The following is a 57671-nucleotide window of genomic DNA, read 5'->3' on the forward strand; positions in this document are numbered from 1 at the left end:
AGTTTAAAGTTTAAAACTTCACAATCTATGACTTAACAAGTAGTCTCCATACATGCCCAGTCTCTTGCATGTTTCAAAGTTATATTGATAAATGCTGATAAGGCTGGAGAAATCCACTTGTTTTTGTGATAAGCGACTTGAGAGTAAATCTGTTTAAAATCACCATCGCAGGGAATAATCTTTAACCTTCCTTCTTGGATTTCATCCTCTACAGTCATTAAAGGTAAATAAGAAATACCAAGCCCACTCATTACACAACGCTTTATCGCCTCAATACTCCAAAGTTCCATCGTGTGGGAAGGGTCGATTCCTCTTTCTCGAAGGTATTCTTCAAATATTCTTCGATAGCTGCATTCTTTCTCGTTCGTAATCAAACACTCGTTAATCTTTTGATTTTCGTAGCTTATATCTAAAACGTTCATTGAACAGTCAGGACTTCCAACAAGGACCATTGATTCGTCCAATAACGAATGAACGATTATATCGGAACCCTGTAACTGTGGCATCATGACAAATGCAATATCTGCACTACCATTAAATAGTGCTTTTTTGTTATCTCCACAGGTAGCGTTACTTAGATTGATGCTTACATGAGGAAACTTATTTCTATATTCACGTAATATCGGTTCCAAACGATATACAGTTAAAGACTCAGGAGCTGCTATTTTTAACTCTCCACGAACATCCTTTTCTTCACTTGCAATACTTTCAATCTTGCTATAGGTGTCTAAAATTTCTTGTGTGTACGGCATCATCTTTTTTCCAACATCCGTTAGCATTATCTTACGTCCCATTCTTTCAAACAGAGGTGCACCTATTTGTTTTTCAAGTGCCTGAATGTGTGAAGTTACAGTCGATTGAGTATATCCTAAATGTTCTGCCGCCTGTGTGAAGCTACCGAATTCGATAACCTTTTTAAAGGTAACAAAATGACGTATTTCCATTCCCTCACCAACTTTTATTTTACTCTTACAACTATAATATCAAAAAAACCAATGGATAACTTCATAAATTTCAATTTTACTAATGATTAGTTACAAGTTAATGTTTAAGTAATAAGGAAAAAAGGAGAGTTAATAAATGATTACGATTTACGATGATAGATATGAAGAAGAAGTCATTAATTTAATATTGCACGTACAGAATGTTGAGTATGGTGTAGGGATTAGTGTAGAAGAGCAACCAGACATTTTGGATATTCAATCAAACTATATAAGCGACGGAGGAAACTTTTGGATAGCGTTAAATGGTAACGGTGAGGTTGTAGGCTCTATCGGTTTGCAAAAGAAAACGAATGAGGTTGCTGTATTAAAGAAATTTTTCGTTTATAAAGATTACCGAGGTAAAGAGTTTGGGGTAGGAACAGGTTTATACAAAGCCTTGCTTGATTTTGCGAATAAACAAGGGTTTTCAAAGGTGATTTTGGACACACCATCCATAGCCACTAGGTCACACAGCTTTTACAAAAAGGTTGGATTTAAGGAGATTGTTAAAGAGGATTTGGAAATTAAATATGATTACCCTGATAGAGATTCCCTCATTTTTGAACTAGACCTAGACGATAATTAATAAAAGCGATAAAAAATCCTCATACTTTCTGGAGATGAGGATTTTGCCTGTAATTTAAAGGGTTATTTAAGTAAACTGCCAGTTAGTTTAGGTGAAGCATTTCACAATCTCCACTCTATAATTCAACATAAATATACAGGTATTATAGGGGAGTTATTGGCATGATTTAAGATGTTCTATAGAAGTTAATCATAACTTTTATTTATAATCATCAATAATTTATAAATTAATAGCGAATATGATGTTGTCATTATAACTACAAATAACATATTTTATAATATATTATTTATTATATATGTTGAAACATATGATATTATATTAAATACCTTTTAAAATAAATTAACTTTAAGAAAAGTCTTTTTTATTTATGAAAATTAGTGTGTTCTCTATTTTAAGTAAAGAATGATAATAAACTTTTTCCTATATCCTTTTACTAAATCTCTATGTGTAGCAATCTCCTTTCTCCCATGATATATCTACCAAATAATTATTAATCCCAGTAACCGCCGTTTGCTTATAAAATCAATTAAAAAACTATTTAAGTGCGTCTAAAATTTACCAATTCTATGTTAGGAATAATCTAACCTAGTTACTCCAAACTAATAGTGTAAATAAATTACACCTAGGAGATGATACACATGGCACGAAGCAACAATAACAATCAGCTTTTAGTTTCAGGAGTAGAGCAAGCACTTGAACAAATGAAGTATGAAATTGCACAAGAATTTGGTGTACAGCTCGGGGCCGATACATCTTCAAGAGCCAACGGTTCTGTCGGTGGCGAAATTACAAAACGCTTAGTAAGAATGGCTGAACAACAATTCGGTGGAACTTTCCGTTAATACAAAATGCTCAGTAAAATTAAAGGCTAGTGATGATAAGGAATTACGACACCGCTTATATAGTGGTGTCCTTATTTGGTTTTTAAGAACTTTTAATATTGTTCTCTTTTTGAAATGTTAGATTATGGGGATGACTGAACTTTTCGTTGCTCTACAATAAGAACAGGTTTATTTTTGGAATTTTCTAATATGTATTACACAGCGAAATTAGATGATCTACTATACATAAAACGAAAAATAAATTTGTTAGAATGTAAATCTCCAACACACTAAAAAATGGTAACTTTTCTTTTTCTATTGGTAATATATTTTCACTTTTCCAATCAGCAGCTCCCTACCCCTAGCCGTAATTTTTTGATTTAAATTAAATATATCTTATTGGAACTTAGATAATAGATAGAACAGATATTCTATGTTATTATTAAGTAAAGATAATTAGGTATTATCTTTACTTTACATAATATAATTATTATTAAAAACTAATCCTTAGGAGGTCAATTATGAATTACTTGACTCTTCTTCAAAATATGAATGGTGAACAGTACTTAACACATTTACAGCAGAATCTAAAAGCTCGTCATTTACTTGATGAAAATCGTAACCTCACTCTTGAAAATAGTACGGAACAGGATTTTCTTGAATTGTTTTTTCTAGAGAAACTCTTCCCACAAGATAAGCGGCTTTCTGCACATACTGTTAAAGCATATCGTTCAGATGCCAAAACGCTGCTCACATTTTTAACAGACCATTCCCTTTCCTTTCGGGATATTGGATTCCCAGAAGTAAAGGCTTATAACCAATTTATTACTGAAAAGTATGCAGTTAAATCTGCAATACGAAAATTAGAGTTTTTCAGAAGATTATTGAATTTTGGTTATGAAACACAATTTTATAAAGCCCATCTTTCCACTTGGATCTCCAAACCCGTGTGCAAGTCAGGGAATTGAATCAAAGAGAAGCTGAATTTCTTATATCCTTCTTTCCTAAAATAGTAAGGGCAACACGAAATCGAGAACAATTGGAGAAGAGGAATTTGCTGATTGGCTACTTACTCTATACCACAGGGCTTCGTGCAAGTGAGCTTTTAAGCTTAAATTGGGGAAGTTTTCGATATAATCGTAAAGGATTTTTATTTGTAGATATCATTGGTAAAGGAAATAAACCTCGATCAATTCCTATAAGGGATGAAACCAAGGATATTTTATTTAGTTATCGAAAAAGTATGGGAGAAACCATTGAAATAGATATTCAGGATACTAGCCCTCTCTTTTTCGCTTTATACAATAAAAATGAGCCCATAGTTAATAAAAAACGGTTGTCCTACCCTGCCCTGTACAAAATTGTGAAAGAAGCTGTACAACTTGCAGGAAAAAATTTAAGCGTAACCCCTCACTGGTTCCGTCATACATTTGTCACTCTTCTGCTTGAGAACGACGTTCCTCTTGCGGTAGTTAAAGATTGGGCTGGCCATTCGGATATTTCTACAACTAATATATACCTAGAACGCATCAACCAAGATAACTCATATATTCATTTAAATAAAGTTAACTTGTTTTAAAGACATTCTTTTTTTATAACCCCAAAAGAATACAATATTTGTTTGGAAACCTTTTGATTAGAAAGAGTGATTTTGAAACTTCCTTAGAAGGAAGAATTATTGGCCATTATAAATGATCTACACACCATGGATAACAATCGAGGGGACCTATTCAGGTTATGTCTATTCTAACCATTGAGTAATATATTTTCTTGATTATCTAGAGGAAAACTATCCAGCATTAACTTTGATTTCAATACGTAGAGCAATGGCCTTAAATCTTTATTTAAAAAGTTATTCTTACAAGTGATTGCAAAAGAACTTGGAATTGAGGAAAATTCAGCCTCAAATTATTTAAAATACATTATTCAAAGTAATTTAAGTTATTCAAAAAAATGTACAACACATTTTCTCTAATTTAGAATGCTGGAGATTTGCATTCTGACGTAATTATCTTTGTATTCATGTATAACTCTTCAACTAATTTTGTTGTAGAATAATTGTATGAAAATTCAAAAAAACAAAGGCGTTCTTGTCTAATTTTTAAAGAGATGAATCACAGGGTAAATATCCTTTCGTCTCCATCTCCCCATGTGCAACTCCAATTATAAAACGAATATATATTTAATACTAATGATTATAATGTTATTAATATTAAAAATAACATATATTTAAAAGTATTATTTATCATATATATTAAAATATATTTTATAATGGGTTTTTATATACGCTGAAAATTCATAGTAAGTCTGTGACTCGCAGGAATTCTTTTCAAATATTAAAAGTCTCGAAAAGTTATTTTCGAGACTTTTTTAATAATGTATTAGAGATTACTTTTACAAACTGATCAATTTCATTGGGTTACTTTTCACTAGCAGTTTTTGAAGATTGCTGGCACCTGTTTTGCTAGTGCCTTGATATACCCTGAAGTATTGATAAATCAAGATTTATTGTCTTCTAGTGTTTTTTTATGATTTGTATTATGAAAAAATTAGGCTCCAAGCATGGCGCCTAAATCTTCTTGAAACTAAAAAAAAGTGTTTTAACCGGATAATATTTTTACAATGTATGATTTAGCAGGTGACAATGGTGGCATGCTGGCACCTATTTTTCTAGTATCTTGATGTATCCTCAAGTCTTGATATATCAAGGTTTCTTGACTCCTAATGTTTTCTTGTGATTTGTTATTTTAAAAATTTGGGCACCAAGCCTTTCTTTGTAATCATATAACAATAATAACGCGATTTGTGGTTTTCATAAAAAATAATTTATAACAATTTGTTATTTCAATAAAGGATTTTAAGAAAAGGAATTACTATGAAGTGATTCCTTTCCTTTACAAACTATTTATCACTTTTTATTTTATTAATATCTCTCCTAAGAATTTGAAGATTAACTAACTCTGTTAGACCCCCTTTTTCCATCGGAACAATATGATCAATTTGGAAATTCAATCTACTCTTATTTTTATATCCAGTTTTGGCACATGTATAAAAACCATTTTCATCTTTTGAATTTCCATATACTGTTTCGATAATTTCTCTCCAATGCTGCGGATTCAATTTTTGTATTTCATAAAGGGTTAACTTGTTTATATTTATCTTTTCTGTAATTACTTTTATTTCCTTATTTGAAGAGGAGTATATACTTGGTTCTTCAATTTGGTCATCAATGATGGATAATAGATGAATTATTTGATTGTTTGATGGAGTGTAACACTTTTAGATTCTTAAAACATTAGATTAATAAAATTGGATTTTTTTAGATTTGATTTAATCCCAAAACGGTTGGATAAATTGTTATAATTTTCTAAAAGGAGATGATTTGATTGGCGGATCCAAATACCATATTAACTTCGATAGGAACAACTTTGATAACCAATCTTGTTTCTGATAAAAATAGCGGACCCTTTCGGACATTAAACGACGTATGGGATTATTCCATTGGATCATTAATCCATTCCATTGCTGAGAAAAAACGTGTAAAACATGCTTTTGATGTTGAAGCGTATAAAAAACAGTTAGAAAAAGAAGTTTTGTCTATTCCTCCTGATAATTTGATTGAACCACCGTTAAACATTATAGGACCGGCACTGGAAGCATCTAAATATTACATAGAGGAAGAAGCGCTTCGTTCAATGTTCGCCAAGTTAGTTGCTTCTTCAATGGATGATCGTAAATCAGACCATGTTCACCCTGCTTTCATTGAATTAATTAAACAATTATCGCCGTTAGATGCTGAAATCATTGATTCTTTTAACAAACAAAGTTTGCACCCGATCGTGAATTATGGTGTTAGGGATAGTAATGATGGTTCTTTTCGAGTTATGATAGGTAATGTTTTTTTAATAGGTAATGTTTATTTAAATAATAAAAAAGGTTTTGACAATATGGATAAACAATTAAATTCAATTGCAAACCTCCATAGACTTGGTTTAGTAACAATTCAATATGATTTTTCGATTGGCGATCACTGGTATATTGAATATGAAGAACACGAGTCTTATCGGGATTTTTGCGATAGCATTACCGAAGAAGAAGAATTTTTTGGAGGTTCTGTTGACATTCAAAAAGGGGGTGTTAGACTCTCAACATTAGGGTTATCTTTCGTTGCAACGGTTTCCGGAGAATAGAAATGGAATGAGAATGAATGTTCGCGAAGTGGACAAGACACTATTTAGAAACCACAGGAGGCTCATAGAGCCGTTTTAGAACTGCCTGCACCTTTTGCATTTGGACAAAAGGAAAATATAGGCTCCTGGGCTTATAGATTCAAGATCCATTGACGTTTACTCACACAATGTGCATTATTCTTATAATAATAAAAGCACCTTAAGTAATCACTTAAGGCGCTTTTGTTTCGTCTGGTCAGAGCATTTTTTTACCCTATTTCTTGTGCTGAGATTTTTTCGACTTCTTTCGAATGGCGACCATACAGTTGGGCATGCCGCTTGGTAAAAAATGAATTATCGTATGGTGGATAACGATCCGTTGATGGTGCAGCATTTTAACAAGAAAAGCGGGTTGCCTTCTTCCTCCAAAATTCAGGATGTTGATTGCATGAAAACTAGGGATAATTAATGCTTCATCTACAGTAAAATTAGGGTCTAATTCTGCTTTTTTCATCTCGATGTAGTAGTTGCTTTAGTTCACTTGTTGATAACCACGGTCGTTTACGGTGTAGCATACGGTGGCAGTTAGCGCATACTAGGGCGATATCCTCTACCTTTGTTTCTTGGTTATCTTCCATTTCCGATACAGGTTTCGTATGATGACCTTCTATATAACCATCGCCTAGTTCACCGTAATGTTGTTGGAAATCAAACTCGCATACTTCGCAAAATAACTTACCGTGCTGTTGCAAGAATCGTTCCTTTGCAAGTTTAATAACAAGGGGGGTTCTTTCACGTACTAAATGCTGTTTTAATTTAACCTTCCCTTCTGGAAAGCCTTCGTCATCTTCCGTAAACCCTATACGATCAATTTCGTTAAGTTTGCGTAGTACATTACCTACGGAACTAAAACCGTACTCTAAAATTGCGTTTACTTCCGTATCAGTAATACCCTGTCCAGACATAGTGCTATTTGCAAATTTAATGTTAATATTGCTTAGATATACGGGGTTATCAAACACTTTGAAGTCGGTAAGAATTATACATCCTATTTGCCCCGTAGGTGCATCAGTTCCAAACATAGTATTCATTCTACCTATAAAACTTTCCTTATCTTCATCACCGTTAGCATTACGGTATCTGTCCCATGCTTCAGCTACCGTTAATACCTCGAAGCGTATGTATGAAGCCATACCCAATACCGCTCTTTCTCCTTTAACTCTCTTATCATTTTTAACAAGAAAAAAGAACGGTTCCCCCATTGTTATCGGTTTAAAGTTTTTAGTATCCTTACGCCAAAAGTTAAATTCATCTGCTTCATTATGCGAAGATAAATACGTAAACCATTCCCTAGAAGTAACGCCAATATAACCCTTCATGTTTAAACCTCCTGCAACTAACTAATAATACCTTTAAAATATTGTATCAATCTATTAACGTTATTATACGGTAAATTAATAGTTTTGCAGAATTTAATCTCGGTTATACACGTAACCCTCTACGTGGTTCTGGTGCAAAAATTTCAGCTGACTTCAAACTAATCTATAAATCTTGGACATACTGATAATACTAAACTAAAAAGGATGTGTATCGGTATGAAAAAACCAGCAGAATTCAAATGGAAGCATTATCAGCCCGACACAATTTTTACTATTTTATATTTTCTCTTATATTTATCTTCAAATTTCCTAATTTGATTTTCTGTATAGAAGTGGGCAACTTTATATCCATTATGATCATAAGCCGCTGCAAATCTAAGAGGTTGTTTAACATCTCTTGGATAGTAAGTTGGAATTATTTTGGAAACACGATCATAAGTTAGGACACCTTTATCTTTACTTTTTTCATGATTTAATACATAGAGTCCTTTAAATATATCTTCAAAGCTTCCAGAAGAAGTTTTAGCATAGGCAAACAGTGCTGTTCTTTGGTTTAACTGATACATTCTTTTCTGGAAATATACTTCATTTTCCTCTTGATTCATGTAATATTCCGTAAATACTTCCTCATTTTCAAGAAGTTCGTTATCTACGTTCCATTAGGGAAAAATTTCACCCGTTTAATGTCTGTATCTTCTTCAAACTTGTGCGCTGCTCCGCTGCCTTGATATCCTTCGTAACCAGTCCCAAACACATTACAACAGTCTACAACTCGTCTTAAGAAATTTTGTCATCAGCATCTATATATCCTTGTTCAATATAAGTATTTGGATTGTATTCTTTATTCAAATCCCATGCAATTAACCATTTCTCTTTTTTTAGTAGATTAATTTTTGGAACAATTTGGTCAATCTTTTCATGAATCTTCTCAATAGAATGAGTAGCATTAATCAGAGTCTTTTTTCTGTTCGGCATACTTGAGGTTCCGTGAGTCATGATATCTGGTAGTAAGGGGCGCGTCGGATGTATGGATTAAGTAGGCGCTGTTTTCGGGAGAAGCATCCACAGATTGGGCAAAACGGTTGAATACGTCCTTGATCTTTGGCGCTATCTCATCCAGCACAGTCCGGCACCATTCTTCTGTGCTTTCAAGATTGAATATAGATTGATAGTGTGAGAACTTTAGCAAGAGTTCCACTTCGTTTTAGTTTAATATAAAAATTTTACCATAATTCTCCATGGTATGTTTAGACGACGAGGCATTTTCTTATATAATTTAATAATTATGAGAGAAACAACTGTGAATTTGCACTTAGATTTTTATTGGAGGCGCTTGGCCTTACGCAAACGGGTTTGCATATTGGGCACATTACAAGTTTGTTACCGGGAGATATCTTGGCAGGTTATTACCGTTTAAAGGGAGACCGTGTCCTGTACGTCTCGTGAAGTGATTGTAACGGTACACCAATTGTCATTAGTGCAAAACAATCATGAAGGAGGAATTCAGATAGAGCGTAAATGAGAAACCAGAAACCCTTTGAATTTAATTATTATTAAATTCAAAGGGTTTTTTATCAGAAAGCTTTAATAAATTTAGTATTTTTAATTTAGAAGCTTCCAGAACGCCATATCCTCCATAATTTCGTATCTATTATTGGTAACAGACGTGACTAAGCTATAGTGTTTTTGAAGTCGCGCTATCTTATTAACTATCTGATCACCCTCAGACTGATTTTCTGGACTGAAGATAGCTTTTACTTCCTTCTTTTTAATGGTAGGTACTCTATGTATAATCCAAGTCAATATATACTGAGCATAGTCATTATCTGTAGTTGCAAAGTGGTCTAAGAATTGGGTTGATAGGATTACACCAACGCCATATTCTCTTCCTTCTTTCATAATTTTCTTTAAAGAAGAGAAGTTTTGACTCAAGAAATTATCCGCCTCATCAACAAGTATCATTTTCGTTAATTCACGATAATCTCCTTGAATTGTACTGTGCCCCTTTGTAGACATCTGGGAATAGAAGGTGTCCAAAGTGATTCCTACTATTAGGTTATGAACACTTGGATCATAACCAGCCAGATGTACAACAGTTACACCTTGTATCATGTCGTATAAGGACTTTGTATTCTCACTTTTTGGAGAAAAGATTTCAAAATCATATATTTGTTTTAGTGCTGCATAAAGACTATCTTCTTTTACATCCTCCCGATTCATTAATCGTTCAAATACATTATTTAAGGTAGGTGGTAACAGATCCCATGTAGCCATATCAGCCTTATGAATACCAGCTTGTGAATAAGCTTCAATGATTAAATCATTCAATAACTGCTGTTGCTTTATACCTAAATTAAAAGCATTAGCAATTGTTTCTTTAATGGTACTAGCTGTATGCAAAGGCAATAGCGGCTTTAGCTGTTTACCCCTATATAAAGCTAACGGATTATACGGAAGGTGATATGGATGATACACTGTAGCGTTTGTCGCTTCTATAAAGTCATCTTTGATATAGTCACCTTTATAATCAAAGATGAGAATATCAATAGGTGTTCCATTTACATTAGATAGAGCACCATCATGTATCTGTTTAATGAGCGATTTAGTAAACTGAGTTTTACCCGTCCCCATCGTGCCAATAATACCTGTATTCGTATGCATGATTTTACTCGTCGTAGTTGGATGCCAATACAATGGTTCATTGCTATTGGCCGAATGACCAAAAAGAATTCTCATTGGTTCTGTTTCATCAGACAATTTTGTAACGGAAGGTTCTATAACTAGAGAACTATGATGTAAGTCATGATTCGCCTGAACCGAAACAATTGCATGGCTTTTTTCATAAATATTTTTCAAATTTGGCTTTTCTTCCGTTTGCAGTTCCTCAGGCGTTTCCTCCTGTTCCATGTTAAGCATTTTGCCCTTCGGTTGTTTATATATATCCTGCCAGCTTTTAATGAATTTCTCATATACTTTTTGCATTGCGGATGGCGTTAAGTGGGTGTATACGTAGTAATTGTCTTTTACAAATATGTTTTTCTTTTTACTTCCATTTTTAGCTACAAAGTATTCAGAATTGGAAGTACGGATTCCTGCAAACTCGATTGTTTCAATTGTTTTTTGTAAATCTTTTTCCATGAAGAAATGCCAGAAGTTGCGGAAGATCTGTGCGTGTGATTTTTCCGCCCATCTGATTATTTCTCCATCTATGTTCATTTCAAATTCATGAGTGCTCATTAGTAAATCCTCCTATACTTCTCCTCTTTATATATTAGATTACTAAATTTTAGCTGGCAAATATAAATAAACGATATTAGATGAATTGGTTCTGGAGCAAAAATTTCAAGATACTTGCAATTAATCTCTAAATCTTGGACATACTGAACTATTACTATAAAAAAGGTGCATGATCAGTATGGAAAAGCGACTTTTATTCAAGTGGAAACATTACCAGCCCGACATGATTATGTTAACCGTGATATGGTATCTGCGGTACAGTTTGAGTTTTCGGGATTTAGTGGAAATGATGGAAGAACGGGGCTTATCCATTGCTCATATTATATCGGAAAGGCCATGAATCCCATGAAATCCATGGCCTTTTGATTACCTAAAATCAGTATTATGTTAACTGGATTCATTTGTAATATCTACAGATGATTGGCTAATAAGAGAAAAGCCAAACAACATACTTAAATGCATCTCTCAGTAATTATTTACTGTAGCTTTGTATTAACTTCCCGATCCACGGATATCTCGAACCTCTGCCCTAGCTCTTTTAAATTTCGTTTATTTATTTTTTTCTATCATCCATACTATGTAGTCTATTTTATTGTTGTATTCATAATTCTTATTCTGAAACCCATCTAATGCAAAGGTCAATTTCAATACAAAAGATGCAAACGAAATAGCTAAAACTGTTTCACCAAACTTTGATAATTTTATATCAAATATAGATGTCATAATTGCAATAATTGCAACTATGATAGCCGTGATTCCACTTGTTAAATTAAGATCTCTTTTCTGACATAATAAAACCGTCTGTATTTTTTCAAGATTAACTGCCGAATCAGCTTTCAAGGTCCGGGTGGGTAATAGTTAGCGATATATCATTCGTGACAACTCTCTTACGTCGAAATAAACCTTTCCGCATAAATAAAAATCCCCTTCCGCAAAATTAATAGCGTAAGAGGACGAACAGTTTTAGGCAACTATCAAAACAGTATTAACCGTCAGCCTTTCACAGTCTTGCGTAGAGACTGGGCCGAAACTGTGTAAGTTAACGTGTCAATCAACGGCAACAATCACCGTATCAATCACCGTTCAACCCTTGCGGGAGTAAGAACGTTGGCGGGACTGCGTGGGAATCGAACCCACCAGACCTGGCACGCAGGTCTCAAGCAGTTTTGAAGTCTGCTGGCACCTGTTTTTCTAGTATCTTGATGTATCCTCAAGTACTGATAAATCAATCTTTCTTGCTTTCAAGTGCTTTCTAGTAATTTGTAATTTTAAAAATTTGGGCACCAAGCATGGCACCAATTAGCCTATTAAGTAAACTGTAAGTTGGAGGTCGAGTCCTTTCCGGGGACGTACAAAAGCCTTGATTTATCAAGGCTTTTTATTTTAGCTGATTATATATAGTATTTTAAATATAAATTTAATTTTTTATTAAAGACTCATTGATTAATCGCTTATTGATTTCTTCGGATAATAATATAATGAAAGCTTTACATACATTGCACTTATGTGCTTTATTATATATCTCTACCAATTGTTCTGTACTTAGTTTATGCATAAAATAGTTCACTCCACTTACCTTTATTATTTTATTAAATAATGAAAAAGGTTCTTCATTCACATCACATATTGCTAGATTTGCCCTTGTTCTGCAAAAAGAATGGAAACATATTTACCGATACCACCAGCAGCTCCTGTAATAATTGCCGTTTTATTTTCTAGACGTAACAATGGAATTCCCCCTTTATCATCATAAAGATACAACAGTAGATTACTAGATGTATCGTCCTTCGTTCGCTTTTTTTTGAGTTGGATCAAATCATTAACACAAATTCGCTTTATGAAGCTCTCTGAAAATCCTCGATTTTGCCTTCGAGTGGTTCCCCATTATATCATTATTGAAAAATTTGGCCGCCTGCACAGTTAACGATCGTACCATTTAGCATATTGGCCCCTGTCGTCGCCGCAAATATGACAACTTCTGCGATCTCTTCTGGAGTAGCTGGTATATTTGGTCCTGTTGTTTCTGTAAGCTTTTTCACTCTTTCTTCAGTAAGGGTTGTCGATTTTACCAAAAGCTTCTACCGTCCGTTCACTTACATTTTTCCATTGTTCCTCGGATGAAACATCTAATTCAAGAGCAAGAATATCTCTCTCAAGATTGGATACTGCTTCTTCCAATTGTTTGATTGCGATATCGGTAGCCACTACTTTGGCTCCCTCTTTAGCAGATAATTTTACTACCGCTAACCCCATGCCACTTGAAGCACCTGTAATAAAAGCAACTTTGTTAGTTAAGCGTCACATCAAACATCCTCCTCAGGTTATGAATATCAGAGTACAAACTTATCCCCTATTAAAAAGCAACAGGCAAGGAGGTTAACCCCTGTGAGGCTAGCTTGAATTGCCATCTAACATTCTCGCGAGGAATTCTTAGATGAAGATTGGGCATTCTCTTAAGCAGGGTAGTAAACGCAATATCCCCTTCTATCCGGGCAAGAGGAGCCCCTAAACACATATGAATGCCATGCCCAAAGGCAAGATGCCGTTTGATTTTGCGCGTAATATCTAGTTCTTCTGACTGTGCAAATTGAAGTTCGTCTCGATTGGCTGATTTCATTAAAGGAAGAATGACATCCCCTTTTTTAATCTGCTCTCCTCCAAGCTCAGTGTCTTCAAGTGCATAACGCGGTCCAGCAATGGTAGAAGGACCATTAAAGCGCAGCAGCTCTTCAACTGCGGAAGGAACCAAACTATGATTGGCCTTGAGCATCTCCCATTGGTCTGGATGATCGAATAATATTATGGTACCAGTGGAGATCAAAGTTGAGGTGGTCTCATGCCCAGCAAATATTAATAGCTGTATCATTGAGAGCAGTTCCGCTTCGTTCAGTCGATCTCCCTCCTCCTCAATAGCGACTAATTGGCTGATTAAATCATCACTAGGATATTGACGTTTTTCGGCGACAAGCTGCTTGATGTAATTGCCGAAGTCTTGAAGGCCTTTTGCTACCTCTGGATCCAACCTTCCCAGACCAAGACCATTTGCGATTGCCTCCGACCATTCATGGATCTTTTTCCGATCTGATTTTGGCACACCTATCATGTCAGAAATAACGTTGATTGGTAATGGATTAGCATAGTCCTTGACTAGATCCATCTCACCTTTTGCTTGAACCTGATCGAGTAATTCATCTGCAGCCTCTTGCACACGAGGACGTAGGCTTTCCATATATTTTGGAGTGAACGCTTTAGACACCAATGTTCGTAATCGTTTATGATCGGGCTCATCAATGGCATTTAAAGAAGTGGAGAGAAAGTGAGAGTGACCGGATTCCTCGCTCCCGGTTAAGGATTGCTGAATGTGATTGTTATCTCCAAGTCCTCTGCTGTCAACCGTAAAGCGGGCATGATCTTTCAGCACCTGCATGACTTCTTCCATTCGTGTAGCCATCCAGACTTGGTTATCCTCACCACCCATTGGTAATTGAATAGGAAACACCGATCCCATTTTTCGCATCTGAACAAATAATGGAAACGGGTCTTCCGTGTTGTGACCACTTAGTAGGCCTAATACTCTATCCTGAATGATTTGTTCCGAATTTTTCATCATGAACTTCCTTTCTCATCTTAATTGTCTTCTAGGCTTTAATCATTTTGATAACACTTTATACTCATGCTTGGACACCGACTCTATTTTTATTAATCTTTTTAAATAGTATGCTTTTTACTAGGTACTGGTCATTAGAGGTACTTTTTTAAATTATTAAGGACTACTCTATATCCATTTGCAAACATATGGATCCCATCAATTGCATATTCTTCTTTTAAGTTTCCTTCAGAATCCATTAAACCCTTTTTACAAAAAAAAATTCATAACCATGTCTTTTTGCTAATTCTTTAATTAATTCATTCGCATCCGAGATTGCTTGATTAGTTCTTGTTTTAAACATTTCTTCCTTTTTAGACTTGTCAATTGGAGGAAAATCCGCTTTTGCATTTATAGGATAATAAGCCATTACAAATACCTTGCAATCCGGCAATTTTTCACCAATTTGAGTTAAAATAGTATTATAGTTTGCAAGTAAATCTTCTTTTTTATAGCCGGGCGAACCGATATCATTCGTTCCAATATTTATCTGACCCCTTTTCCACTATTTTTAAAGAAGACTCGCCAATTAACGAGCTGCTTTAATCACAACATTAGATTTATTAGATAAATAGAAGAAAATAAATTCTTTTATCAAATTTATAAGAAAAAATCAACCTAGAATTTAGTCTATTAACTTACAAGCCTACGATTTCCTTCCTTTTGTTTCCCAAGACTGTTTCTTTCCTAGTATCAACACGTTTAACGAATAGGGCTAATACTAGAGCCACAATATTAACGCCGAGTGCTACATAGAATGAAGATTGAATTCCCACTAATAAAGCCTTCTGTGTTAATAAGGCTTGAGATGCCGGTGCCAATGTTGTTGGATCAACACCTTTCAAAAGGCCTTTAGCAGCTGTATTAGTTACTGAATTCATAATGGTAACAAGAACAGCTGTACCAATTGAACCAGACACTTGCTGTGCTGTATTATTAATGGCTGTACCATGTGGATTTAACCTAGTTGGCAATTGATTTAGACCGTTTATCATAATTGGCATGGAAATCATTGATATACCAAATGTGCGGAGAGAGTATACAAAGATAATGTATGTTTCACTTGAGTCGATTTGTAAGTTTGCCAACATATAAGTTGATACTGCTGTAATTGCAAGACCTGTTACTGCAAGAATTCGCGGACCATATTTATCAAATAGTTTCCCTGTAATCGGAGACATAATCCCCATAATAATGGCACCAGGCAGCATTAACAAACCAGAATCAAGTGGTGTAATTCCTCTTACATTTTGGAGATACGCTGGAGTTAAAATCATACCAGAGAACATAGCTACAGCGTTTACAATCGATATAATAGATGCTAGAGCAAACATTGGATACTTGTAAGCTCGAAGATCTAATAATGGTTCATCCAATTTAAATTGACGAGAGATAAAGACTATTAAAGCAATAGCCCCAACTATTAAAGAAGTTAAAACAAACGTATCTGTCCAACCATCTGAACTTGCAGAACTAAAACCATATAGCAATCCGCCAAAACCAATAGAAGATAAGATAACAGAGAAGTAATCAAGATTCGTATTTTTATTTTGGTCCATTATATTTTCAAGTTTCCAAACTGCTAGTAGTAAACTAATAACAGCTAAAGGTATGATCATTTCAAAAAGTAAACGCCAATTATAATACTCTACGATATATCCTGAGATTGTTGGACCAATGGTTGGGGCGGTAATCATTACTAATCCGAAAAAACCCATTGCAGTCCCACGTTTTTCACGTGGAAAGCTCACTAGCATAACATTCATTAATAAGGGACCCATTGCTGAAGAGCCTATTGCTTGAATCATTCGACCGGTCAACAATACACCAAAGTTTGGTGCGAACGCTCCTAATGCTGTACCAAAAATAAAAATAAGCATTAATGAAATAAATAATCTACGATTCGAAAAACGCGTTAATAAAAAGGCTGATGCTGGAATCAAAACACCGCTAACAAGCATATAGCCTGTAGAAAGCCACTGTATTGTGGAATAGTCTTTAATTTTTAAATCTGTCATGATAGACGGCAGAGCCACATTTAATAGAGAGTTATTTAAAAAAGAAACAAAGGCTCCTAAAAATAAGATTGCTATCATTAAATAGGGTGTTTTTTTGGGTAAAACTGAATCCATCTCCGTTTTCTCCTTATCATTTAAATTGAAGAGTAAATTTATTATTTTTGTTCGTTTACATTTCGGTAATTAATACCATGTTTTTAAGCCTTTATTTTTGTTCACTCTTCGTTATTATTATTTTTTCAAAAATTAAGATTTCTGTATTTCATTTTTTTTGTTTGTATTATAAAATTTCGACATTATTTATTCGGGTATGGTGAACAATTAGATTTTCAACAAAAGTATACGAGTTAAAGGTGGTATTTTGTTCTTCGATGTAAGCTTATTTTCCCATTCTATTTTCACCAGGTTTCTTGTATAAATATAGATATTATCTTTTGCCCAAGGTTTAACACCTTAGAAGTGATCAGTAAACGAAAAAGGGACTGACCAAAAGTGTAGTCATTTGACCACATTTTGATTAACCCCTTCCGATTCGGCCAGTTATATTCCTCTTACTCTAATTTGTGGCTGCCTGTACGTCTATTGAACCACAACACGAACGCGACCAAGGTTTTGGACCTTCGCGAAAGATGTGTTCGGGTCACCTTCACGCTGAGACGTCACTCGAATCGCAGGGAAGTAGGTATCAGGCTTATTGTAAGTAAATGTTGCCTTCACCAAGACCGTCTCATTTGGCTTTCCGAAGGATAATGCCTCGAAGTTGCCTGAGCCGAGGAAGTCCCAATCGGAGCCCACTACCTTACCAGTCCCTGGAGGAACCTGGATCTTTGCCTTGAAGGTGACAGTCTGACCGGCCGGAATGTCAATCCTGTTGTCGCCGTTGACGGTTAGATCGACGACAGGCTGGATACCTCGGCGCACCGCAGCGTTATCAGGCACTTTAACTTGACTGTCAACCACGTCATAATGGGTTGAGCCTAGAGGCTCTTCGCCCCTCTCTACCCAAGCGCTTAAATCCCTAAGTGCCTGATGGAGAATGCCTTCATATTGCACTAGACGGTGAGTACGAGGACCAATATGATCTGCGTTGTCGTTGTACCAGACACGGAAGTTGGCGTCGAAGCGCTCACCTATTGAATCTTTAACCCTCGCGCTATACCAATCAGCATGCCATGGATAAGCGTCATTATCAAACAGGTTGGCAACCATAATAACCTTCCCTTGAATCATGCCAGTGTGGGTGCCTCTACCGGTCACACCAAGGGATATCATTGGTCCAACTTCTAATGGCCGTTGTGGATAAAGTGGCGTTCCGTCTAGCGCTCTAAGATGATTCCAGGCATCGTAACCCGGTCGCTGTGGTACCTGATGACGATGGTATGAGAGCAAGGCGAGGTACCACCGATTGTCGATTCTTAGTTTTGAGCCTTCATTCATAGCACTCAGTACACTTTCCGGGGTCTCACTCCCAATGGTGAAAACCATCGTGACCGGATCGAGGGAACCCCTAAGTGTTTCTACCTTCGGCGTACCCTCCGCTGCGTAAAGCGTGTAATCGAGGCCGGTTGTTGTCAGATCCTCTGGCACGTTATTCAGAACTATACTAATTGGTTCATTCTGTTCGTTTCGGTTGACCTTGATGATGGTAGAGATGTGGTCAATCTTGGCGTTACGGTACTTTTCACCGAGGGATGATTGCTCCGTGCCCAGATACCCAGGCTTACTCCAAAAGTCATTCACATAATTGGAATCAGTGGTTCGGACTACTTCACCAAAACCAAGGAGACCTTGAGGATCGTTCATTCCGAGCAAATAAGTGTAGTCCTCCCAGGCTCGCAGCGGTACGCCCAGTTTTGTAACCTCGTCTAGCACCGCCCGTTCTACCTCACTGAGCCCGACGTATGGCTTTCCACTGCCTCCAGGACTCACCGTATCCGCAATCTGCTGGGCCTTCTCCTCTAACACGAAGCGTGCAAAGGCCCGGGCAAAGAAGTTATTCGGGATAGATGTTGGCACGCCAGGAATGAATGGTACGGCACCGGCCCATATCCCACTGGTGTTCTCGATGGCACCTATTGTCTGAAAGGAGCCACCGCTGCCGCCATAGATATAGCCATAAATCCGTTCAGATGAGCCGTAATAGCTCGCAGCAACCGTCCTAGAAAACTTGGCCGCAGCTGCGTCCACCCGATAACCACCCCCGCCGTTCGTCTGCACCGTGTATGCCCCGCTGTCCGCACCGAAGCTTAATGTCTCATCGGTCGCGTTCTCGTCTATGAGCGGGTACACCAAATGAAAAAATCGTCCCTTCCACTGACTCTTCAATGGAAAGTAGAAGTTGAACCTCTTATCAGTTCCCTCAAAGTGACCCGATACCTTGTGGTGAGGTACCGGAGTGGTGTGATCGGATTCGCTGTCGATGACCGGACGGTTGTATAGCGGATCCTCACAATCAGCGGTGATCCACATAGGTCCTTCTTCGGCTGTTAATGAATTTGATTTCTTAGAAGCAGTCATAATTACACTCCCATTATTTTGGTTTTCTAAAAACTATTAAAAATACAATTCATGTTATACATAGAAAGTTAGTAAAAGCTTTTTTTATGCTTTTTGCCCTTTTATTCTGTTAGTCCCATTTGATTACGTCTTTCCTCATTTTCCTTACGAATCTGTGGAACGAGTTTATCCAGTTTGTAGAATCTCAATGTAAGGGCTACCAATATATAAAGTACAAGTGGAATAATACTGAATAACATCCGTATCATTAAATCCGCTGACTCGGGCTGGGTTGCCGCATTCCCAGTATATCCTGACACACTAAGCAAGACACCCATTACACCTGAACCAATCGCGGCCCCTATTTTACTAGTAAAGCCTGTTACACTTCCAAGTGTACCTTCCGCACGAGGTCTTCCCTGCCACTCGTTATAGTCCGCACAATCGATAATCATCAAAGCACTCAACATAGCGATTGGGACTGTACCAGCTCCAGTTAATATGCCGCCAAGGGCCAAAAGGGGGAAGTTATCTACTGCAATAAAATTAACTAAATAACCTAAGCTGGTGATGAAAATACCTGCCACAATCAGCTTTGTCGTAGAGAATTTTCTGATAATCATTGGGAACAAAAACACCAAAGGTAAGATCACTACTTGGGTTAGGGCAAGAGGACCCATCAGTCCGACATTTTTTACAATATAGGTGAAGTAATATACACCAACTCCCATATTTGTAACAAAGTTAAACACGAATAACATGATGGCAATCGTATAAATATAACGATTGGTTTTTAATACAGACATTAATTCCTTGAAATTTACTTTTTCACCAGAAACCGTATCGACATTGTTCGTTTCCTTTATGAAAAAGAAGCGTAATAATCCAATTAATAAAAAGGGAACCGCATAGATGGCAATCAAAGTCTTCCATCCATCCGCAGAGGTAGCCAGCTTACCCATCAACATAGGGAAACTAACATTAACCGCTATTGCTCCAAGAAAAACAATAATGGATCCATAGGAACTTATGGCAACATAATGCTCTTGCTTTGAAAAAGCACGTACCATATATACCGTATTGTTTGCATTAAGGAGAGTTCCGAAAATGGAATCTACAAAAAAGAACATGGAAAAAACCCAAACGACTTTTGCTGCTAAACTGAATTCAGGAGGACAAGCAAACATCAGCCATGTACATAGCCACACCCCGATAATACTCAACTCATACGGACGGGCACGCCCAATTTTTGTATTGGTTCTATCCACAATGACACCCGCTAATAAATTGGTAATACCATCTAATAGTTTAGTAGCCATTAACAGTGTTCCTACTAAAGCAGCCGGTATTTTTAGTGTATCAGTACAATAAATCGATAGAAATCCTAAAATTAACACATTGCCCGATATGGATAGTGCGCGGCTTTGCCAGGCAAACATTCTCCAAGCCCCAACATTGTCCTTGGATGCTTTTTTCACGGGTGCTTGTTCTACTAGTACTTCTGCTTCCATTGGATAACCTCCATATGAATATAAATTTTTTTCTCCCATTTAATAAAAATACGGTCCCCTTTGAATTTGATAGATTAAGATAATAGCGTTATTTACCAAAGACCTTAAAAGATTAAATATTTCCTAGTTCTATAGTCTTACCTCCCTTCGTGTAAAGGTTTTCATTTCTTTTTTTGAAAATTAAATCTTTTTATTATTTTTTCATATGAACACTTATCATGTATTTCAATTTTTCTATTTATTTTATAAAATTTCTACAATATTTAATGGAGATTGTTGTGAATCACCATATCTTTAAAAATAAAAAAGGGATTCCCCCCTAAAAGGAGATAATCCCTTCTGCCGTCATTTGTTCTTAGCCGCAATAACTGCTATCCCTTCTTTTCCTGGTAAATTAACCCTTACCTTTCCTTTTGCTCTCTCAAGCACTGTTTCACGCGTCATTTTCCAAATATCTATTACTTCGATTGAATACTCTTCACCGTTTTCAGGCAGCTCTATTTCAGTGAAGCAGCGACATTCCCTTCCCAAATATTTGATCATGTATTTGTCATCATGTCTTCCGGAAAAGACCGTGGAAAAACCGTTCATAAACTCATTTAATTCAACTGGGTCAAGACTAAAAAGAGCTTTTACAAATGGCTCCATCTCCACAGAATCAAGTTTTTCCTTTATACTAGGATCATTAGGATTTACATCAAACGTAGCTTTGTCTGGCTGTATGTCCCCTTCAAGTTCAGACATAATATTCTTTAGAAAAGCAATTCGGTTTACACTATCCCCGTGTAGTTCTCCACCCTTTGCCCACCAAAGAACTTCATCATCCCTATGAAACGTTTCTCCATGAGTACAGTATCCACCAAGTACCATAACAGTCCAAAATCTGTGAACCATATCAAAGCCTGATATATTGCCCCAACCTTGATCAATATTTCCTTCATATTTGCACTCATCAATCATAACAGGCTTTTTATATTGATCTCTGAACATTTTAGTTTTTTGTACACTATTTATTTGAATAGAGCAGTGGGTAATCCATGGTTTCGATGCATCGTAGACTTTTAGGCCGTTATGGTTGGATAACAAATGGTGATAAGGATCTTCACTACTAATAAACTTGCCAAAGGATTCCCAGTCTTCTTCATTCTTATTAAAAACCAAATCATACTCATTTGCTAAACTCCACCAAATGTTTCTGAAGGCTGCCAGCCTCCTTACACAATAATCAAGATAAGTTAGATCATCCTCTCTGCCTAGGTCCGCAAATCCCCATCTGTCATATGGGTGGAACAAAATTAAATCTGCCTCAATACCTATATTGGAAAGTGCTGATAATTGACTCTCCAAATGTTTCCAAAATTCAACGTTTGGCTGATTAACATCCCACTTTCCTTCTCCATTTTTTTCGAAAGGAAAAAACTCAGGTTCATTCGTGTTATACGTATAACTTTTTGGAAATACGCACATACGAACCTTATTAAATGGGCTTTTGGAGAGTGTTTCAATTGTCTTTTCAATAAGCTGCCTTGGTTGATGAATCCAAGCATATAACGTGGTTCCGAAGGGAATATATCTTGTACCATCGGCATATTGAAAATTCATACCATTCACAACAACAGGCCCATGATTATTTCCCGTTTCTCTTATACATTCAAATTCACCAGATTCATAAATCTCTTCTTCCGCTTTTAGACTTAACTCATAATGCCATATACCTACTTCATCAGGCATAAATCTAATTAGATATTCACCATTTCCATTGTAGAATCCGTTAATTTTAACCGTTTTATCATCTTTTCTGAATGTTCCAGTAAAATCCACCTTAACGTTTGATTTAGATGGTTCCGTGCCTCTAACGCTTCCCTCAAATATATTATATTTTTCTATTTGTCTCATATAATGCTCTCCTCTCTATTTTTGACTCTTTTGTGGTTTTTGTGGACCTTTCCCCTTTGTCTTTACTACATTTTCATATACTATTTTTCCATAATACAACTTGTCATGTATTTCAACATTTCTATTTAATTTATAAAATTTCTACTATATTTATTGAAGTTTGTTGTGAATCATAAATCTTAAAAAATATAAAGGGATTCCCCCTAAATGGAGAAAAACCCTTCTTTAAATAGAATAAAGTACAATGTTCATATTCTATCTATTAATTGCTTTATTATATTTGGATCGCCTTTAGCGCAATATATGGCTTAGAGGGAAGATTAATAGTTGAACCACCTGTAAATTCTCCTTCTAAATGCGATATGGTCATCTCCCATGTATCAATAACTTCTATTTTGTACCTCTCGTTTTCCGAAAATGGCAATACTTTAGAAGAAGGTCTACTATCACCAAAATAGGCAAGTAAATACTCCTCCCCTATTTTCCCTGCAAAAACGGTCCATTCAAAATTAAACGGCTTTAACCCTTTTACTGGTCCATCTTCGATGATAGATCGCAAGAAGGCAATTCGGCTTGGACTCTCGCCATAAAGCTTACCTCCATGGGACCACCAAATAATTTCATTAGGATTCATAAATGTCTCACCATGTGTAACATAACCGCCTTGGGAAACACCTTCCCAAAAACATTGAACCATTCTTTCAGCAGTGAGATTTCCCCATCCATGATTAAAATTTCCCTCATATCGACATTCATCAAAAATGATAGGCTTCTCATATAACTCTAGTAAATCCATAACCATGGAAGTATCAGGATGCTGAATGCTTGCATGTGTTACCCACGGCTTACTATGATCATACCAATGCGTATTACTGCGATTGTCTGGACGATGCCAATTATGAATCGATCTTAAGTGCTGTGATGGATCTTCTTTTTGAATTAATTTAAACAGATCATCCCATTCAGCCATCGGACGACTTTCAATGAGATCATATTCATTCGCTAATGACCACCAAATATTTCGAAAAGAAGCCAAACGAGCTATTAAATAAGAAAGGTAACGCTGGTCTACCTCTATTCCCATATTTTTAAATCCCCATCTGTCATATGGATGAAATAAAATTAAATCGACTTCAATATTTAACTCTTCTAACCTTGCTATTTGCTCTTCCAGATTATCGAAAAAACAGGTATCAAAACGGCTAAAATCAAACCCCTCTTCTAATGAACCGACAAAAGGAAACAAACCTGGTTCTTGAAGATTAAAATCATAGTGTTTTGGAAATACACACATACGAATTTTATTAAATGGACCACTTTTTAAACTATCATAGGTTTGCTCCTGAATCTCTTCTTTCTGATAGTTCCATACATATGCAGTTGTTCCAAACGGATAGTAGGGTTTACCATCTGAATAGGAAAAATGCGTTTTACCAGAAACAATTACAGGACCATGATTGTCCTCTCCAGCTTTAATACATTGGAATTTACCCTTTAAATGATTTAAGGTTTCTAAATTACTCTCCGTTTGAAAAGACCACTCTCCAATTTGATCAGGCATATAACGAATGGTAAATTGACCCTCACCAGCATAAAAGCCTTTAACCTCAACTTCACGATTTGCATTCTTAAAAATGGCTTTAAACGATACATCTATGAAAGGATTTCCTTTATTAGTTCCTTCCCAACCTGCTTCAAACTGTCCCCATTGCTTAACATATTGGTCTTCCATTTCATAACTCCAATCTAGTTTGGTAATTGAAATTAAATCATTTTGATCTCCCAATTTTTATATTGTTCTAGGCCAACAAAATCTACCTTCCAACCTTGTGGTACATCCAAGCTTACAACAAACGTTTTTCTTCTAATAGATGTAAAGTCAAGATGCTGTTGTGCCACCATCAATCACTAATTCCGTACCCGTAACAAAAGATGATTCCTCTGATGCTAAGTACAATACGCCGAATGCAATATCTTCAGGGGTTCCAAACCGAGGAAGAGGCGTCTTTTCCTCAAATTTTTGCTTCAACACATTATGATAGAGTATGCCTTCGGTCATAGGAGTAATAATTAGTCCTGGATAAATTGAATTTACACGGATTTTATCCTTTGCATAATCCACTGCTGCAGCTCTAGAAATGGAGCGTATACCTCCTTTTGATGCTGTATAACCGTTAAAACCGCCACCAACAAGTCCGGCAAGGGAAGCGATGTTTACAATAGAGCCACCATCTTGTTTCATTATGGGAATGACTTGCTTCATACCCAAATAGCTCCCTGTTAAATTGATGTTTATCAGGCGCTTCCATTCTTCCGTAGTATCTAATTGGCTGCTAATGCCAGCACTATTTACAAGAACGTTAATTGTGCCGAACGTGCCAACTGCTTTTTGTACTGTAGCAATCCATTCTTCTTCATCAGATACATTAAGTTTAATACCTATTGCTTCACCCTGAAAAGCTTCGATCTCTGCAAGTGTAGTATTCAAGGTGTCTGTTTGAATGTCCGTCAATACAACTTTGGCTCCTTCTTTTGCCAAAAGAATTGCACTAGCTTTACCTATGCCGCTACCGGCTCCAGTTACTAGGGCAACCTTCCCTTTCATTCGATCCATCTTTCATATCCCCTTTCTATCATCTTAAACTCCCTTTAAGGACTTATGAAAATATCTCTACGTGTCTATGAATCCAAATCTATTATTAAACTTCTTTATTTTGCGTAAAATTTTCTATTCTTACCGTCAATATATAAATCTGATGCAACTCTAAAGCTGTCCTTTAGCCTGATATCAATAGAAGAGCTTCCAATTAGCACATCTATGTCACCAGCCTCAATTTTCCACTTCATGTCCCGATCAAGAAACGCCATTTGACTTGGCTCTACCTGGAAAGAAACGGTTTGCTTTTCTCCTGGCTCTAGTTCAATACGTTTAAATCCTGCTAATTCCAAGACTGGTCTAGTCATGCTGGCATAACGGTCCTTAAAATAAAGCTGAACTACTTCTGTTCCCTGCGTTTCACCTGTATTTTCTAAATCAAAAGTAATGGTGATTACACCGTTTGGTTCTATTTCCGTACTACTTAATCTCAAATTGGAATACTCAAAACTGGTATAAGAAAGTCCATGCCCGAAGAAATATCTAGGTGTATGAGGCATATCCACATAATCGGAAAAACCTATGCTTTCTCCCTGATGGTAACTGGAGCCATTCGGATGATTGTAATAAATAGGTACCTGTCCAGCGGAACGTGCCACAGATATTGGAAGCTTCCCGCTTGGATTATAGTTACCAAGTAAAACATCCGTAATCGCTTCTGCACCTTTCTCTGCAGGATTCCATGCCTCTAGAATGGCATTTGCATACTTGTCTGCTGCATCACTCGAGATGGGGCGGCCATTAAAATGTACGGCTACTACCTTTTTGTGCAATTCAGATAATTTTTCTAAAAAGGTTTCCTGACAGATTGGGAGATTAATATCCGTTGCATCAATACCTTCTCCCATAGAGGCAATAGAGCTGGTGCCATGTTTGCCACCCAATGTAACGATAACCAAATCGGCATCACGGGCTATTCTTAAAGCCTCTTCATGACCAGACATATCATTTCCTGCCACTGGATATCCAAACGAATAAGCAATTTCAGTCTGAGGCAGACTTTCCAGTAATTGCACGAGTAAATTCTTGATTCCTGGCTTTTGTTTCTGTAATAGTGCCTCAAAAGCTGGATCATCATCCACCTGTATAGGGGTTCCAGGGATGGTCTTCATCACAGATTTCTTCTCGTCTGCCTTTGTTTCTAGACCAGCCATAGTAGAAATGGCAGCTAACAGTCCTTCCGCCATACTAAAATGAGTATAGCCTCCAAAGAAAATTCGAGCGTCTGAAGCATGGCATCCGATTACAGCAATTTTTTTCACATTCTTTTGAATAGGCAAAATACCATCATTTTTTAAAAGCACTAGTGATTCTCTGGCTGATTGCAGCGTAACGTCCTCATCTTTGGAGCAATGAAAAGCCTTTGTCAGCTCTTCACCAGATAAGGCATAAGGGTTCTCAAAAAGCCCCATTCTAAATTTAGTAGCTAAAATACGCCTTACAGCTGTGTTCAAAATATCAATATCTGCTTTCCCAGTTTCAAACCATTCCGCTAACTCGTCATTAAAGCATTTCTTAATCATTAGCTCCATATCCATACCAGCGCTTAATGCACGAAGTCCTGCTTCCGTATAACTTTCACATACCTTCTGAACCCCATGAATATTCATAATCGCACAATAATCTGATACAGTGATTCCATCAAAGCCCATATCGTCCCGCAAGATTCCTGTCAATATTTCTTTGGAAGCGGACACCGGTTCTCCATTGATAGAATTATAAGAAGGCATGATTCCTCTTAAATTTGCTTCTATAATTGCTGCCTGGAAGGGCTTCCCATAGATTTCTCGTAAAGGTCTTGCCGGCATATCAACATGAGTCCCGTGTATTCCACCATCAGAAGCATGAAAGCCCAGAAAATGCTTTGCGACACTTTCAGAACGTCGATGGCCCGTTTTTTCTAATTGAATACCTTTCGTATAGGCAACGCCCATTGCCGCTGCTAAAGTAGGATCCTCACCATAGGTCTCTCCTTGTCTACCCATTCTTGAATCTCTGGATATATCTAATACCGGTGCAAAGACTTGTGTGATACCAACCGCGCGCTCCTGCCTGCCAACAATTTTCCCGATTTCTTTCTCTAATTCAGGATCCCAAGAAGAGGCTCTTCCAATCCCTGAAGGAAAGCTGGTAGCCCCTTGTACATACGCACCACAAAGACCTTCCATATGAAAAATGGCCGGAATACGATGTTCACTTAGCGACATGACTTTTTCCTGTATTTCACGCTGGAACCTTGCAGCATCTTCAAGTGTGTCTAGCGACCTCATCTCAAGAGTACTAACCTGCCCCACTCCATGTTTATACTTTTCTTCTAAGTATTCATAATCCGATAGTTTTATAGGGAAGTAACAAACAATCTGCCCCATTTTTTCATCAATACTCATTCTCTGCAACAAATCATCTGCACGTTCTTCAGCTGAGAGTGAAGAATCCATATATTTTATACTCGTTTTCTTCATCATTTTTCTCCTTGCATACTGGTTATTTAGCGAAATCTATTAATAATTTATAAGTTGTATCTCGAGAATCTTCCATTATATTGATAAGTGTATTCATTGAAAAAAAAGTGCTGCTGTGCAGTTAATTATTCCATCAGCCTTTCAGCAGCACCTTCTCATATTTACGATTATTTTCTACTACTTCAAAAATCACATTTATTTACGAACAAGGGTTAAACCGGTCATATTTTCCACTTCCAGATTAAATCCTCCCGGTATTTCAACACTGTAAAAGATAGTGTTATCTTCTTTCCACCATTTAACACTTAGAAAGCCGTTGTTTATCGGTACTCTCCCTTCACACCAATCCAAGTCTGATGCTTCAAACCTCAGGGAAATAAATTTATTTAACACATCAATATCGCTAATACCTAATCCATTTTTATATAGCCAGTACACAATATGTGATCCAAATCCATGATTGCAGCTTGCAGAATCATCAGCATGCTCCCAAATAGTTCCAGTTTGATTTACCATATAAGTCAAGTAATCGCTGGATTCATCTACCAATTGTTTCCCTAGCCCATTTCGTGAGAGTAAATCCAACCTTAAATAGTTTCCAATAAATGCATTTGCCGGATCTACATCGGGATGAGCTCCTGTTGCCTTTCTTTTAGGTCCAAACTCAATCAACAATGTATTCCATAAATGTTTATGTGTTTCCGGTGTAGCAACCTCAAAGAAAAAGGCGTAGTATTGACATACTTCTGATTTGTTTTTTGTAACTCTTAGGTCACCATTTTCACGCACTGCATTATCTACAAAAAATGTTCCATTATAAGATTGCTTTCTAATTTCCTCTTTTAATCTGTAAGAATGTTCAAGCAACTCATTCATATTATAAATTCTTCCCGCAGCAGCCAAAGCTCCTGCATAAAGCATATTGCTGGGATAATTGACATCCTGGACATAGTCATTTGCCTTAGACCACTCAACAAACACCCAGCCATCAAGTTTTTCAAGAAGTCCATATTCATTTTCAAAAGCTTTAAAATACTCAAACAGCCTTAATACTTTTGGCTTAAATTTCTCGACAAGCTCTGTATCTCCGCTTCTTTTCAGATATTCTTCAAGCTGCACTACAAACCAGAGTGACCAATTTGGGATAAAATCCCCATATTGTGATTTTAAATAGGTCACGATTCCAATAGCATCCGCAGGATAACACATCGGCAACATGTTCTCAGGTAATTTATCAAACTTATCTGCCAAGAGGTAGTTTTCAAAAAAGAGTCTTTCTACCTTGGTATTACCTGATAAATCAAAAGCTGCTCTTGCAGTAAAGAAGCTGTCACACAGGTATCCGGCCCTCTCACGGGATGGACAGTCCATAAAAATATCCACTGAGTTTTGCCGCAACGTTTCTCTACCAGCTTCAAAAAGAGGGCTTAATTTCGTATCACTACATGAAAAAGATGCTTTAAATACATCGGGGTTTGTATATTCTCTTAGATAAATATTGCTAATCTGACAGGAACCTTCAAATACCATTACTTTTAAATATCTTAAAGTGTAGGCTTCAAAAGCCTCCAGGTTGTATGTTCCCGTTTCAAGTTCATATACAATAAAGGGATTTATTCCTGCACGTTTGAAGTCTACATCTCCATCAGTAAGTTTTTCATCAAATATAAAGATAATTTTAGTCTTTTCTTTAGCTATTACTTTGGCACCGATAAAGCCTGTTAAATTGGTACCGAAATCAAAGGTTCTGTATGAACCTTTATGTAACTCAGTTGTAGAGTCACTGGTGAGAAAACTGTCGCTTTTGAGTTTTTGACAGTACTTAACCTTTTGTAGGTCAATGGCTGGATCCTCTTCGAATTCATTTATGGTATATCCCTTTTTAACTCGGCCAACCATATCAGTAAAAAACGCTACCCATGATGCTTCTGTTGTTTCATCTTCTTCAAAAATACCCTTTTCAACTTCTTTAACTGGCATTCTCAAAGCAAACTCTGGATATTCAACCACACGAGGCAAAAATGTTTTTTCGGGTACTACTTGACATTCAACAGCCTTTAAATCATAATCCTGTTTTGTTCTCCAATCTGCATACTGAGAATCAAGCTTATAATATTCAACAAACGATCCTCTTAGAAAGCTGTTGAAAGGAACCTTTTGCACCCGTTCATTGCATAATCTTGCTTCAAACAAAACACCCTTACCTTGAGTTGAAGCAATTACTACATCTCCACACAACAGCTCGGCCTGGAGAAATTCAGGTTGTTCCATAATATAATAATTTTCTACATTATAAGCAGCAACTTCTATTGAAATTATATTTATACCTTTAGCTAGCTTCTCGGAAATATCGAGTTCATCTACCCGGAAGTAACCTTTTGCTGCTCTTGCAGGTCCATAACCTGCAAACTGTCCATTAATAAAAAACCTATATATGGTAGAGACTGCTATTTTTAGTTTGCATGTTTCAAAACTTTGCATGTCAATAACTGCTCTAAATTCTAAAGTATAATTCATTTGCCCCATTAATTCCTGAGGCCAAATAGGTTTGGCCGACTTAAAGAAATTGGCCTTTTTTTCAATGTAGGTTTTCATTTAATATCCTCCTTTAACTATTTATTGTTCGAAAAAGTTATGGTCTTGTTGTGATTTGACGGTTAATCATAATCTTCCACTTTCCATTCATCTATCCAGTCTATATATGCCATCTCACCATCAAATCTTACAGGTAGCCATACATAATCTGATACAGAGGTATCAACATCTAAATCTAGGCCATATTCTTGTCTTTCTGCATCCTGTTTATTTTGATTTTGATTTCCTTTCATTTTAAACAGACTCAACATTTTTCTTTTTCCACAATCCTCACTTGATACTTTTCTAAAACAACTTCACCAGACAATTGTTCTCCAGTGACCATATCTTTAACAGCAGATTCAAGCACGACGGTTTGGTCTTCCTCCGTAAAGTTCATTATGAAAATATAGTCACACTCAGGGGATTGTCTCACTTGTACAGATACTCCCTTACCGTGCTTAACGGAAGCAGCAGGTTTAATCGCTAATTCGTTTATTAGCCCCGAATAGAATTTACGATGGAAATCATCCTCTAACCGGGCGCCAATATAATAGGTTTTTCCCTTCTGAAATACGTTGCTTGTAACAGCCGGTGTATTCGCGTAAAAATCCTGCACATAATGGGCTTCTGTTTTAGCTGCATTTAATTGAATAACTGTTGCATAATCTTTTAACTCATACGATTTACCATTGAAATGGACTGCATTGCGATCATTTGGATACAGCGTATCGGTTTCAACAGGAATCATTCCAAAAATCTCTTGAAGGTCTTTGTGCCAGCCCCCTAAATACGTTAAATCATGTTCATTAACAATTCCGCTTATGTAGGTCATGACTAACGTACCGCCCCTGGCTACATATTTCTTCAAGCGTGAAATCGTTTCTTCGCTTACTAAGTAGAGCATTGGCACAATTAATAATTTATACGAGGTGAAATCCTGGTCTTTGGTAATGACGTCGACAGGAATATCCATTTCCCAAAAAGTTCGGTAATGTGTCTGCAAGGTTTGCGGGTACCGTTTCGTCTTTATACCAAAGCCTGATGCATCGTTAAGGGCCCAATTGCTTTCCCAATCATAAAGAATAGCAACGTCTGAAGGGCGATTTGTTCCCACTACATCAGAAATCTTTTCCAAGATTCCCCCCAACTTTGCAACCTCTTGGAACACACGGTTATCCAAGCTATTATCATGGTCAACAACCGCACCATGGAATTTTTCCGCAGAACCTCGTGACTTGCGCCATTGGAAGTACATGACGCTGTCCGAGCCATGTGCCACCATTTGCATGGAGGAAAGCAGATGCATTCCTGGTCGTTTTGCTTTATTCACTTGATGCCAGTTTACAAGACTCGGAGTAGATTCCATTAAAATAAACGGCTGCTGTTTAAGACTGCGATACAAGTCATCTATGAATCCTACTCTCATTGCCAAGTCAGCTGTACTCTCCCAATTATTGTGCCAAGCAGGGTAGGCATCCCAGCTGATCACATCAAGATGTTTCGCAAACTTGCTATAATCAAGAGCTTGGAACGGAATGAGTTCATGTGTATCCGCCATGAAATTCGTCGAAACTGGAATTTCAGGTGTAACTTCCTTTATGGGGATAATTTCATTTTCAAAGAAATCAATCGTCTGATCGGTTACAAATCTGCGCCAGTCAAGGTTTAATCCGTTTACCGTATTTTCTCCAATTGGAGAAGGAGATTCGATTTGTGACCAATCTGTAACAGTGTGGCTCCAAAATGGACCCCACCAAGCATGATTCAAGGATTTAAGGTCAGGATATTTCTCTTTTAACCAGTTTCTGAAGGCTTCCTGACATAGATGACAATGGCATTCGCCGCCATATTCGTTTGAGATATGCCACATTAACAAAGCAGGATGCTGACCGTATCTTTCAGCTAACAGGCGGTTGATCTTCTGAGTTTTTTCACGATAAATCGGTGAAGTAAAACAATGATTATGTCTTGCGCCATGCAGATGCTTCACTCTTGCTGAATTAACTCGCAGTACTTCAGGGTATTTTTGAGACATCCAAGCAGGACGAGCCCCACTTGGTGTGGCTAAAATCACTCGTCCGCCGATACCGTAGATATCATCAAAAATTTTATCTAACCACTCAAAGTTATACACTCCTTCTTCCGGCTCTAATGCAGCCCAGGCAAAAATGCCAACAGAAAAAGTATTCGTATGGGCAAACTTCATCAATTTGATGTCATCCGCTAATATATCAGTTCTATCTAGCCATTGATCAGGATTGTAGTCTCCCCCATGAAGCATAAAATTAGCTTTAGTAGTATATGTTCTATGAAACTTTGTCATCGTCTCACCCAATCCATCATTTATTTGTACCTTTTTCAAAAAAGTTCTTTCAACCTTTTGGCAAGTTCGTCGTCGGAAAGTGGATTGCGTTGTGTGTTTTCCAAATAAATATACTTCTCCGTTTCGGGCATCAGATTTTAACGCAAAAAGAAATCAGGACTATCACCGTGAATACGCAGAAACCGCCTTAGTGTGTGTATTATTATGGACCGTACTCTTGATATTCGTGAGCCAATCCCCCCGGTAAAAGCGATCCCACTTCCCATGCTCGGAATCCCTCAAAACGTCAAGTCCCATCTGATAACACCACATCGACTCAGAAGCAAAGACGAAAGCTTGCGGGTAACGCTGTTCGCGATACTCTCTGTACAACCGGCACAGCCAGTAAAAACCATTCCCAGCCAGACAAATGAAGGGCCCCATGGAAACGTAACTCTATGAATATAATTTCAAAGGAATAGAATTCTTTATTATTTAATTGTTTTCGAGTATGTCCAATTGAGTAAGTCTTGGATTTGGTTTGATCTTATCAACTCCGATCGACTCTGGTTGACGGTTATTCATAATCTTCCACTTTCCATTCATCTATCCAGTCTATATATGCCATCTCACCATCAAATCTTACAGGTAGCCATACATAATCTGATACGGAGGTATCAACATCTAAATCTAGGCCATATTCTTGTCTTTCTGAATCCTGTTTTTTTTGAGATTCTCCCGGTATAACAGTATCTCTTTCCGGGCCAAATAATAATTTAAATCTCTCTTTAACTGTTCGATACCTATTACCATTATAAAAATCTTCTCCGATTATCTCCGGAAGCTTTGGAAGCCATCTATCCGCCAATGCAATATACAAATCTTTTTTAAATGGATGTTTAAATACAGAGGTGATCTGTGAATTAAATGAAGTGCAGGTAGGATCCTCTGTATGCGGATTCCCCAAAATCTCCCATGGACCATGAAAAGTTTTGGCACGAGCGACCTCCGATGGGTTTGGATGATATCCTGTTGTGCCGGATGTGAACAAGTAGTGTAGTCCATTCCTATTAAAGTAGGCTGGTGCCTCACGAACATATGGAGGTTGGATATTTGGAAAATGAGTAGAATAATAACCTGTTACATCCGTGAAATCTTCTGTTAAATCGGCACATACAAGTTCACTATGAACTCTTTCAAAATAGTAGTAAGCCTTTCCATCTGGCGCCAAGACCAAATCAAAATCACCGGCACTCATATTTAATGGACGGAGACCACTTTTCACCATGGTATATGGTCCTAAAATATGGTCACTAATCAAAACCGTTGATTCCTGTGTTCCTTCTTTTTTCATAATCTTCAGCCAACATACAAACTTACCTGTTTTTTCATTAAAAATAATATGTGGTCTATCCATGAATTGAGAAGGATGCAGGGGAGAGTTCTCATCTTCTTCATTAGGAGGAATGATGATTCCTTTGTCTTCCCAGTTATACAAATCTTTTGATGCATAGCATTTAACTCCCCAATGCCAAATTCCATTTCCGGCCTTTGTGTTTTCTTTATTTTCACCATACCAATAAAAAGTATCTCCTACAGTTATAATGGATCCCCCATGCGCCTGAATGCGCTTTCCCTCGGTATCTAGCCAAATTTGTCCTGGTCTGATTGAATTATATTTCATTTTATACTCACTTCTCTCTTTCTATCTTTTCCTAGATTTTCACATAAAACTAGTTATCTTTATTCCAATAAATTTGGTTATGTTATAAAAATTCTAGTCTATATTAATTGGAGGCTGCCCCTTAGACGGAGAATAAAATAGAGTCTTCAGGGTCCTCAATATCTCATAAATAAATGTATAAATTAGAAAGCATTTATTCCCCAATCACTACATTTTCCGAAGATCTTCTTCTTAATTCGGCAGGTGAAAACCCCTCCATTTACACTCTACTAACATTTATTGGGTGTTTTTCTATCTAATAATTTCTAGAGTGAATTATCTTAAAAAGATTTATACTACTGCCACATTTCTTCGTTGATCATTTAAAAGCTGAATAAATCCTGTAAGCATTTCTTCCGTAAATGCACCCTGGCTAAAATTCACAATGGCTCGTAAAGGCATTTAATTGAATTGTTCAAAATGTACGATTTCTATTTGTATTTCTCAGCACCTCAAATACTATATTGTTAAATCACACTTATTTATTTTTCATTTGTTCTAGTATTTTTTAATAGGTTGTCCAGCAAATTACCAGAAAAACCACTGGCTTATTGGCATACGTAGTGTCAGGCATAACAAATAAGTTTACAAACTAAAAATATACCAAAAAGAAACAGCCCGGAAGAAAATTCACATTTATCTCCAGGATGTTTTATTATCTATTTGGATAAAGTTATGGAAACTGTTCAAACTGACTATTATCCACAATGTAAGGCTTCCTTTGTTGCTAGAACTGCAATTCCAACTTTTCCTGGAAGATCAATTTCTGTTTTTCCACTGGCATTGGTCTTAACTACTGTCCTTGTCATTTCCCATACATCGATTATTTCCACAGTGTAAACTGCATCCTCGGGAAGATTCATGGTTGTATAGATTGTGCATGCATCACCAAGATAAGTCAGAAATACCTTATCCTTATAATGAACAATTGGAGGTGTCATAAACTCCATCATATGTGCAAATTCTCCATCATTGAGCTTGCACATACACTTGAATACCAGATTATTTGCAATTTCCATTTTTCCATTTTCCACCATTTCACGTAACTGCTGCTGGGTCTCAAATGGTACTGCATCCTGTGAATGATACAAGGTAAGTGTTCCTGGCATTTCTTCAAAAAGCTCTCTCATATATGCAATACGACGTACACTTTCTCCTTTCAGTCTGCCCCCCTTGCTCCACCAAAGGATCTGGTTATTATCCATTTTCTCCATATAGGTTTCTCCATGGGTTGCATAAGCTCCCATGCAACAGGTCTTCCAAAACCTATTTACTATTTCAAACCCGGATAAATTACCCCAGTTATAAGGAATGTTTCCTTCATATCCCAACTCATCATAAATTACAGGCTTGTGATACTTTTGGAATAGTGCTGGAATTTTTGCTGCATCAGCTTGCTGCAGACTACAATGAGTTGTATATGGGTTGGAAAAATCCCAAGGATGTACAAAGTTGTGGTTGCTGAGAAGGTGTTGATATGGATCGTTAATACCAAGATATTCTGCAAAAGCTTCCCAATCCTTTTGTTCCAATCCATCCATCAGGTCATATTCATTGGCAAGAGACCACCAAACGTTCGGGTATGCAGCAACTCTTCGTATAAGATATTCCAAATAAATCTCATACTCTTCTCTGGTCAGATACATAAGTCCCCAACAATCATAAGGATGAAGAAGTATCAAATCTGCCTGAATTCCATATTCCTGTAGCTGGATCAGTTTCTCATCCAGATTCCTCCAAAATTTAAAGTCCGGTCTTTTCACGTCCCATTTTCCCTCTGCATCCCGTTCAAAAGGAAATATCTCTGGTTCGTTCCGGTTAAACTCAAAATGTTTCGGAAAAATACACATACGTACTTTATTAAATGGTGCTGTTTTCAAAGTTTCCATTGTCTCATCCATCAGTATCTTTTTCTGATGGAAAAGTGCATATACTGTTGTACCATATGGCAGATAGGGGGTTCCATCTTCATATTGGAATGATAGATTATTCACCCGAACTAATCCATGGTCTTTATGATCAGCAACTTCTACCCATTCTCTTCCTTCCATCGTTCCACATAGCTCTATAGAAGACTCGACTTTATATTCACACCATCCACTCTCTAATGGCAGATAACGAACCCGGTAATTTTCTTCTCCATCGTAAAATCCGTTGACACATATTTTTTTCCCATTTACTTGAAAAACTCCTTTGATATCAACGTTTACAAAGTCACCTTCTGGTTCTTTTCCCTTAAATGTAAGTTCATATATTTGATATTGTTTCATTCTTTTTCGCCTCGTTATTTACTTATCTAGAGTACTCCGAATAATACTCTGTAAATTCTTAATACCTGTTTCACTCGTTTAAGATTCAATCAAGGATGAAGTTCTTGTCCAAACAGGAAGACTAACAGCAGCCAAGATTACAAAGGTTTTTTTTAATCAGGACTCAGGAAAAACTCCGTAATTAGATACTTACAAACGTATCTTTATGAGTATCATTACTGAAGTTTTCCCTGTCTAAGCTGTTAAATAAAATAAATTTGTGTAATTAAAACCATTCAAATAAAATAAAACGTGATTAATGCTAAACTAATAAATGACTTCTTGCTTTTACCATCTTATTTCCTCGTCGCAATAACTGCTATCCCTTCTTTTCCTGGTAAATTAACCCTTACCTTTCCTTTTGCTCTCTCAAGCACTGTTTCACGCGTCATTTCCCAAATATCTATTACTTCGATTGAATACTCTTCACCGTTTTCTGGTAGCTCCATATCAAGGAAGCAACGACATTCCCTACCTAGATATGTAATGATATATTTGTCACCATATCCACCTGTCCAGGATGTTACGACCCTAGTCCTAAAATCATCAAATACTAAAGGGTCAGTATTCAAAATAGCTTTTGCAAATGGGTTATTCTGTGCAGCCTCTAGCTTTTCCTTTGAACTGAGATCATTAGGATCTGTATCAAACGCACCTCGAACTGGCTGAATTTCCCCTTCCAGTTCATACATAATATCCTTTAGAAAAGCAATGCGGTTTGCACTCTCCCCGTGTAGTTCTCCACCTTTTGACCACCAAAGAACCTCATCATCTCTATGAAAAGTTTCTCCATGAGTACAGAAGCCACCAAGCACCATAACAGACCAAAATCTGTGAACCATCTCAAAGCCAGATATATTGCCCCAACTTTCATCAATGTTTCCTTCATATTTGCACTCATCAATCATAACAGGCTTTTTATATTGATCACTGAACATTTTAGTTTTTTGAAAACTGTTTGTCTGAATAGAGCAGTGGGTAATCCAAGGTTTGGATGCATCATAAAACCCAAGCATGTTATGATTGGATAGCAAATGATGGTAAGGATCATTACTACTTATAAACTCACCAAATGCCTCCCAGTCTTGTTCATTCTTACTAAATACCACATCGAACTCATTTGCCAGACTCCACCAAATGTTTCTGAAGGCTGCCAGCCTCCTTACACAATAATCAAGATAAGTTAGATCATCCTCTCTGCCTAGGTCCGCAAATCCCCATCTGTCATATGGGTGGAACAAAATTAAATCTGCCTCAATACCTATATTGGAAAGTGCTGATAATTGACTCTCCAAATGTTTCCAAAATTCAACGTTTGGCTGATTAACATCCCACTTTCCTTCTCCATTTTTTTCGAAAGGAAAAAACTCAGGTTCATTCGTGTTATACGTATAACTTTTAGGAAATACGCACATACGAGCCTTATTAAATGGGCTTTTGGAGAGTGTTTCAATTGTCTTTTCAATAAGCTGCCTTGGTTGATGAATCCAAGCATATAACGTGGTTCCGAAGGGAATATATCTTGTACCATCGGCATATTGAAAATTCATACCATTCACAACAACAGGCCCATGATTATTTCCCGTTTCTCTTATACATTCAAATTCACCAGATTCATTAATCTCTTCTTCCGCTTTTAGACTTAACTCATAATGCCATATACCTACTTCATCAGGCATAAATCTAATTAGATATTCACCATTTCCATTGTAGAATCCGTTAATTTTAACCGTTTTATCATCTTTTCTGAATGTTCCAGTAAAATCCACCTTAACGTTTGATTTAGATGGTTCCGTGCCTCTAACGCTTCCCTCAAATATATTATATTTTTCTATTTTTTTCATAAACTGTACTCCTCTCTAGGTTTTCAAGTATTTATTAACTTCCACCAGATATATTGTCCACTTCAGCTTTTCCCAAATTACTAGATTAAAAGCTCATCTCCATAAAATTTTTTATACTACCATCATAAAGGAATAGATTTCATCGTTTAATCCTGGTAAAAACTCATGACCAAAATCAGGATAAATGTAATAAATCATCTGCACGTTCTTCCACTGAAAGCGAGGAATCCAAATATTTAATACTCGTTTTCTTCATATACTTACTCCTTATATACTTGTGAAGTAGGAATCTATTAACTCAGTATTTTTTATTGAATATTAAATCTAATCGTTATTTAATTAATGATTAATTTTCATAATCCACTACAATGACATTGTCTATGAATCCTGCTAATGAAGAAACAAACTCTTGGTGAACGGGATGTGGCAAATAGTTATCAAGCGATGGCTTACTTTCAAAGGTTATGCGTAATCCCAAAGTATAACCCTGTTTATTTTCTATTTCCTCGGTTACGTTAATTCCGGCAGTAAGTTCTGCAATTCCGGGAATTTTCCCTTTGAATGCTCTAAGTTGTTTAAGAAGATTATGTTCCTTATCTAATGAGAGATTTTCATTAAATTTAAAAACAACAATATGTTCGTACATTTTCTCCTCCTTTAAACTAAACTTTAAGAAAAAATTTCTTTTAGAACTATAGGCTGTTTTCAACGATAAGTGTTGATACACTTATCGTTGAAAACTAGTCTATCGGCGATTCCAATAAATGATTACAGAGCTATTGTCCAACAATGTCCAATTCCCTTTCAAAATTCATTTAACTCATCAATAAGCTTTTTTAGTCTGTCTTCAGTTAACTTCGACATTGGATGATATACTAGCTTTTGAATAGGCTCCGCTCTTAACCGGGCTAATTGGCCATGAGGGTTGGAGAAACCATGTACAAAATTTTCGTGGTTTCCTCATTCAAAATCAAGTCAATTAATCTAGTATTTGCCACGTTCATTCCTATAAGTGAAGTGATAATGACCAGACCCTACTATAAGCAACACACCTTGCTCTGTTTGGAAATATCAAAATACCTTCCGCTTTTGTAATAGCTTTCTGTTTTCGCTAACATCTCGAGTTTGGCGAGGATCTCTGCTGTAGTATTTACTTGAACTTCAGCTTCAACGGTTACTTCCTCGTGGGTCATATTACCTGCCGAAAAAGTAAAAAAAGGGTACCTTTCGGGTTACCCCCTTTTAGAACATTAATTGCTTCCACTTATCCATGACAGTTTTTACCATATATATTGATAGCGAATTCAAATAGCGAGCAGCACAACAAATTCTATTTTTCTAAAAAAGAAGACAAGAGCGAAAATCTAGTATTCTAGTTAATTGAAAAGATACTACTTATTTTTTCTCCACTCATCAAGTTGCTTTTGCTTTTCTTTAATAATTTTATCAGCGCCCGCAGCTTTTAATTTTTTTCTAAATTCAGGTAGCATTTTTTCTGGATCTAGAGTACCAGTTCCTATTCCTTTTTCATATTGTTGAACAACGTTACTAACTGCTGCAATTTCAGTTTTTACAGGATCCGGATTAAACATAAACCCAAAGGCAGGTGATCTTTTTCCACTTTCATTGAAAGCCTTCACTTGATCCCAATGATTCGCAGGTAGTCCATCCCAAACCTTCGTAAGGAAGTTATTCCCCATCACCCAGTTGTTACCAACATAACCTGTTTCAGTTTTCCCTTTTGGTAATGTAACAAATCCCTTTTCATTTACTTCATAATGTTTACCTTCTATACCAAGTGTGAGTAAATTCATAATATCTTTATCGGTATACATAAGATTTAAAAACTCAATTGCTTTTTCTGGATTTTGGCTATTTTTTGCTAAGGTCATTAGAATCTGAGGAGAATCTGTGAATTGAACAATGTCCTTAAATCTGACGGCAACTACAGGTTTACCTCCTATCCCATTAGATGCCCCTACTTCTGTACCCGGGGCCAAACCATTAAAGAATCCAAATCCTGTGCCTGCTTTCATAGCATCGGAAGGTAGATCTGTAGATGTTGCTGCATCTTTGCTTATATACCCGGCAAGATACCACTTTCTCATTAGTTTTGCGCCTGCTTCATATGCTGGATGCTCATATTCATTAATTACCTTAAAATCCCCCTTCGTCATATCTAAGGCTCCTACAGTTCCTCCTAGTTTATCAAAGTAAGAATAGGTATAGGCTAAAATTGGTAAAGTCCCACCAATACCTCCAACAATAGGAGTGACAGTTGGTTCATTCTTTTTAATCACCTTAAACACTTCTTCAAGATCTTCCAAAGTCTTGACATTTGATAAATTTATGTGATATTTATCAACAAAATCTTTTGTCATTAAAAAGCCATATTGCTGTGACCATTCTTTCATACTTGGTACCCCATAAACTTTTCCATCAACTTTAGCAGCTTCAAGTATCTCAGAAGGAACAGCTTTCAATATCCCTTTTCCATGAGATTTCAATAAATCATCTAAAGGCATAATTTGTCCTTTCACCGCTTTTGTGGCAAAGTCAGGACCAGTAAAAAGTAAATCTAATTTTTCATTACCCGTTAACATTAAATTTGATTGCTGATTCCATGCCCCATAGTTAATAGGTACTAATGTAACTGTAGCATTGATCTTCTTCTTGGCAATTTTATTAATTTTGTCTTGAACCATTTTAAGATCTTCTACATTACCGAATGATTGATAGGCCATCACAACATTGTATGGTTTTCCATCTTTAGAGTTAGAGCTTGAACCCGAAGATTCTTTACTTTTGCTACAACCTGCAAGGGCAGTTGATAGAACTAAAAAAGTTAATAAAAATACTGCTAATACCCTGAATCTCTTAGACATTTTTATCCCCCCATTTTACTTTAATAATTTCATTAAATCATTATCGTGATACTATTTTTTTATTGTAGGTCACCCCCTTTCCGGTAATTAGTAATACGAATAATGTTTCCATTATTCATAATCTTCCAATTTCCATTCACCTATCTAATCTAAATAAGCCATTTCACCATCAAATCTTATTGGAAGCCATACATAACCTACTATAAAGGTATCAACATTTAAATTGTCAAAACCGTTGATTCCTGAGTTCCTTCTTTTTTCATAATTTTCATCCAGCATTACAAACTTACCTGTTTTTTCATTAAAAATAATATGTGGTCTGTCCATAAACTGACTAGGATGCAGTGGAGAATTTTCGTCTTCTACATTTGGAGGTATGATGATTCCTTTATCCTCCCAGTTATACAAATCTTTTGATGAGTAGCATCTTACTCCCCAATGCCAAATTCCACTTCCAGCTTTCGTCTTTTCTTTATTTTCTCCATACCAATAAAAAGTATCTCCGACAGTTATGATGGATCTGCGCCTGAATACGCTTTCCATCTGTATCTAGCCAGGTCTGCCCTGGTCGAATTGATTTATAGTGCATTAAAATCTCTTCTTTCATTAGAATGAAATCATTCGTGCTTAATCTATTAAATGTCCTTTTAATCGTTGTAACTGTTTACAATAATATTTAGCATTTCCTTTCTCATCCTTTTACTCCAGCATTCTCGACAGACAATTTGACTGTTCTATTAAAAACGTAGTTTCTAATCCACATTAGTATATAAGAAGTTAAACTCCCACTGAAAAAAGGAAGAAGTCCTGGCAATTTTAAATAGATAAAACCAAGGAATCCAGTTAAAGTTGCCATGCAAAGCGTCGGTATTGGATTTACGACCATTAAGATAAAGGCATTTTTAATCCCTTCTCCCAAGTGGACATCAAAATGGGAGAACACCGGAAAAATATATAAAGAAGTAAGTAGAAAGATGAAAATGACAATGGTATTTGGAATATAAAGCAATTTAAATGTTGGTACTGTGGTTGCCTCCACAATTGTGATGTTTGAATACGTCAAGAATCCCAATGAACATATTACAAGTCCTAATAAATTAGCTTTCACAAATTCTTTTTTATAGGTAATCCAAAAACTTTTAAATACTGGGATATCATGCTGCTTCAATATCCATTTGCGAACAACTGCAAACATGGCAATTGTAGAGGGAAAAAAGCCAAAAACAACAAGTCCGAAGATAGTAAATAAGATCCACAGAATATTCACATAAGCAAACCTCAGAATCCATTCCGAAATACTATAAAATCCCCGCATAAAACCATCCATCTGTTATGTCCCCTTTGCTTTGTACTCAGGTATTTTAGTAGATATCTTATTTTGTGAAAGGGGGAGCCCATTGCTTAGACATGGGCCTCTTCTCCAAATTTAACAAATTGAATCAACCTTTTACCGATCCTAATGCAATCCCTTTTACAAGGTATTTTTGGAAAAATGGATAAGCAATTAAGATAGGCAGTACACCGACTAAAGCAATTGCCATACGCACAGCGGTGGTAGGAACTTGCACAGTTGCCTGGCTACTGTTTGTGCCCAAATTGTTGCTTGCCAAAAACTGAATGTCTGACAACATTCGGTTTAAAATGTTTTGGATACTGAATAGCGATGGTTCAGTGATATAGATAAGTCCATTAAACCAATCATTCCAATAAGTAATCGATTGAAGTAACCCAATCGTTGCCAGAATAGGCAATGATAGTGGCAAAATAATTGAAAAAAATGTTCTAAATTCACCTGCACCATCTATTCTTGCCGATTCAATTACCGGCTCCGGAATGGACGTTATAAAAAATGTCCTCATTAATAATACGTTAAATCCATTCATTAATAAGCCCGGAACTATTAAAGCCCAGATCGTGTTTTTCACATCAAATATTTGAGTATAAACAAGATAGGTTGGAACAAGTCCCCCATTAAACAATAAAGTGAAGAAAACAATGAAAGAAAACACGTTTTTGTAAGGCAAATCACGACGGGAAAGGGCATATGCCAAAAACGATGTCATGGCAAGACTTACAATTGTACCAAATACAGTAACGAAAATTGTAATCCCATAAGCCCTACCGATTTTTGATAAATTTTTCAGTAAATATTCGTAAGCATCAAGGCTAAACTCCTTTGGAAAAAAGGAATATCCTTCTTTTATAATCGATGCCTCACTTGAAAGTGAAGAAGACAAAAGAATAATCAACGGAATGATGCTGCCTATAGCGAGTATAATGAGAAAAATATGAGAAACCCATTGTGTGATTCGGTCAGATTTATACATTCAGCTTGACCTCCATTCTAAAATAATGCATTTTCTTTACTCTTTTTGCGGACGATATAATTTGATATCAGCACGAGAACAAATCCGACGACGGATTGATATAACCCGGCTGCTGCTGACATACCGATATCCCCAAGCTGCATTAAACCACGGTAAACATAGGTGTCAATAACATTAGTAGTATCGTATATCGCACCTGAATTCATTGGCACTTGATAGAACAGACCAAAATCAGAATAAAAAATCTTTCCTATTGCCAATAATGTCATCATGATAATGACTGGCATAATTGATGGAATCGTAATATGTATGATTTGCTTCCATTTACTGGCTCCATCTAGAGTAGCTGCTTCATAAAATTCTTGATCGATACCTATAATTGCGGCTAAGTAGATAACACACAAGAAACCGACACCTTTCCACATATTGATGAAGGTTAAGATATAAGGCCAATATTTTGCCTCATTGTACCAGGAGATCTCGTGAACCCCTAGCATCGGCAAAATTGTTTTATTCAGATAACCAACATCTTCACTAAGAAAAGCAAATCCTAGATAACTGACAATGACCATCGAAATTAAAAATGGCAAAAGAATCACACTCTGATAAAAGCCTTTAGCGAGCTTGTTTTTTATTTCATTTAGCATGATCGCCACACCAATAGCCAATACCGTATTCAAAATTATAAATACACCATTATAAAGAATCGTATTTCGTGTGATAACGATGGCATCCTTTGTGCTGAACAGATATTCGAAATTTTTAAATCCTATCCAATCGCTGGCGAATATTCCTTTAGCATAGTTAATATCTTTAAAGGCAATCACAAGTCCAAACATTGGCAAATAGTTGTTGATCAATAAATAAATTAATCCGGGAACCATCATGATAAATAGCGGTAAAGCCCTTTTCAATTTCATTAGTCTTGTGTTAACCCTTTTTTCAGGTATAGACTGAATGCCTGGTTCCAATTTCTTCACTGTAACTTGGGACATCCCCATTCCTCCTCCTGATCTCAATAGATGTTTCCGCTTACAACTTATAAATCTATTTTAATAGAGTCTAAACTCTGTAACTATCGACAATACGACTTTCCATGGTTCGCTCATCCGACTTTTTTTACTTTAGTAACAAAAACAATCGAGTAGAGGGAAAATAATTTAATTATTTTCGCCCCTCTCACACCACCGTACTTACGGTTCCGTATACGGCGGTTCAATTTATATTACAGTGTGTACTTTTAGATAATGTTCGAAAGCAGAGGGAATTCCCCTCCGCTTTAGTCTTTTGTTTGAGATTGCCCTTTGAACAACTTTCGATAGTCCGATGTACCGGTAACCTTTCCGACAGAAAGTTAATCCTTTCGCCTCTTCCTCTGGAATCCCTAGTTGAACAAGCGATTTGATTTGTTTCTTCGGTACCTTCCATTGCTTCCAGATGATAACTCTAATTCTGGAGCGAAGCTTCTGATCTATCTCAGTCATAGCCTTTTTCATATTTGAGATTCTAAAGTAATTAACCCACCCAAGTATGACTTGTTTAAGTTTTAAAATTCGGTAGTCTAGCGGAACACTCCAATTTCGCTTTGTTAATTTTCGAAGCTTCCTTTGAAATTTTTGTATTGATGTGAAATGGGGTTTTGCTTGGTATTTCTCATTTTTAGAATCGTAATAATATCCAAATCCTAAGAATTTCAAATCCTTTGGACGAGAGATTTCACTCTTTTCTATATTGACTATTAACCCTAATTTAATTTCTATAAATCTCACGATTGATTCCATCACTCTATTCGCTGCTTTCTCATTCTTCACGAAGATTAGAGCGTCATCAGCGTACCTCACGAATTGGAGTCCTCTACTTTCTAGTTCCTTATCCAGTTCGTTCAACATAATATTACTCAGCAGTGGGCTTAGGTTTCCTCCTTGCGGAGTTCCAACTGGTGTTTCTTCATATTTCCCATTCACCATCACTCCACTGACAAGGTATTTTCTTATTAGGGAAATGACATCTCCATCATCTATGGTATTAGAAATGATTCGCATGAGTTTATCGTGATGGACTGTATCGAAAAATCTTTCAAGGTCAATATCCACAACCCAATCGTGTCCATCATTTAGAAATTCCAAGCTTTTAATAATTGCCATCTCACAGCTTCTTTTCGGTCTAAAGCCGTAACTGAATTCGCTGAACTGCTTTTCAAATATTGGACTAAGTACTTGATGAATGGCTTGTTGAACCACCCTATCCACTACTGTTGGTATTCCCAATTTGCGCATCTTTCCATTTTCTTTTGGGATCTCCACTCTTAAGGCAGCTTGTGGTTGGTATTTTCTTGTTCTGATACGCTGACGTAGCTCATCTTTGTTCTCTCTCAGATATTGTTTCAGTTCATCGACCGTTATTCCATCGACCCCACTAGCACCTTTGTTTTTATATACACGCAAGTAGGCTTGATTCATATTTTGATTACTTAGAATCTGTTCTAAAAGTTCCATACTCGTTTCTCCTTTCCTCTCACGTAATAAGTGATAGCTCCATTTTGGTTATCCTTTGAGGTACGCTCATACTTTCACCATTAACACATTCGGAGTAGGTCACTTACGCATTCGTGGCGTTGAAACACTATAAATTGTTCAGCCCTTCATGAATTACTTCATTACTATGGCTTCTGCTGACTTCTTGCGGCAAACCTTTTCCGACTGTACCAATGTACATCCGCAAGGCCTCCCAGGGTAAGACAACTATCTTTCCTCTTTTACTCGCCTGATTTACTCTACAAAGTTACGCACATCTTTTGGACTTTGACTTGTTTAGGAGCCTTATCCCTTTGTAGAGCCTTAGTATCAGATTTCTGTTCGTCGAGCCAAGATTTTATTCCACGCTTCCTCCAGCCCTTATCTCACGATAAGTACCTTGCGCTTCCTTAGTGGTTGGTCGATGTGTACCCCCACAGTGGACTTTCGCCACCTAGATAGTTGCCATGCCTGGCACACTAAAAAAAGAGAACTAGGAAACACCTAGTTCTCTCAGGCTGTCGAACTGCCCTCGACAGCCTATTATTTTATTCGATTGCTTTAACAATTCACCGCGGTAATTTGTTATAACACTATTAATATATTTCGAACTTTCCAACAAGTCTGTTGATTGGCGCTCCAGGCACTTCGCTTTCCGCGGGCGTGCCGGGGAGCCTCCTCATCGCTTCGCTCTTGCGGGGTCTCCCTTGCCCCGTACTCCCGCAGGAGTCTTCGTGCCTTACGCGCCAATAAACAGAGTTTTTTCAATAAGGACTTCAACTGAACTTATAATATTAAAATGACGTGATGAATTCAATGTTTAAGCAAAAAAGAGTATAGCCAAAATGAATATGAATTTGTATCTATTGATGAATTAGTTCCGGACGATCACCTTCTTCGTTTGATCGATAAATATATTGATTTTTCATTTCTCCTTAAAAAAATTCGTCCATTTTATAGAGATGATAACGGACGCCCTACTGATCCCCTTATACTATTTAAAATGATGTTTATTGGTTATATTTATGGCATTCGTTCTGAGCGACAATTAGAAAGAGAAGTAAAAATGAACATTGCCTATCGCTGATTCTTAGGATTTAAATTCCATGATCCAGTTCCACATCATTTTACGATTAGCTGGAATCGTCAACACCGTTTTAAAGATACAAATATCTTTCAGGATATTTTTGATGAGATTGTTCTCCTAGCCATGAATCACAAAATGGTTGGAGGGCGTGTTTTATTTACAGATTCAACTCATTTAAAAGCAAACGCCAATAAACATAAGTTTTCAAAAGAAGAAGTAGAAGTTGAGACTCGCGAATATTTTGAGGAATTAAATAAAGCTATAGAGGAAGATAGAATTAAGTCTGGAAAAAAGCCGTTCCAGGAAAAGTTGAAAGAGAAGGAAACTAAAGAAATTCCGGTTAGTACAACTGATCCTGAATGTGGATTTATGTCTCGTGAAAATAAGCAGGAAATGTTCTGTTATCTTGACCATAGGACTACAGAAATGAAGTTTAATATTATTACGGATGTTTATGTAACTCCAGGCAATGTTCATGATTCTATTCCTTATCTGAATCGATTAGATCGTCAGGTCCAACGTTTTGGATTTAGGGTAGAAGCGGTAGCTCTGGATTCCGGTTATCTTACTAATCCTATTTGCAAGGGGTTTTCTGACCGTAACATTTTGGACGTTATTGCTCATAGAAGATTTCATCCTACTACTTGCTTATTCCCTAAATGGAAATTTACATATGAAAAAGAACGAGATCTATACATTTGCCCTAATAACCAGGAATTAACATACAAAACTACAACCCGGGAGGGTTATAGAGAATACAAGTCCGATTCCAAGAAGTGCCAGAACTGTCCACTTCTATCCCAATGTACACGCTCAAAAAATAAAGTAAAAGTTGTAACACGACATGTATGGGAGGAACATAAGATAAGGTAAGGGTAAATCGATTATCTAAATCGGGAAAAATGCTTTACAAATTTAGAAAGGAAAAAATTGAGCGAAGTTTCGCAGACTCAAAAGAGCTGCACGGCTTCGCTATTACCGGTTACGAGGATTGAAGAATGCAAGTGAACAGGCTCTTCTTACTGCAGCCTGCCAAAATATAAAAAAGATTGCAACACACTTGGCAAGGTTAGAAAAAGTATGTTGCAATACATTAGGTTGATTTGTCTCCCTGGTGATTGGAGCGGAGTGCACTCGACTCCTGCGGGATAGAGAGGTCACTGGAGACCCCGCAGGCGCCAAAGCGCCGAGGAGGCTCCAGGACCTCCCCGCGGAAAGCGAGTGCCCGGAGCGGAAATCAACAGGCCCAATTGTGGGGGCAATCCTTAAATTAGGTATTTAGATCCTGACAAAATAAAAAAATTGCCGAGAAAAATACCCTTTCTCGACAATCTGAGAGAACTAGGAAACAACTAGTTCTCTTCTCACGGCTATTAATACTTTTCTTTCGGTTCATTATTTTACTCTTCTTTTTCTTCTTTAATAACTTTACCGAAGTGACTCCAATGTTTTCCGATAGTCTACCGGATTTAATTGGGAAATCTTTCTAAAAACAGAAGAAAAGTGAGAAAAACTGGAATATCCTACCGACAAACCGACTTCACTAACAGTCAGATTTGTTTCTTTCAACAGTTTTTTAGCATATTCAATTCGTTGAAGTTGCAAATAATCAGAAATGGAAAGCCCTGTTTGTTTTTTAAATAGTCTTGTTAAATAGTCCGGATTTAGATATACATAATTAGCAATTATTTCCCGACTTAATCGGTGTTCACCAAGATTTTCGTTGATATATTTTTTTACGATTTCTACCACCGATTCTTTTTCTGGAGGCAGATGAAGCTGGTTCATAGCTACATCGGCGATATAGATAACCCATTCTTGCAGAGAGTCCAATGATGTTAACACTTTTGCAGGTTTTTCGGTCAGCAGGTTTTGGGAATAAACCTTATTAGCGTGTATTCCTTTTACTTGAAGTACATAGAAAACCAACTGCAAATAATCCTGATAAAATAAATGAAGAACTTGGGCTGTTATATCGTCGGATCTTTTCAATTCTGCAAAGTATTGATTAATTGCATCCAACAACTTTTCCTTCTGACCGCTTTTCATTAAACTTGTCCAATTGGCAGAAGGAATTTGCGGAAACGTGCAGGAACCCTTTTTCTCATTTTTATATCCAATTGCCTGGTTACTTTTGTTAACATTGTTGCGGTCAATTTCCTGCAAGTTATGGACCATACTCACAACCTCTTGAACCGGTACCTGTTTCCCAAGATAACAACATAAGTCACATGAAAAGTATTGAGAGAATTCAGATATAAATAGATTCATACTACTCACAAGTTCCCCTAAATTTGCGGGGCTAACCAAAGGGATGATGACAATAACATCCCCGGCTCCAAGATTAACCACATGACCTACCAGATTGTTCTTTCCAATGACTTCATCCGCTGCTTTTTGCAGGGCATACTCTCTTACTTTTTCTTCATGGACCGAAAATTCCTTTTTCCATCGTTGAACATGAAAAAGTATGGGAAGAAAGGTTGTACCATCTGGAAATGATACTTGATGATTTAGCATATGTTCTTCAATCTTTTCCACCGTTGATGGGATATTTTCCTGGATGAGGTCCAGCCAGAATCGATCCCTCAGCACCGATTGATACGATTCCTCCACCATTTTGACTTCCCGATCTTGTTTGATTTTTTGTAATGCTTTTTGGATTACTTCTTCTAGCTCCTGATAATCAACGGGCTTAAGCAGATAGTCAAAACTTTTTAGTTGCAATGCCTGTTTAGCAAAGGAAAAGTCCGAATGCATAGTTAAAAATATGACTTCTATATTCGGGTAGTGTTCCTTAACCCATTTTAACAAGTCAATTCCAGACCCTTTCGGCATTTCGATATCACACAATAGCAAATCCACTTTGTTATTTAAAATGATTTCTTGTGCCTGTTTTAAACTCTGTGCTGTATAGACCGTTGAAATGTCATGCTTCTCCCAATTTACCCACTCCTCGACTCCCCTGATGGCATGAATTTCATCATCAACAATCAGAACATGAAATTGGCTCATTGCAACTTCCCCTTCCACTCTACATCAAAATTTTCGGAATACGCACATAAACAGTTGCCCCTATTCCTTCCTCATTTGAAAAGTGTATGGCTGAATTTCCTTTATATAGCAATTTTAATCTTTGTTTCACATTCCAAATACCGATTCTTTCTCCTTCACTAGCAATCGGTGAATCTTCAAATTCTAATGCGTATAATACATCCTCAGGAAAACCCTCACCTGTATCTTGGATCTTAATATTAATAAAGTCAGAATCCTCATCTTCGTTTATCACAACATGAATATTCAAACGCTCATCCAAACTTATTGCATGTTTAATGGAATTTTCCGCAATTGTTTGAATGATAAGAGGCGGTATTTTACATTTCTCCAAATCGGCCTGAGTTTCAACAGAATAGTGAAAAGTATCAGGAAACCTAAGTTGTTGAATTCTTAAATAGTTAGCAGTATGCTTGATTTCATCTTTTAAATTAACAAAATACGAATTGCTTCGGAACATAAATCGAAAATAATTTATCAGACATTTTGACATCTCCTGAATAATCGCAAAATCTTTGACATTAGCCAAATTATAGATAATATTTAATGAGTTAAGAAAAAAATGCGGATTAATTTGCAGCTGCAAATGTTTCAGTTCTGCTCTTTGAAGTTTTAACTTTTCTTCATATACATTAATTTTCAAATCCTTAATTTCCGAAATCATTCGGTTGAATTGTTCATTCATAACCTCAAACTCGGTAGAATTCTGTTCTATGGGTAAGCGAGTATCCAAATTTCCTTGCCTCAGTTTTTTCATGGCAGTAACAATTCGGTTAATCGGTTGGAGAAACACCCTTCTCATAATAAAAATAAATAAACATAAAAACAAAACAGCTACAATCGTAATCAAATACGAAATCCTTTGAATAAATGGAAGCTTTTTTAAGACTTCACTATCTGGAATCAATGCAACAAGATAAAAATCAGCTTGGGATGATTTTTCCTTGATTAATAAAAAGTTGTCAGTTTTCCCGGAAATAGAATTGTGTTTGTTTGCAGAATTTAAATCAATGTTTTCATCTTCCATAAATTTTTTATTAGAAATTGGAGAAAGGTCGGAAGTTGCCAGCAAGGCTCTTCCTGTTTCACCAAAATCAACATACTTAAAAGGCTTAACTAGCTTATCCATATTTACCCATGCACCTACATACACATCTTCATTTTTTAAAATGTACAACATATAATAATGATCTTTCCCCTTCCAAATGGTCCACTTCCCTTCCGATAATTGATTCTTTTTATTATCAATTAAATGATGAATCTCTTCTCTTGCTGCTTTTCTCTCCGGATAAGTATCTGCATAATTCGGGGTATTCATAAAATCTTTATGTGTAGTGGAATAAATAAAAATAGAGTCGATGGTATTGTAAAAGTTGGACTGGCTACTGATAGAATCAAATAAACGTATTTTTGCTAGTTCGTAATAATTGGGATCAATGTTTTCGTTATATTGAAGTAAAGATATATCTGGATTGTTTTGTGAAATTTGAAATATATAGTTTCCCACTCCTTCTAAATTCCGGTCAATTTGATCCAAATAAATATTAAGCATGTTTTTGTTTGATTGGGACACCTGACTTATTAAGACTGTAACGGAATAATAGGTGTTCACAATCAGTACAACAATTAATGGCCCAATGATTAAAAACACACTCAAAAAAAGCTTGAATAGCAATGAACGTATAATAGGCTTGATTGTCCGCATGGTGATCCTCCTAATGTAACCCTTACAGTCTATTAAAGCGGAAACCTTGTGTTTAAATTTAAGATAATCTTATTTTTTCAAAAATTGAAAATTACGTATTTCACTTTTTTTGTTTATGTTATAAAAATTTTGACAATAATTATTGAAACTTGGTATCTAACAGGGTATACTTCAAAACAATTTAAAGAATTAATTATCGTCGAACATAAAGAAAGTGCCTGTCATCAGGCTAATTGCCTAGTAGCAGACACTTTGATCTTGTCAACTGAACTTGTTGCCTCATCCAAAATGAAACGGGTATCAAAGCGGCTAAATTTAAACCCTTCTTTTTAATAAACGGTAAATGGAAACAAAAGTGGTTCATGAAGATTTTATCATAGTGTTTTGGAAATACACACATGCGAATCTTAATAAATGGACCATTTTCCAAACTTTCATAGGTTTGCTCCTGAACCTCCTCATTCTGATAGTTCCATACATATGTAGTAGTTCCAAACGGATAGAAGGGTTTACCATCTGAATAGGAGAAATGTGTTTTACCTGAAACAATTACAGGACCATGATTGTTCTCTCCCGCTTCAATACATTGAAATTTACCTTTTAACAATTTAAACTTTCTATTTTACTTTCTGTTTAAAATAACCACTCTATGGCTTTTCTTGTCTTATTTTTTCTCTTTTCACAGCCTGGAATTTTTTTATTATCAGGTCCAAAAGATCAAGATTATTATCAATAAAAGTTAATCGTTCCTGACTAACTCGGTGCCATTCATAATTACCCATGTTAAGTGCGATAGAATAGCGTATTCCTGGTGAATATAGCTGATGTAGCTTGCTAATAATATAACTACTTCCGACAACACCATCATTTCGGTTTATTATGGTTTCAATGTCGTTTTTTACCCATTTTGGAGTTACCTTCATAGCCTTTTTTGTTAACACTTCGTATTCTCTCAAGATATCACCTCATATATCATTTGACTCATTTCCAAATCAATTAATAGAATGCAATAACAAGAACTGTAGGTATAATTTTGATTTGAAATAAAACGGGAGACTAAGAGTCCACCAGCTGAAGAGTTTACTTTATTTACCGTAATTCAAAGCCAGTTTGGCAAACATATCTTCGAGGGTATACCTCGAATCAACATAGTGATAAACACGAATCATTCTTTCATTTTGATAATGTTCATAATTTAAATGGTTTGTAATCCTTGGTGCCGGCTTTAATTCATATCCGTAATCATGATCATCCAGCAATAAGCTTATAGCAGGAGAATCCCCGAGGGACCATGTTTCTCCTTTTGGCCAAGGTATATCCGGGATCGCTGTCGCAGCCCAGTCGTTAAAGTCCACCAACTGTTGGTACAGATAATTACCTATTTCCCCACATGGTTTTACTTTATAGGCCAGTTCAGCAATACACACCCTCAGTGTTGCATACACATTTTGCGGAACTTGCCATAGTTCTAATTTGGATTGGAACACGACATTCGCAGCATGTGGGTCATTAAATAAGTTAAACTCCCAGCCGCCCTTTGGCCAAGGGCCACCTCCAATCCACACCGCAGTCAATTTGTCGGCAATTTTTGGTTCCATTAGATAGGCAGATGCCAAATCGGTTAATGGTCCTAAAAAGACAACGAACAACGGAGTTGGATCGTCAGCAAGTGCCTCGCGTATAATAGCCTCCGCCCCCTCCGACCTTTCAGGTGTGTTTTCATTTAAAATTGGCTTCTCCGCCCCTTTATAAACTGGAACTTGGCCATTTAAATTCATAATAGTTAGAACTTTTTCGATTTCATCGTAGCTTGCCAGCATCGAATTTTCAGTACGATTAAACATAGAAGCCCCATTAGAGTAATTAGCGGCAATGATTCCCTTGATTTTAAACCTTGGCGTAAGTAATCCATGAACAATGGCAAATTGGTCATCCGCCTCATTTTTTGCATCTGTATTGATAATTAATCTGATTTTCTTATTCTCCGGTATGTCAAACGGCAGTTTCATATTCATTCACCACTCTTTGTTTATACAGTACATGAAATGACAAATTAGACTGTCATTTTACCTTGTGCATTCTTTCTACGTTCTGCCAATTCCTTACCAATCTGAACTTGCTTTTCCTCTGTTAGATCAAACCATAAGATGGAAATTCCTAGTGTACTCAAAATTGAAGGTAGAACAAATATCACGAACTTAAGCCCAAAGAGGGTTGAACTACTTTGCTCTACTCCAGGTACGTAACCAATAACAGACAGTGCCCCTGCAGCTATCGCACCTGATAAAGCGGTTGCAAATGTTTGTGTAAATCCGCTGATAGAACTCATAAATGCATTGATATTCATCCCTGTTTTCCACTCGGTATAATCGATTGCAGCCGGCATCAATGCCCCCGAAGCAGGACCACTCAATGAACCAATTAATGTGGTAATAACTGAAATAACGATAAAAATGATTAAACCAGTATTATTAGCAGGAATGAATAACAATATCGGTCCTGATATCAGTCCTACAACAACGCTCGTTAAAATGGTAACTTTCAATCCAAAACGCTTAATGACTATATGACTTAAGGCTACACCTATAAGGGCCGGTACCAAAGCAATGATTCCCATAATTGCCATTAAGCCTTCATTGTGGAAAAAGTATTTAAAGAAATGTATTTGAACTGCAGACCTTACCCCAGCTGATAAGGCAGCTCCAAATCCACCCAAATAAATGATGACAGCCGTTTTATTTGTAAAAGTAGCCGCAAACATTTGTTTAAATGAGGGTGACTTTTCATCTTTTTTTGTTTCTACCATATATCTTTCCTTTATTTTCGATACCTGGTAAATTGCTACTAATACAGTGAAAACACCAGCTATTGCCATCAATAAGGAAAATCCTTTGGCATCATTACCGCCACCTAAAGCTTTGTATAATGGTACTGCACCTACGGCAACAACTAAAGCTCCGGCCATAATAGAAAGATATTGTAATTGCCCTAGTGATACCCTTTCATCCACTCTTTTCGTCACAGTCGGGACTACTGCGCCTCCTGGTAAAGAGATGATTGCTGATATAACACTATAAAAAGTATAAGTAATAATGGCGTACACTAAATTTCCGGTCGGACTTAAATTTGGATTTGTAAAAGTTAACCATCCTGTAATCCCGAAAGGCACTCCTAAGATGACAAACCACGGTGTGTATTTTCCCCATGGGGTTTTTACCTTATCGATAAAAGCTCCAAAAAATGGTGCTATGATCGCATCTAAAATACGAATAACTAGAAATAGTGCTGCTATATAAGCGGGATTAATTTTCATAAAGTCAGTGTAAAAGAAAAGCAAATACGTTTGCGTCATTTGAGTATGAAAAGTATTAGGCGCACCGCCGATCACGAGGGCTATCTTTTCACCTAACTTTAGTTTTGGAGCTTCAAAATCTTCATAATCTACCGTTTCAATCGCTTTTGTGGCTTCCATCGTAACTCCCCATTCATTGTTTTATTAAAGCCATTGTTTTGTGCACATTGTAGCCGGCAAAGAGTCTGTTTATGTTACAAAAGTGAACGAATCATAAGCAGCCTACTTCACCCGACAGCATTAATTTTAGTCTAGTGTAAACGATTTAAAGTCAAACTTTCCTGTGCCCTTGAACTGAAAAAACAAGGAAGATATAGCATCTTTAACTTCCAGTGCACCTTCAAAATTTTGATAGGCTTCACCCGCGTCGATAGGAATCCGGGCAACTATATTTCCTCCGATACTGGATAAAACGATCATTTCCCCTCTTGCATTCCCTCGAACTTGAACTGAGATCTTTGTAGTTTCTTGCAAATCAAAATATTTAAAACCCGCAACCGCTCCATCTTGCATGTTGGCAATAAATTGGTCACCGTGCTCCTCACGGTCTGCACCGCTTTGAGTAAAAAATGGATGAGTTTCATAATCCTCTAAGTTAATGCTAATGTGGCGTGCCCCATTCTTTGAATATAGATTACAGGCAATATAGGCTTCGTATTGGCCTTTTCCAACAAGTGGACCATCGTTGAGCCCGCAACTTGTCATCTCTACTTGCTTAATCCGTCCGTCTTCATCTAGAACAATCTTTTCCGCACAAGCTTGTCGTGAAAACGCGTGCTTATTGGTTTGTCTATGATAAAAAACATACCACTGTCCATTCATTTCTATTATGCTTCCATGGTTATTTCCTGTGTAGTTCAGCCTTTCAGCTTCCGTTCTCCCATTTAAGAAGATATCTCCATTACTGATAATGGTTCCTCCATATACAAAACCGCCATCAGGCCTGTCACTTGTTGCATAGCACAATTCATGACTATTAATGGAGGAGTAGATAAAGTAGTAGGTATTGCCTATTTTTCGCATCGAACTCGCTTCAAAAAACTCATGTCCTATAAAACTAGTCCCATTGGCATGTCCTGCCTTCGGTAAAATCAACTTCGGGCCTGCCTTTACAGTCAGCATATCCGGCTCCAATTCAAAACAATAAGCCCCTTCATACTTTCGGCTTTTAAACAACTGATTGCATTGCTCACTATCCTCAGGCCCAAAGCCTGAATAAAGGTAAATTCGCCCATCATCATCCATAAAAATTCCTGGATCAAATTGAAATATATCATCACTGCTTTCCCCTACTAATTTCCCATCTTGGTACTTAACCGAACCATAATATTGAAAAGATCCAGCCGGGGTATCACAAACCGCTACAGACATGATTCCCAGCATATCAAGGGCATAGTAAAGGTAATAGCGGCCATCGGGGCCTTGCTGAATATCCGGTGCATACAAACATCTAGCACCATCCGAGTTCATTGGATCTTGATTTTTGCGGTAGATAATTCCTTCGTGTCGCCAATCATAGAGACTATCTAATGGAGCAGACCAGCAAACATAATCGTTTTCGCAGAATCTTTCCCCATTGAACTTGTCGTGGGAGCCATAAACATATAGTCTATCACCAAAAACATAGGGTTCCCCATCAGGTATATACTCATAACTAGGAAGGAATGGATTAAACACTTGCCTTTTCATAATGCCTCCTCAAAGATTTAACAGAGAATTTCGTAAGTTAGAAATCCAACTCCAAATGTGTCCACCCTTTCTTAAGGATGGAAAGAGTGAGACACATTTAATGAAGTTTCGTAAAGAATATCTATTATATGGCTTATTTAACGATTACCCGTACACGGCAGAGGTTTTGAACCTGAGTATAGATATCGCTTACATTACCTTGCCGATTTGACTTCACTCTCAATACGGGGAAGTAAGTGCCAGGTTTTCTAAAAATGTATTTTGCTGCCACGGTGGCGATACTGCCATCACCTTTGACGTTTGTAAACTCTCCCTTAACAGGAAAATCGGTTTCACCCTCAAAACTCCATTCTGCAAATGTCAATTGACCAGAATGGGCAGGCACTTCAACCTCCGCTATAAAGTCCACTGGCTCACCAGCCTTAACGATTGCACATTCGCTTC

General features: G+C 36.9%; 43 protein-coding genes and 3 pseudogenes (1 of these 46 running past the window's edge). 8 read left to right on the forward strand and 38 right to left on the reverse strand.

What is annotated here, in order from left to right; genetic code table 11:
• Positions 1-32 precede the first annotated feature (32 nt).
• Entirely contained in the window at positions 33-944 is a 912-nt protein-coding gene (locus AAHB15_RS25355) for a LysR family transcriptional regulator (RefSeq protein WP_342043592.1), read from the reverse strand.
• Positions 945-1080: 136 nt separating this feature from the next.
• Between AAHB15_RS25355 and AAHB15_RS25360 the strand changes: the two genes are divergently transcribed.
• The 5 genes from AAHB15_RS25360 to AAHB15_RS25380 all read left to right on the forward strand — a co-directional run bounded on the left by AAHB15_RS25360 (position 1081) and on the right by AAHB15_RS25380 (position 6580).
• Positions 1081-1569, forward strand: coding sequence for a GNAT family N-acetyltransferase (locus AAHB15_RS25360; protein ID WP_342043593.1), 489 nt, complete (start codon positions 1081-1083; stop codon positions 1567-1569).
• A 638-nt stretch (positions 1570-2207) separates the two neighbouring features.
• The gene (locus AAHB15_RS25365) at positions 2208-2411 is read left to right on the forward strand and encodes an alpha/beta-type small acid-soluble spore protein (protein ID WP_335575466.1); all 204 of its coding nucleotides are present in this window, start codon (positions 2208-2210) and stop codon (positions 2409-2411) included.
• Positions 2412-2911: 500 nt separating this feature from the next.
• On the forward strand, positions 2912-3358 hold the full coding sequence (locus AAHB15_RS25370) for a site-specific integrase (protein WP_335575467.1): 447 nt from the start codon (positions 2912-2914) through the stop codon (positions 3356-3358).
• Positions 3340-3969, forward strand: coding sequence for a tyrosine-type recombinase/integrase (locus tag AAHB15_RS25375; RefSeq protein ID WP_342043594.1), 630 nt, complete (start codon positions 3340-3342; stop codon positions 3967-3969). The genes AAHB15_RS25370 and AAHB15_RS25375 overlap by 19 nt, the downstream gene beginning before the upstream one ends.
• Before the next feature lie 1807 nt (positions 3970-5776).
• On the forward strand, positions 5777-6580 hold the full coding sequence (locus AAHB15_RS25380; RefSeq protein ID WP_335575776.1) for a DUF4393 domain-containing protein: 804 nt from the start codon (positions 5777-5779) through the stop codon (positions 6578-6580).
• 467 nt (positions 6581-7047) lie between these two features.
• On the opposite strand, the gene AAHB15_RS25385 is transcribed toward AAHB15_RS25380, so the two are convergent.
• From AAHB15_RS25385 to AAHB15_RS25395, 3 genes are all read right to left on the reverse strand, one after another.
• Complete coding sequence (locus AAHB15_RS25385; RefSeq protein WP_335575778.1) at positions 7048-7938, reverse strand: HNH endonuclease; 891 nt, start codon at positions 7936-7938, stop codon at positions 7048-7050.
• A gap of 251 nt (positions 7939-8189) precedes the next feature.
• On the reverse strand, positions 8190-8543 hold the full coding sequence (locus AAHB15_RS25390; RefSeq protein ID WP_335575779.1) for a hypothetical protein: 354 nt from the start codon (positions 8541-8543) through the stop codon (positions 8190-8192).
• Positions 8544-8715: 172 nt separating this feature from the next.
• Positions 8716-8913, reverse strand: a complete 198-nt coding sequence (locus AAHB15_RS25395; protein WP_342043595.1) for a hypothetical protein — start codon at positions 8911-8913, stop codon at positions 8716-8718.
• Between the two features lie 341 nt (positions 8914-9254).
• Here AAHB15_RS25395 and AAHB15_RS25400 point away from each other — a divergent pair.
• Positions 9255-9381 (forward strand): annotated as a pseudogene (locus AAHB15_RS25400) (class I tRNA ligase family protein); the annotation flags it as partial.
• Positions 9382-9540: 159 nt separating this feature from the next.
• Here the strand turns inward: AAHB15_RS25400 and AAHB15_RS25405 are convergent.
• A complete protein-coding gene (locus AAHB15_RS25405) occupies positions 9541-11175 on the reverse strand; it encodes an ATP-binding protein (RefSeq protein WP_342043596.1) in 1635 nt (544 codons plus the stop codon).
• Between the two features lie 178 nt (positions 11176-11353).
• Here AAHB15_RS25405 and AAHB15_RS25410 point away from each other — a divergent pair.
• Positions 11354-11494: pseudogene (locus tag AAHB15_RS25410) on the forward strand (IS6 family transposase); the annotation flags it as partial.
• Positions 11495-12592: 1098 nt separating this feature from the next.
• On the opposite strand, the gene sda reads toward AAHB15_RS25410, so the two are convergent.
• The 25 genes from sda to ltrA form a co-directional block, all read right to left on the reverse strand.
• A complete protein-coding gene (sda, locus tag AAHB15_RS30320; protein WP_420491228.1) occupies positions 12593-12730 on the reverse strand; it encodes a sporulation histidine kinase inhibitor Sda in 138 nt (45 codons plus the stop codon).
• A 337-nt stretch (positions 12731-13067) separates the two neighbouring features.
• Positions 13068-13247, reverse strand: a complete 180-nt coding sequence (locus AAHB15_RS25415) for a hypothetical protein (protein ID WP_335471618.1) — start codon at positions 13245-13247, stop codon at positions 13068-13070.
• Positions 13222-13428: an SDR family oxidoreductase gene (locus AAHB15_RS25420; protein WP_342043597.1), complete on the reverse strand. Its 207-nt coding sequence runs from the start codon at positions 13426-13428 to the stop codon at positions 13222-13224. Before AAHB15_RS25420 ends, AAHB15_RS25415 begins: the two co-directional genes overlap by 26 nt.
• 100 nt (positions 13429-13528) lie before the next feature.
• Positions 13529-14785, reverse strand: a complete 1257-nt coding sequence (locus tag AAHB15_RS25425; protein WP_342043598.1) for a cytochrome P450 family protein — start codon at positions 14783-14785, stop codon at positions 13529-13531.
• Between the two features lie 235 nt (positions 14786-15020).
• Positions 15021-15311 (reverse strand): GDSL-type esterase/lipase family protein, encoded by a 291-nt coding sequence (locus tag AAHB15_RS25430; protein ID WP_342043613.1) that lies wholly within the window; start codon positions 15309-15311, stop codon positions 15021-15023.
• Positions 15312-15459: 148 nt separating this feature from the next.
• On the reverse strand, positions 15460-16953 hold the full coding sequence (locus AAHB15_RS25435; protein ID WP_342043599.1) for a DHA2 family efflux MFS transporter permease subunit: 1494 nt from the start codon (positions 16951-16953) through the stop codon (positions 15460-15462).
• A 465-nt stretch (positions 16954-17418) separates the two neighbouring features.
• Positions 17419-19356 carry a Tat pathway signal sequence domain protein gene (locus AAHB15_RS25440; protein ID WP_342043600.1) on the reverse strand — a complete coding sequence of 646 codons (1938 nt, stop codon included), beginning with the start codon at positions 19354-19356 and terminating at the stop codon, positions 17419-17421.
• 101 nt (positions 19357-19457) lie between these two features.
• Complete coding sequence (locus AAHB15_RS25445) at positions 19458-20846, reverse strand: MFS transporter (RefSeq protein ID WP_335575487.1); 1389 nt, start codon at positions 20844-20846, stop codon at positions 19458-19460.
• 345 nt (positions 20847-21191) lie between these two features.
• Positions 21192-22742 carry a DUF5060 domain-containing protein gene (locus AAHB15_RS25450; RefSeq protein ID WP_342043601.1) on the reverse strand — a complete coding sequence of 517 codons (1551 nt, stop codon included), beginning with the start codon at positions 22740-22742 and terminating at the stop codon, positions 21192-21194.
• 274 nt (positions 22743-23016) lie between these two features.
• Positions 23017-24474 (reverse strand): DUF5605 domain-containing protein, encoded by a 1458-nt coding sequence (locus AAHB15_RS25455; protein ID WP_342043602.1) that lies wholly within the window; start codon positions 24472-24474, stop codon positions 23017-23019.
• Between the two features lie 147 nt (positions 24475-24621).
• Positions 24622-25356: an SDR family NAD(P)-dependent oxidoreductase gene (locus AAHB15_RS25460; protein ID WP_335470172.1), complete on the reverse strand. Its 735-nt coding sequence runs from the start codon at positions 25354-25356 to the stop codon at positions 24622-24624.
• A 95-nt stretch (positions 25357-25451) separates the two neighbouring features.
• Positions 25452-27863, reverse strand: a complete 2412-nt coding sequence (locus AAHB15_RS25465; protein ID WP_342043603.1) for a glycoside hydrolase family 3 N-terminal domain-containing protein — start codon at positions 27861-27863, stop codon at positions 25452-25454.
• A 192-nt stretch (positions 27864-28055) separates the two neighbouring features.
• Positions 28056-30455: an alpha-L-rhamnosidase-related protein gene (locus AAHB15_RS25470; protein ID WP_335572435.1), complete on the reverse strand. Its 2400-nt coding sequence runs from the start codon at positions 30453-30455 to the stop codon at positions 28056-28058.
• Positions 30456-30517: 62 nt separating this feature from the next.
• Positions 30518-30688 (reverse strand): hypothetical protein, encoded by a 171-nt coding sequence (locus AAHB15_RS25475; protein WP_335572436.1) that lies wholly within the window; start codon positions 30686-30688, stop codon positions 30518-30520.
• Between the two features lie 11 nt (positions 30689-30699).
• Positions 30700-32760: a beta-galactosidase gene (locus tag AAHB15_RS25480; RefSeq protein WP_342043604.1), complete on the reverse strand. Its 2061-nt coding sequence runs from the start codon at positions 32758-32760 to the stop codon at positions 30700-30702.
• 556 nt (positions 32761-33316) lie between these two features.
• A complete protein-coding gene (locus AAHB15_RS25485) occupies positions 33317-34423 on the reverse strand; it encodes a family 43 glycosylhydrolase (RefSeq protein ID WP_342043605.1) in 1107 nt (368 codons plus the stop codon).
• 737 nt (positions 34424-35160) lie between these two features.
• Positions 35161-36732, reverse strand: coding sequence for an apiosidase-like domain-containing protein (locus AAHB15_RS25490; RefSeq protein ID WP_342043606.1), 1572 nt, complete (start codon positions 36730-36732; stop codon positions 35161-35163).
• A 335-nt stretch (positions 36733-37067) separates the two neighbouring features.
• Positions 37068-38615, reverse strand: a complete 1548-nt coding sequence (locus AAHB15_RS25495; RefSeq protein WP_342043607.1) for a DUF5060 domain-containing protein — start codon at positions 38613-38615, stop codon at positions 37068-37070.
• Between the two features lie 346 nt (positions 38616-38961).
• Positions 38962-39261: a Dabb family protein gene (locus AAHB15_RS25500; RefSeq protein WP_335472667.1), complete on the reverse strand. Its 300-nt coding sequence runs from the start codon at positions 39259-39261 to the stop codon at positions 38962-38964.
• A 745-nt stretch (positions 39262-40006) separates the two neighbouring features.
• Complete coding sequence (locus AAHB15_RS25505) at positions 40007-41500, reverse strand: ABC transporter substrate-binding protein (RefSeq protein ID WP_335472666.1); 1494 nt, start codon at positions 41498-41500, stop codon at positions 40007-40009.
• Between the two features lie 144 nt (positions 41501-41644).
• Complete coding sequence (locus tag AAHB15_RS25510) at positions 41645-42043, reverse strand: hypothetical protein (protein ID WP_342043608.1); 399 nt, start codon at positions 42041-42043, stop codon at positions 41645-41647.
• Between the two features lie 148 nt (positions 42044-42191).
• A complete protein-coding gene (locus tag AAHB15_RS25515) occupies positions 42192-42827 on the reverse strand; it encodes a YesL family protein (protein ID WP_335575896.1) in 636 nt (211 codons plus the stop codon).
• A gap of 112 nt (positions 42828-42939) precedes the next feature.
• Positions 42940-43827 (reverse strand): carbohydrate ABC transporter permease, encoded by an 888-nt coding sequence (locus AAHB15_RS25520; protein ID WP_335472663.1) that lies wholly within the window; start codon positions 43825-43827, stop codon positions 42940-42942.
• A gap of 17 nt (positions 43828-43844) precedes the next feature.
• Positions 43845-44747, reverse strand: a complete 903-nt coding sequence (locus AAHB15_RS25525; RefSeq protein ID WP_335472668.1) for an ABC transporter permease — start codon at positions 44745-44747, stop codon at positions 43845-43847.
• A 300-nt stretch (positions 44748-45047) separates the two neighbouring features.
• The gene (gene ltrA / locus AAHB15_RS25530) at positions 45048-46322 is read right to left on the reverse strand and encodes a group II intron reverse transcriptase/maturase (protein WP_342043609.1); all 1275 of its coding nucleotides are present in this window, start codon (positions 46320-46322) and stop codon (positions 45048-45050) included.
• 829 nt (positions 46323-47151) lie between these two features.
• On the opposite strand from ltrA, the pseudogene AAHB15_RS25535 reads away from it, so the two are divergent.
• A pseudogene (locus tag AAHB15_RS25535) lies at positions 47152-48529 on the forward strand (IS1182 family transposase).
• A gap of 326 nt (positions 48530-48855) precedes the next feature.
• Here AAHB15_RS25535 and AAHB15_RS25540 read toward each other — a convergent pair.
• From AAHB15_RS25540 to AAHB15_RS25575, 8 genes are all read right to left on the reverse strand, one after another.
• Complete coding sequence (locus AAHB15_RS25540; protein WP_335575894.1) at positions 48856-50442, reverse strand: response regulator transcription factor; 1587 nt, start codon at positions 50440-50442, stop codon at positions 48856-48858.
• 19 nt (positions 50443-50461) lie between these two features.
• Positions 50462-52186 carry a sensor histidine kinase gene (locus AAHB15_RS25545; protein WP_342043610.1) on the reverse strand — a complete coding sequence of 575 codons (1725 nt, stop codon included), beginning with the start codon at positions 52184-52186 and terminating at the stop codon, positions 50462-50464.
• A gap of 229 nt (positions 52187-52415) precedes the next feature.
• Positions 52416-52793 carry a hypothetical protein gene (locus AAHB15_RS25550; RefSeq protein ID WP_335575597.1) on the reverse strand — a complete coding sequence of 126 codons (378 nt, stop codon included), beginning with the start codon at positions 52791-52793 and terminating at the stop codon, positions 52416-52418.
• 40 nt (positions 52794-52833) lie between these two features.
• Positions 52834-53142: a hypothetical protein gene (locus AAHB15_RS25555; protein ID WP_335472041.1), complete on the reverse strand. Its 309-nt coding sequence runs from the start codon at positions 53140-53142 to the stop codon at positions 52834-52836.
• Between the two features lie 129 nt (positions 53143-53271).
• Complete coding sequence (locus AAHB15_RS25560; RefSeq protein WP_335472042.1) at positions 53272-54201, reverse strand: nucleoside hydrolase; 930 nt, start codon at positions 54199-54201, stop codon at positions 53272-53274.
• A 38-nt stretch (positions 54202-54239) separates the two neighbouring features.
• Entirely contained in the window at positions 54240-55658 is a 1419-nt protein-coding gene (locus AAHB15_RS25565) for an MFS transporter (protein WP_335575596.1), read from the reverse strand.
• A 126-nt stretch (positions 55659-55784) separates the two neighbouring features.
• Complete coding sequence (locus tag AAHB15_RS25570) at positions 55785-57227, reverse strand: family 43 glycosylhydrolase (RefSeq protein ID WP_342043611.1); 1443 nt, start codon at positions 57225-57227, stop codon at positions 55785-55787.
• A gap of 133 nt (positions 57228-57360) precedes the next feature.
• A protein-coding gene (locus AAHB15_RS25575) for a hypothetical protein (protein ID WP_342043612.1) crosses the window boundary here: on the reverse strand, positions 57361-57671 show its end. The gene runs 1708 nt beyond the window's last position; only the last 311 of its 2019 coding nucleotides appear in the window; its start codon lies off the right edge, out of view — the gene reads right to left on this strand; it ends in the stop codon at positions 57361-57363.

The sequence above is a fragment of the Bacillus sp. OTU2372 genome (assembly GCF_038440275.1).
GTDB lineage: Bacteria > Bacillota > Bacilli > Bacillales > Cytobacillaceae > Neobacillus > Neobacillus bataviensis_B.

Bases quoted from the DNA above. Each gene is read 5' to 3' on its own strand.
- AAHB15_RS25355 (WP_342043592.1), bottom strand. From the start codon at position 944: ATGGAAATACGTCATTTTGTTACCTTTAAAAAGGTTATCGAATTCGGT.
- AAHB15_RS25360 (WP_342043593.1), top strand. From the start codon at position 1,081: ATGATTACGATTTACGATGATAGATATGAAGAAGAAGTCATTAATTTA.
- AAHB15_RS25365 (WP_335575466.1), top strand. From the start codon at position 2,208: ATGGCACGAAGCAACAATAACAATCAGCTTTTAGTTTCAGGAGTAGAG.
- AAHB15_RS25370 (WP_335575467.1), top strand. From the start codon at position 2,912: ATGAATTACTTGACTCTTCTTCAAAATATGAATGGTGAACAGTACTTA.
- AAHB15_RS25385 (WP_335575778.1), bottom strand. From the start codon at position 7,938: ATGAAGGGTTATATTGGCGTTACTTCTAGGGAATGGTTTACGTATTTA.
- AAHB15_RS25390 (WP_335575779.1), bottom strand. From the start codon at position 8,543: ATGAATCAAGAGGAAAATGAAGTATATTTCCAGAAAAGAATGTATCAG.
- AAHB15_RS25395 (WP_342043595.1), bottom strand. From the start codon at position 8,913: ATGCCGAACAGAAAAAAGACTCTGATTAATGCTACTCATTCTATTGAG.
- AAHB15_RS25405 (WP_342043596.1), bottom strand. From the start codon at position 11,175: ATGAGCACTCATGAATTTGAAATGAACATAGATGGAGAAATAATCAGA.
- sda (WP_420491228.1), bottom strand. From the start codon at position 12,730: ATGCATAAACTAAGTACAGAACAATTGGTAGAGATATATAATAAAGCA.
- AAHB15_RS25420 (WP_342043597.1), bottom strand. From the start codon at position 13,428: ATGGGGTTAGCGGTAGTAAAATTATCTGCTAAAGAGGGAGCCAAAGTA.
- AAHB15_RS25425 (WP_342043598.1), bottom strand. From the start codon at position 14,785: ATGATGAAAAATTCGGAACAAATCATTCAGGATAGAGTATTAGGCCTA.
- AAHB15_RS25435 (WP_342043599.1), bottom strand. From the start codon at position 16,953: ATGGATTCAGTTTTACCCAAAAAAACACCCTATTTAATGATAGCAATC.
- AAHB15_RS25440 (WP_342043600.1), bottom strand. From the start codon at position 19,356: ATGACTGCTTCTAAGAAATCAAATTCATTAACAGCCGAAGAAGGACCT.
- AAHB15_RS25445 (WP_335575487.1), bottom strand. From the start codon at position 20,846: ATGGAAGCAGAAGTACTAGTAGAACAAGCACCCGTGAAAAAAGCATCC.
- AAHB15_RS25450 (WP_342043601.1), bottom strand. From the start codon at position 22,742: ATGAGACAAATAGAAAAATATAATATATTTGAGGGAAGCGTTAGAGGC.
- AAHB15_RS25455 (WP_342043602.1), bottom strand. From the start codon at position 24,474: ATGGAAGACCAATATGTTAAGCAATGGGGACAGTTTGAAGCAGGTTGG.
- AAHB15_RS25460 (WP_335470172.1), bottom strand. From the start codon at position 25,356: ATGGATCGAATGAAAGGGAAGGTTGCCCTAGTAACTGGAGCCGGTAGC.
- AAHB15_RS25465 (WP_342043603.1), bottom strand. From the start codon at position 27,863: ATGATGAAGAAAACGAGTATAAAATATATGGATTCTTCACTCTCAGCT.
- AAHB15_RS25470 (WP_335572435.1), bottom strand. From the start codon at position 30,455: ATGAAAACCTACATTGAAAAAAAGGCCAATTTCTTTAAGTCGGCCAAA.
- AAHB15_RS25475 (WP_335572436.1), bottom strand. From the start codon at position 30,688: ATGAAAGGAAATCAAAATCAAAATAAACAGGATGCAGAAAGACAAGAA.
- AAHB15_RS25480 (WP_342043604.1), bottom strand. From the start codon at position 32,760: ATGACAAAGTTTCATAGAACATATACTACTAAAGCTAATTTTATGCTT.
- AAHB15_RS25485 (WP_342043605.1), bottom strand. From the start codon at position 34,423: ATGAAATATAATTCAATCAGACCAGGACAAATTTGGCTAGATACCGAG.
- AAHB15_RS25490 (WP_342043606.1), bottom strand. From the start codon at position 36,732: ATGAAACAATATCAAATATATGAACTTACATTTAAGGGAAAAGAACCA.
- AAHB15_RS25495 (WP_342043607.1), bottom strand. From the start codon at position 38,615: ATGAAAAAAATAGAAAAATATAATATATTTGAGGGAAGCGTTAGAGGC.
- AAHB15_RS25500 (WP_335472667.1), bottom strand. From the start codon at position 39,261: ATGTACGAACATATTGTTGTTTTTAAATTTAATGAAAATCTCTCATTA.
- AAHB15_RS25505 (WP_335472666.1), bottom strand. From the start codon at position 41,500: ATGTCTAAGAGATTCAGGGTATTAGCAGTATTTTTATTAACTTTTTTA.
- AAHB15_RS25510 (WP_342043608.1), bottom strand. From the start codon at position 42,043: ATGGAAAGCGTATTCAGGCGCAGATCCATCATAACTGTCGGAGATACT.
- AAHB15_RS25515 (WP_335575896.1), bottom strand. From the start codon at position 42,827: ATGGATGGTTTTATGCGGGGATTTTATAGTATTTCGGAATGGATTCTG.
- AAHB15_RS25520 (WP_335472663.1), bottom strand. From the start codon at position 43,827: ATGTATAAATCTGACCGAATCACACAATGGGTTTCTCATATTTTTCTC.
- AAHB15_RS25525 (WP_335472668.1), bottom strand. From the start codon at position 44,747: ATGAAATTGAAAAGGGCTTTACCGCTATTTATCATGATGGTTCCCGGA.
- ltrA (WP_342043609.1), bottom strand. From the start codon at position 46,322: ATGGAACTTTTAGAACAGATTCTAAGTAATCAAAATATGAATCAAGCC.
- AAHB15_RS25540 (WP_335575894.1), bottom strand. From the start codon at position 50,442: ATGAGCCAATTTCATGTTCTGATTGTTGATGATGAAATTCATGCCATC.
- AAHB15_RS25545 (WP_342043610.1), bottom strand. From the start codon at position 52,186: ATGCGGACAATCAAGCCTATTATACGTTCATTGCTATTCAAGCTTTTT.
- AAHB15_RS25560 (WP_335472042.1), bottom strand. From the start codon at position 54,201: ATGAATATGAAACTGCCGTTTGACATACCGGAGAATAAGAAAATCAGA.
- AAHB15_RS25565 (WP_335575596.1), bottom strand. From the start codon at position 55,658: ATGGAAGCCACAAAAGCGATTGAAACGGTAGATTATGAAGATTTTGAA.
- AAHB15_RS25570 (WP_342043611.1), bottom strand. From the start codon at position 57,227: ATGAAAAGGCAAGTGTTTAATCCATTCCTTCCTAGTTATGAGTATATA.